This is a genomic window from Rossellomorea sp. ABR4_012, assembly GCF_056159545.1.
The window spans coordinates 196,920-254,590 of record NZ_JBSWVK010000001.1; the positions used below are offsets into that span (position 1 = coordinate 196,920).

General features: G+C 45.1%; 46 protein-coding genes, 11 tRNA genes, 6 rRNA genes and 2 other annotated features (2 of these 65 cut by a window edge). Of the genes, 2 read left to right on the plus strand and 61 right to left on the minus strand.

Annotation, left to right across the window (positions count from 1 at the left end):
- The 58 genes from rpoB to spoIIE form a co-directional block, all read right to left on the minus strand.
- A protein-coding gene (gene rpoB, locus ACXAFV_RS01060) for a DNA-directed RNA polymerase subunit beta (protein ID WP_475123883.1) crosses the window boundary here: on the minus strand, nucleotides 1-2,098 show its 5' portion. It extends 1,460 nt beyond the left edge of the window; 2,098 of the gene's 3,558 nt are visible here — the first part of the coding sequence; its start codon is at nucleotides 2,096-2,098; its stop codon lies beyond the left edge, outside the window.
- Nucleotides 2,099-2,337: 239 nt separating this feature from the next.
- Nucleotides 2,338-2,937: a class I SAM-dependent methyltransferase gene (locus tag ACXAFV_RS01065; RefSeq protein ID WP_475123885.1), complete on the minus strand. Its 600-nt coding sequence runs from the start codon at nucleotides 2,935-2,937 to the stop codon at nucleotides 2,338-2,340.
- 92 nt (nucleotides 2,938-3,029) lie between these two features.
- Nucleotides 3,030-3,389 carry a 50S ribosomal protein L7/L12 gene (gene rplL / locus ACXAFV_RS01070; RefSeq protein WP_446244951.1) on the minus strand — a complete coding sequence of 120 codons (360 nt, stop codon included), beginning with the start codon at nucleotides 3,387-3,389 and terminating at the stop codon, nucleotides 3,030-3,032.
- Between the two features lie 58 nt (nucleotides 3,390-3,447).
- On the minus strand, nucleotides 3,448-3,948 hold the full coding sequence (gene rplJ / locus ACXAFV_RS01075; protein ID WP_175989565.1) for a 50S ribosomal protein L10: 501 nt from the start codon (nucleotides 3,946-3,948) through the stop codon (nucleotides 3,448-3,450).
- A 42-nt stretch (nucleotides 3,949-3,990) separates the two neighbouring features.
- Nucleotides 3,991-4,137 (minus strand) — a sequence feature (ribosomal protein L10 leader region).
- Nucleotides 4,138-4,188: 51 nt separating this feature from the next.
- The gene (gene rplA / locus ACXAFV_RS01080; RefSeq protein WP_475123886.1) at nucleotides 4,189-4,890 is read right to left on the minus strand and encodes a 50S ribosomal protein L1; all 702 of its coding nucleotides are present in this window, start codon (nucleotides 4,888-4,890) and stop codon (nucleotides 4,189-4,191) included.
- 128 nt (nucleotides 4,891-5,018) lie between these two features.
- Complete coding sequence (gene rplK / locus ACXAFV_RS01085) at nucleotides 5,019-5,444, minus strand: 50S ribosomal protein L11 (RefSeq protein WP_032085258.1); 426 nt, start codon at nucleotides 5,442-5,444, stop codon at nucleotides 5,019-5,021.
- 176 nt (nucleotides 5,445-5,620) lie between these two features.
- Nucleotides 5,621-6,154, minus strand: a complete 534-nt coding sequence (nusG, locus tag ACXAFV_RS01090) for a transcription termination/antitermination protein NusG (RefSeq protein WP_475123887.1) — start codon at nucleotides 6,152-6,154, stop codon at nucleotides 5,621-5,623.
- 349 nt (nucleotides 6,155-6,503) lie between these two features.
- Nucleotides 6,504-6,683: a preprotein translocase subunit SecE gene (secE, locus tag ACXAFV_RS01095; RefSeq protein ID WP_175986338.1), complete on the minus strand. Its 180-nt coding sequence runs from the start codon at nucleotides 6,681-6,683 to the stop codon at nucleotides 6,504-6,506.
- A 48-nt stretch (nucleotides 6,684-6,731) separates the two neighbouring features.
- Nucleotides 6,732-6,878 carry a 50S ribosomal protein L33 gene (gene rpmG / locus ACXAFV_RS01100; RefSeq protein ID WP_334219437.1) on the minus strand — a complete coding sequence of 49 codons (147 nt, stop codon included), beginning with the start codon at nucleotides 6,876-6,878 and terminating at the stop codon, nucleotides 6,732-6,734.
- Between the two features lie 73 nt (nucleotides 6,879-6,951).
- Nucleotides 6,952-7,596, minus strand: coding sequence for an RNA polymerase sporulation sigma factor SigH (sigH, locus tag ACXAFV_RS01105; RefSeq protein WP_475126034.1), 645 nt, complete (start codon nucleotides 7,594-7,596; stop codon nucleotides 6,952-6,954).
- Between the two features lie 77 nt (nucleotides 7,597-7,673).
- On the minus strand, nucleotides 7,674-8,183 hold the full coding sequence (locus ACXAFV_RS01110) for an NYN domain-containing protein (protein ID WP_475123888.1): 510 nt from the start codon (nucleotides 8,181-8,183) through the stop codon (nucleotides 7,674-7,676).
- A gap of 6 nt (nucleotides 8,184-8,189) precedes the next feature.
- Nucleotides 8,190-8,933 (minus strand): 23S rRNA (guanosine(2251)-2'-O)-methyltransferase RlmB, encoded by a 744-nt coding sequence (gene rlmB, locus ACXAFV_RS01115; protein WP_475123890.1) that lies wholly within the window; start codon nucleotides 8,931-8,933, stop codon nucleotides 8,190-8,192.
- A gap of 3 nt (nucleotides 8,934-8,936) precedes the next feature.
- The gene (locus ACXAFV_RS01120; protein ID WP_475123891.1) at nucleotides 8,937-9,350 is read right to left on the minus strand and encodes a Mini-ribonuclease 3; all 414 of its coding nucleotides are present in this window, start codon (nucleotides 9,348-9,350) and stop codon (nucleotides 8,937-8,939) included.
- Entirely contained in the window at nucleotides 9,350-10,753 is a 1,404-nt protein-coding gene (gene cysS, locus ACXAFV_RS01125; RefSeq protein WP_475123892.1) for a cysteine--tRNA ligase, read from the minus strand. The genes ACXAFV_RS01120 and cysS overlap by 1 nt, the downstream gene beginning before the upstream one ends.
- On the minus strand, nucleotides 10,750-11,400 hold the full coding sequence (gene cysE, locus ACXAFV_RS01130; RefSeq protein WP_475123893.1) for a serine O-acetyltransferase: 651 nt from the start codon (nucleotides 11,398-11,400) through the stop codon (nucleotides 10,750-10,752). The genes cysS and cysE overlap by 4 nt, the downstream gene beginning before the upstream one ends.
- Before the next feature lie 196 nt (nucleotides 11,401-11,596).
- Nucleotides 11,597-11,813, minus strand: a binding site (T-box leader).
- A gap of 46 nt (nucleotides 11,814-11,859) precedes the next feature.
- Complete coding sequence (gene gltX / locus ACXAFV_RS01135) at nucleotides 11,860-13,317, minus strand: glutamate--tRNA ligase (RefSeq protein WP_475123894.1); 1,458 nt, start codon at nucleotides 13,315-13,317, stop codon at nucleotides 11,860-11,862.
- Nucleotides 13,318-13,403: 86 nt separating this feature from the next.
- Entirely contained in the window at nucleotides 13,404-13,880 is a 477-nt protein-coding gene (ispF, locus tag ACXAFV_RS01140) for a 2-C-methyl-D-erythritol 2,4-cyclodiphosphate synthase (RefSeq protein ID WP_475123896.1), read from the minus strand.
- A gap of 1 nt (nucleotide 13,881) precedes the next feature.
- Nucleotides 13,882-14,577 (minus strand): 2-C-methyl-D-erythritol 4-phosphate cytidylyltransferase, encoded by a 696-nt coding sequence (gene ispD / locus ACXAFV_RS01145; protein ID WP_475123897.1) that lies wholly within the window; start codon nucleotides 14,575-14,577, stop codon nucleotides 13,882-13,884.
- 451 nt (nucleotides 14,578-15,028) lie between these two features.
- Entirely contained in the window at nucleotides 15,029-16,120 is a 1,092-nt protein-coding gene (locus ACXAFV_RS01150) for a PIN/TRAM domain-containing protein (RefSeq protein WP_475123899.1), read from the minus strand.
- Nucleotides 16,121-16,330: 210 nt separating this feature from the next.
- Nucleotides 16,331-17,401 (minus strand): DNA integrity scanning diadenylate cyclase DisA, encoded by a 1,071-nt coding sequence (gene disA / locus ACXAFV_RS01155; RefSeq protein WP_475123901.1) that lies wholly within the window; start codon nucleotides 17,399-17,401, stop codon nucleotides 16,331-16,333.
- Between the two features lie 156 nt (nucleotides 17,402-17,557).
- A complete protein-coding gene (gene radA, locus ACXAFV_RS01160) occupies nucleotides 17,558-18,934 on the minus strand; it encodes a DNA repair protein RadA (protein ID WP_475123902.1) in 1,377 nt (458 codons plus the stop codon).
- Nucleotides 18,935-19,324: 390 nt separating this feature from the next.
- Nucleotides 19,325-21,766, minus strand: coding sequence for an ATP-dependent protease ATP-binding subunit ClpC (gene clpC / locus ACXAFV_RS01165; protein ID WP_475123904.1), 2,442 nt, complete (start codon nucleotides 21,764-21,766; stop codon nucleotides 19,325-19,327).
- A gap of 1 nt (nucleotide 21,767) precedes the next feature.
- Complete coding sequence (locus ACXAFV_RS01170) at nucleotides 21,768-22,850, minus strand: protein arginine kinase (protein ID WP_475123905.1); 1,083 nt, start codon at nucleotides 22,848-22,850, stop codon at nucleotides 21,768-21,770.
- A complete protein-coding gene (locus ACXAFV_RS01175; RefSeq protein ID WP_475123907.1) occupies nucleotides 22,847-23,395 on the minus strand; it encodes a UvrB/UvrC motif-containing protein in 549 nt (182 codons plus the stop codon). The genes ACXAFV_RS01170 and ACXAFV_RS01175 overlap by 4 nt, the downstream gene beginning before the upstream one ends.
- Nucleotides 23,396-23,414: 19 nt before the next feature.
- Nucleotides 23,415-23,876, minus strand: coding sequence for a CtsR family transcriptional regulator (locus ACXAFV_RS01180; RefSeq protein ID WP_475123909.1), 462 nt, complete (start codon nucleotides 23,874-23,876; stop codon nucleotides 23,415-23,417).
- 494 nt (nucleotides 23,877-24,370) lie between these two features.
- Nucleotides 24,371-24,487, minus strand: a 5S ribosomal RNA gene (rrf, locus tag ACXAFV_RS01185).
- A gap of 101 nt (nucleotides 24,488-24,588) precedes the next feature.
- A 23S ribosomal RNA gene (locus ACXAFV_RS01190) occupies nucleotides 24,589-27,524 on the minus strand.
- Nucleotides 27,525-27,731: 207 nt separating this feature from the next.
- Nucleotides 27,732-29,283, minus strand: a 16S ribosomal RNA gene (locus ACXAFV_RS01195).
- A 236-nt stretch (nucleotides 29,284-29,519) separates the two neighbouring features.
- A tRNA-Ala gene (locus tag ACXAFV_RS01200) sits at nucleotides 29,520-29,595 on the minus strand.
- A gap of 8 nt (nucleotides 29,596-29,603) precedes the next feature.
- Nucleotides 29,604-29,680 (minus strand) — tRNA-Pro (locus tag ACXAFV_RS01205).
- A 7-nt stretch (nucleotides 29,681-29,687) separates the two neighbouring features.
- Nucleotides 29,688-29,764, minus strand: a tRNA-Arg gene (locus tag ACXAFV_RS01210).
- Between the two features lie 94 nt (nucleotides 29,765-29,858).
- A tRNA-Leu gene (locus tag ACXAFV_RS01215) sits at nucleotides 29,859-29,947 on the minus strand.
- 9 nt (nucleotides 29,948-29,956) lie between these two features.
- Nucleotides 29,957-30,031: transfer RNA gene (locus ACXAFV_RS01220), tRNA-Gly, on the minus strand.
- 5 nt (nucleotides 30,032-30,036) lie between these two features.
- Nucleotides 30,037-30,121 (minus strand) — tRNA-Leu (locus tag ACXAFV_RS01225).
- 39 nt (nucleotides 30,122-30,160) lie between these two features.
- Nucleotides 30,161-30,236, minus strand: a tRNA-Lys gene (locus ACXAFV_RS01230).
- Between the two features lie 184 nt (nucleotides 30,237-30,420).
- Nucleotides 30,421-30,496: transfer RNA gene (locus tag ACXAFV_RS01235), tRNA-Thr, on the minus strand.
- 122 nt (nucleotides 30,497-30,618) lie between these two features.
- A tRNA-Val gene (locus ACXAFV_RS01240) sits at nucleotides 30,619-30,694 on the minus strand.
- Nucleotides 30,695-30,706: 12 nt separating this feature from the next.
- Nucleotides 30,707-30,823 (minus strand): 5S ribosomal RNA (gene rrf / locus ACXAFV_RS01245).
- A 101-nt stretch (nucleotides 30,824-30,924) separates the two neighbouring features.
- Nucleotides 30,925-33,860, minus strand: a 23S ribosomal RNA gene (locus ACXAFV_RS01250).
- 194 nt (nucleotides 33,861-34,054) lie between these two features.
- Nucleotides 34,055-35,606, minus strand: a 16S ribosomal RNA gene (locus ACXAFV_RS01255).
- Together the 16S, 23S and 5S rRNA genes with 9 tRNA genes alongside form the textbook arrangement of a ribosomal RNA operon.
- A gap of 420 nt (nucleotides 35,607-36,026) precedes the next feature.
- Nucleotides 36,027-37,514, minus strand: coding sequence for a lysine--tRNA ligase (gene lysS / locus ACXAFV_RS01260; protein WP_475123911.1), 1,488 nt, complete (start codon nucleotides 37,512-37,514; stop codon nucleotides 36,027-36,029).
- A 265-nt stretch (nucleotides 37,515-37,779) separates the two neighbouring features.
- Nucleotides 37,780-38,004, minus strand: coding sequence for a helix-turn-helix domain-containing protein (locus ACXAFV_RS01265; RefSeq protein ID WP_475123912.1), 225 nt, complete (start codon nucleotides 38,002-38,004; stop codon nucleotides 37,780-37,782).
- Nucleotides 37,956-38,483 (minus strand): 2-amino-4-hydroxy-6-hydroxymethyldihydropteridine diphosphokinase, encoded by a 528-nt coding sequence (gene folK, locus ACXAFV_RS01270; RefSeq protein ID WP_475123914.1) that lies wholly within the window; start codon nucleotides 38,481-38,483, stop codon nucleotides 37,956-37,958. The genes ACXAFV_RS01265 and folK overlap by 49 nt, the downstream gene beginning before the upstream one ends.
- Nucleotide 38,484: 1 nt before the next feature.
- Nucleotides 38,485-38,844 (minus strand): dihydroneopterin aldolase, encoded by a 360-nt coding sequence (gene folB / locus ACXAFV_RS01275; protein WP_446244927.1) that lies wholly within the window; start codon nucleotides 38,842-38,844, stop codon nucleotides 38,485-38,487.
- On the minus strand, nucleotides 38,837-39,670 hold the full coding sequence (gene folP / locus ACXAFV_RS01280; RefSeq protein WP_475123915.1) for a dihydropteroate synthase: 834 nt from the start codon (nucleotides 39,668-39,670) through the stop codon (nucleotides 38,837-38,839). Before folP ends, folB begins: the two co-directional genes overlap by 8 nt.
- Nucleotides 39,654-40,541: an aminodeoxychorismate lyase gene (gene pabC / locus ACXAFV_RS01285; RefSeq protein WP_475123917.1), complete on the minus strand. Its 888-nt coding sequence runs from the start codon at nucleotides 40,539-40,541 to the stop codon at nucleotides 39,654-39,656. The genes folP and pabC overlap by 17 nt, the downstream gene beginning before the upstream one ends.
- Entirely contained in the window at nucleotides 40,541-41,128 is a 588-nt protein-coding gene (gene pabA / locus ACXAFV_RS01290) for an aminodeoxychorismate/anthranilate synthase component II (protein WP_475123919.1), read from the minus strand. Before pabA ends, pabC begins: the two co-directional genes overlap by 1 nt.
- Nucleotides 41,125-42,534: an aminodeoxychorismate synthase, component I gene (pabB, locus tag ACXAFV_RS01295; protein WP_475123920.1), complete on the minus strand. Its 1,410-nt coding sequence runs from the start codon at nucleotides 42,532-42,534 to the stop codon at nucleotides 41,125-41,127. Before pabB ends, pabA begins: the two co-directional genes overlap by 4 nt.
- 165 nt (nucleotides 42,535-42,699) lie before the next feature.
- A complete protein-coding gene (gene cysK / locus ACXAFV_RS01300; RefSeq protein WP_475123921.1) occupies nucleotides 42,700-43,629 on the minus strand; it encodes a cysteine synthase A in 930 nt (309 codons plus the stop codon).
- A 323-nt stretch (nucleotides 43,630-43,952) separates the two neighbouring features.
- Complete coding sequence (locus ACXAFV_RS01305; protein ID WP_475123922.1) at nucleotides 43,953-44,855, minus strand: peptidyl-prolyl cis-trans isomerase; 903 nt, start codon at nucleotides 44,853-44,855, stop codon at nucleotides 43,953-43,955.
- Between the two features lie 27 nt (nucleotides 44,856-44,882).
- Complete coding sequence (hslO, locus tag ACXAFV_RS01310) at nucleotides 44,883-45,761, minus strand: Hsp33 family molecular chaperone HslO (protein WP_475123924.1); 879 nt, start codon at nucleotides 45,759-45,761, stop codon at nucleotides 44,883-44,885.
- Nucleotides 45,762-45,784: 23 nt separating this feature from the next.
- Entirely contained in the window at nucleotides 45,785-46,552 is a 768-nt protein-coding gene (locus ACXAFV_RS01315; RefSeq protein ID WP_475123925.1) for a type III pantothenate kinase, read from the minus strand.
- A 385-nt stretch (nucleotides 46,553-46,937) separates the two neighbouring features.
- Nucleotides 46,938-48,914, minus strand: coding sequence for an ATP-dependent zinc metalloprotease FtsH (ftsH, locus tag ACXAFV_RS01320; RefSeq protein ID WP_475123927.1), 1,977 nt, complete (start codon nucleotides 48,912-48,914; stop codon nucleotides 46,938-46,940).
- 125 nt (nucleotides 48,915-49,039) lie between these two features.
- Nucleotides 49,040-49,588 (minus strand): hypoxanthine phosphoribosyltransferase, encoded by a 549-nt coding sequence (gene hpt / locus ACXAFV_RS01325; RefSeq protein ID WP_475123928.1) that lies wholly within the window; start codon nucleotides 49,586-49,588, stop codon nucleotides 49,040-49,042.
- A 3-nt stretch (nucleotides 49,589-49,591) separates the two neighbouring features.
- Nucleotides 49,592-50,998, minus strand: coding sequence for a tRNA lysidine(34) synthetase TilS (tilS, locus tag ACXAFV_RS01330; RefSeq protein ID WP_475123930.1), 1,407 nt, complete (start codon nucleotides 50,996-50,998; stop codon nucleotides 49,592-49,594).
- A 66-nt stretch (nucleotides 50,999-51,064) separates the two neighbouring features.
- Nucleotides 51,065-52,078, minus strand: a complete 1,014-nt coding sequence (locus ACXAFV_RS01335) for a protein kinase domain-containing protein (RefSeq protein ID WP_475126035.1) — start codon at nucleotides 52,076-52,078, stop codon at nucleotides 51,065-51,067.
- Complete coding sequence (locus tag ACXAFV_RS01340; RefSeq protein WP_475123932.1) at nucleotides 52,047-52,787, minus strand: VWA domain-containing protein; 741 nt, start codon at nucleotides 52,785-52,787, stop codon at nucleotides 52,047-52,049. The genes ACXAFV_RS01335 and ACXAFV_RS01340 overlap by 32 nt, the downstream gene beginning before the upstream one ends.
- 97 nt (nucleotides 52,788-52,884) lie before the next feature.
- Complete coding sequence (spoIIE, locus tag ACXAFV_RS01345) at nucleotides 52,885-55,377, minus strand: stage II sporulation protein E (RefSeq protein ID WP_475123934.1); 2,493 nt, start codon at nucleotides 55,375-55,377, stop codon at nucleotides 52,885-52,887.
- Between the two features lie 280 nt (nucleotides 55,378-55,657).
- Here spoIIE and ACXAFV_RS01350 point away from each other — a divergent pair.
- A tRNA-Met gene (locus ACXAFV_RS01350) sits at nucleotides 55,658-55,734 on the plus strand.
- Nucleotides 55,735-55,742: 8 nt separating this feature from the next.
- A tRNA-Glu gene (locus ACXAFV_RS01355) sits at nucleotides 55,743-55,814 on the plus strand.
- A gap of 216 nt (nucleotides 55,815-56,030) precedes the next feature.
- On the opposite strand, the gene ACXAFV_RS01360 is transcribed toward ACXAFV_RS01355, so the two are convergent.
- The 3 genes from ACXAFV_RS01360 to ACXAFV_RS01370 all read right to left on the minus strand — a co-directional run.
- Nucleotides 56,031-56,501 (minus strand): DinB family protein, encoded by a 471-nt coding sequence (locus ACXAFV_RS01360; protein ID WP_475123935.1) that lies wholly within the window; start codon nucleotides 56,499-56,501, stop codon nucleotides 56,031-56,033.
- Between the two features lie 64 nt (nucleotides 56,502-56,565).
- Nucleotides 56,566-57,012 carry a GNAT family N-acetyltransferase gene (locus tag ACXAFV_RS01365; protein WP_475123937.1) on the minus strand — a complete coding sequence of 149 codons (447 nt, stop codon included), beginning with the start codon at nucleotides 57,010-57,012 and terminating at the stop codon, nucleotides 56,566-56,568.
- A 412-nt stretch (nucleotides 57,013-57,424) separates the two neighbouring features.
- Nucleotides 57,425-57,671 carry the 3' portion of a S1 domain-containing RNA-binding protein gene (locus ACXAFV_RS01370; protein ID WP_475123938.1) on the minus strand. The gene runs 176 nt beyond the window's last position, so only the last 247 of its 423 coding nucleotides appear in the window; its start codon lies off the right edge, out of view; the stop codon is at nucleotides 57,425-57,427.

The following is a 57,671-nucleotide window of genomic DNA, read 5'->3' on the forward strand; positions in this document are numbered from 1 at the left end:
GACCATCGATTTCTTTCACACGGCGAACCCAAACTTGTTTCGCTTCAACTTTTTCCACAACACCCTCATGCTTACAGATGACTGCAGCTCCGGAGTCTTTAGCTGATACGTGTTCCATACCAGTTCCTACAATCGGGGACTCAGGATTCATAAGAGGTACTGCTTGACGCTGCATGTTCGCTCCCATTAGGGCACGGTTGGAGTCATCGTTCTCTAAGAAAGGAATACATGCTGTCGCAGCTGATACTACTTGTTTAGGTGATACATCCATGTAGTCAAGACGTTCACGCTTGATGACCGTGTTTTCACCACGGAAACGGGCGATGACTTCTTCATCAAGGAACGCGCCATCTTCTCCAAGACGTGCGTTTGCTTGTGCCACTACATAGTTATCTTCTTCGTCTGCTGTCAAGTAGTCGATACGATCGGTTACTTTCCCTGTATCAGGATCAACACGACGATATGGTGTTTCAATAAATCCGAATTTATTCACTTTCGCAAATGAAGAAAGTGAGTTGATCAGTCCGATGTTCGGCCCCTCAGGTGTTTCAATCGGACACATACGGCCATAGTGGGAATAGTGAACGTCACGTACTTCGAAACCAGCACGTTCACGTGTCAAACCACCAGGTCCCAATGCAGATAGACGGCGTTTGTGCGTCAATTCTGCCAATGGATTCGTTTGGTCCATGAATTGAGACAGCTGTGAGCTTCCAAAGAACTCTTTGATGGAAGCGATGACCGGACGAATATTGATCAGCTGCTGTGGAGTGATCGTATTTGTGTCCTGGATGGACATTCTCTCACGAACCACACGCTCCATACGGGAAAGACCGATACGGAACTGATTCTGCAGCAATTCGCCAACCGAACGTAAACGACGGTTACCTAAGTGGTCGATATCATCTGTCAATCCTACTCCATGCAATAAGTTGAAGAAATATGAGATGGAAGAGATGATGTCAGCAGGTGTGATGTATTTGACTTCTTCTTCTACATACGCGTTACTGATTACATTAATCTCTTGTTCTCCCTCTTCGTTTGGAGAGTAAATTTTGATAGATTGAAGAAGAACATCTTCTTCCAATACTCCGCCGGACTGCTGATATGTCTTGAATCCGATTCCCTCTTCTAAATAAGGGATGACCTTATCAAGTGTACGACGGTCAAGGACCGTGCCTTTCTCTGCAAGAATCTCGCCCGTTTCCGGATCTGCTAGAGTTTCTGCTAGAGTCTGACCGAATAAACGGTTCTTAATATGAAGCTTTTTATTCATCTTATAACGTCCAACGTTTGCCAAGTCATAACGCTTTGGATCAAAGAAACGTGAAACGAGTAAACTTTTAGCATTTTCTACTGTAGGAGGTTCTCCCGGACGCAGACGCTCATAGATTTCGAGCAATGCTTTGTCGATACCTTCCGTATTGTCTTTCTCGAGCGTGTTACGAATGTACTCATTATCACCGATCAAATCGATGATTTCTTGATCAGAGCCAAACCCAAGGGCACGTAAAAGAACCGTTACCGGCAGTTTGCGAGTTCGATCAATTCGCACATATACAACATCTTTAGCATCTGTTTCATACTCAAGCCAAGCTCCGCGGTTTGGTATAACGGTAGCAGTAAACCCTTTCTTTCCGTTCTTATCTACTTTTCCGCTGAAGTACACACTAGGTGAACGAACAAGCTGAGATACGATGACACGCTCAGCTCCATTAATGACAAAAGTACCTGTATCCGTCATTAATGGAAAATCACCCATAAATACGTCTTGATCTTTCACTTCTCCAGTTTCCTTATTCACAAGACGGACTTTCACCCTAAGCGGCGCAGAGTAAGTTACATCTCTTTCCTTTGATTCTTCCACCGAGTACTTTGGCTCTCCCAGACTATAATCAATAAATTCTAAAGAGAGATTACCAGTGAAGTCCTCAATCGGAGAAATGTCACGGAACATTTCTCTTAACCCCTCATCAAGAAACCATTGATACGAGGAAGTTTGAATTTCGATTAAATTCGGCAATTCTAAAACTTCACTGATACGCGCAAAACTTCTGCGTTGGCGGTGTCGTCCATACTGAACTAGTTGACCTGTCAACTGATTCACCCCTCAAATCAAGCGTTTTGGTTGTGTCTATATTGTCTATAGTAGTTTTGACTCTACACAAGACAAAAAGAAAAAGGGTTTTAATGATAAAACCTCATTTTCATATGACGAACTATTATTTTATAATCTTTTCCAATTTATCCAATATGTATACATATGGACACAATACCGGAAAATAATATTTTTGCATTTTATAATGTTATCATAGCGTATTAGCTACGTCAACGGATTTATTTTACCGACCTCAAAATGTAGTAACCTTTTTTTCTTGCAGCGATTTCTACATTTGAGAACAACTCTTCCATTTTATCCATGGCAGATGGAGCGCCTTGTTTCTTCTGAATAACGACCCATAACTCACCATTATCCGCCAAGTAGTCATAGCTCTCGGAAAGAATGGAATGAACAGTTTCCTTACCCGCTCTGATTGGAGGGTTCGTAAGGATTGCCGCAAAACTCTTTTCTTTTACGTTTTGATAACGGTCGCTTTGGTAGATGCTTACATTCTCCACACCATTCGCTTTCGCATTTTCACTTGCAAGCATCAGGGCTCTTTCATTTACATCAACCATATGAACCCTCCGGTCATCAAAATCTTTAGCCAAAGTCAAACCGATCGGTCCGTAACCGCACCCGACATCCAACAAGTCACCTTCTGTTTCTGGCAGCTCGAAGTTCTCTATCAAAGTTCTTGACCCGAAATCCACTTCTCTTTTCGAAAAGACTCCCTGGTCCGTTTTGAATCGGAAGGAATGCCCACGTAATTCAAATTGGATAATTTGAGGATTACTTTCTACTTCCGGCTTATTGGAATAGTAGTGATTAGTCATTATTACACCTCCATCTGTTAAATGGCTTCAAGTATATAACCAAAAGAAGAAAAAAGCCCGCTTATAAAGCGAGCTTTTCTTCTATGCGATTATTACTTAACTTCTACGCCAGCGCCAACTTCTTCAAGTTTAGCTTTAAGCTCTTCAGCTTCTTCTTTAGAAACGCCTTCTTTAAGAGCTTTTGGAGTGTTGTCAACAAGTTCTTTCGCTTCTTTAAGTCCAAGACCTGTGATTTCACGAACAACTTTGATAACTTTGATCTTTTGAGAACCAGCGCTCTCAAGAACAACGTCAAATTCAGTTTTTTCAGCAGCAGCTTCTGCTCCGCCACCAGCTACAGCTACAGGTGCTGCAGCAGTTACTCCGAATTCTTCTTCGATTGCTTTTACTAGATCGTTTAATTCAAGAACGGACATTTCTTTAATCGCGTCAATGATTTGCTCTTTACTCATTTTAAATTTCCTCCTTAGTGTGTTTGTTCATAATATTTTTTAAGCGACTCTGTTTAACTTACGCGCCTTGTTCTTCTTTTTGGTCTGCAACGGCTTTTGTAGCCAACGCGAAGTTGCGCATTGGAGCTTGAAGCACGCTGAGTAGCATAGAAAGAAGTCCTTCGCGGCTTGGAAGTTCAGCGATAGCTTTAACATCTTCAACAGATGTGATTGTTCCTTCGATAACACCAGCTTTGATTTCAAGTGCTTCGTGTTCTTTAGCGAAGTTGTTAAGGATCTTTGCAGGAGCTACAACTTCTTCTGAACTGAACGCGATTGCGTTTGGACCAGTTAAGAATTCGTTCAACCCTTCAAGACCAGCTTCTGCTGCAGCACGACGAGTCATCGTGTTTTTGTACACTTTGAAGTCGATGCCAGCTTCACGAAGTTGTTTACGAAGCTCAGTTACTTCAGAAACATCTAGGCCACGGTAATCTACGATGATTGTAGATACACTGTTTTTTAACTTGTCGGAGATTTCTCCAACGATGTGTTGCTTTTGTTCTAGAATGCTGCTCATCATTACACCTCCTGTAGATTGACTGATGAACATTTATACCGTCATCCAATAAAAAATGCCCTTATATCATTGTAGACATAAGGGCATCGCTAACACGCATCACAAGCGTATTTTTTATCGCAATTACCTCGGCGGGAAATTAAGCTCTGAATGAGCACCTGCTGTCTACGGTACAAATGTATTCGTTTTTTAACAACAGAACTAATTATAATGACTAGTTCTTAGTAAGTCAATACCAAATTATGCCTTAACTGCAAAAGTTGATGGATCAACTTTAACGCCAGGACCCATAGTTGAAGTAACAGCAACGTTCTTCATGTAAGTTCCTTTAGCTGCAGAAGGTTTAGCTTTAAGCATTGTTTCGTACATAGTTGCGAAGTTCTCAACTAATTTTTCGCTGTCAAAAGAGATCTTTCCAACAGGAACATGTACGTTACCAGCTTTGTCAGCACGGTATTCTACTTTACCAGCTTTGATTTCGTTAACAGCTTTTTCAACATCGAAAGTCACTGTTCCAGTTTTAGGGTTTGGCATTAAACCTTTAGGTCCTAATACACGACCAAGTTTACCAACTTCACCCATCATGTCAGGAGTTGCAACGATTACGTCGAACTCGAACCAACCTTGGTTGATCTTGTTGATTAGGTCTGCATCACCAACGAAGTCAGCGCCAGCAGCTTCTGCTTCTTTTGCTTTTTCGCCTTTAGCGAATACAAGAACTTTTTGAGTTTTACCAGTACCGTGTGGTAATACTACTGCACCACGGATCTGCTGGTCATTTTTACGAGTATCTACTCCTAAGCGGAACGCTACTTCAACAGTTGCGTCAAACTTAGCGATGTTTGTTTTCTTTACTAATTCGATTGCTTCTTCAACTGAGTAAGCTGTAGTACGATCTACAAGCTTTTGAGCTTCAAGAAACTTTTTACCTTTTTTAGCCATTTTATAATTTCCTCCTTGATGTGGTTTTAGCGGAATAACCTCCCACGAAATAAGGTTGCGAGAGTGAAACAATACATTTCATCATCGCAACCTCGTTCAACAGGAACATTCAGATAAGCGAAGCTGGATTAGTCTTCGATGACGATACCCATGCTGCGCGCAGTTCCTTCTACCATGCGCATAGCTGATTCAACGCTAGCTGCATTTAAGTCAGGCATTTTTGTTTCAGCAATTTCACGTACTTTATCGCGTTTAAGTGTTGCCACTTTTTTGCTGTTAGGTTCGCCTGAACCAGACTCGATACCAGCCGCTTTCTTAAGTAGAACAGCAGCAGGTGGAGTTTTTGTGATGAATGTAAATGAACGGTCTTCAAATACCGTAATTTCAACAGGAATGATTAAGCCAGCTTGATCTGCTGTACGAGCATTGAATTCCTTACAGAATCCCATGATGTTAACACCTGCTTGACCTAATGCAGGACCAACCGGTGGAGCTGGATTAGCTTTACCTGCAGGAATTTGCAATTTAACCATTTTGATAACTTTTTTAGCCACGAGACACACCTCCTTAAGTCCGTGATGTGGTTATTGGGTTTTTCACCCTCCCACTCAAATGTAAAAAATGTCTTTATCAACATAAAGAACGTTTATTAGTTTCAGTATCTCTTGTCGAGACGCACTGACTTATGAAATATTATCACTTTTTTTGAGTGATTTCAAGTTCTTTTCCATTATAATTTATCAATTTGAGAGAAATCAAGTTCTACCGGGGTATCCCTGCCGAACATATTTACATGGACTTTGACTTTCGATTTGGCAGAATCGATTTCTTCAATTGTGCCTGTAAAGTTAGCAAACGGCCCTTCGTTCACCTTTACCGTCTCGCCCAATTCGAAGTCTACTTCTATCTTCTTATCGGACATGCCCATTTGTTTCAGAAGATACGTCACTTCTTCCGGCAGCAGCGGTGTAGGCTTTGATCCCGACCCTGTTGAACCGACGAACCCTGTCACTCCAGGGGTATTTCTTACAACATACCAGGAATCATCTGTCATGACGATTTCCACGATGACGTAACCTGGGAATACTTTCTTTTTCACTACTTTTTTCTTACCGTTCTTAATATCTGTTTCTTCTTCTTCAGGTACGAGCACACGGAAGATCTTGTCTTGCATCCCCATTGATTCAACACGTTTCTCAAGATTCGCTTTAACCTTGTTCTCATATCCTGAATAAGTATGAACTACATACCAATTCTTCTCCATTTGATAGGACTTAGCGTCCGTCCCTCCTCGCTATTTAAAGAATACCTTTTGACTTTTTTCTCCAAATGAAAAAACCCGTAAAAGTGAACGGGCTTAAAGGTCATGTACTCTATTAATGTTCATTATACCATGCTTTCACATGTTATATACAATTAATTCTATCTTTCTATTGAGCTCTTTTCGCATACTTCGTCACTTTGCACACAAGAAAATACCGGAACTTGGGTATTTTCGGCTTGTCCGTCCGTCTTTTGTTTAAACTTGAGAGTTCGAAAAGAGCACGTCCACAAGCAATATTCAGGCTGCAAGCCAATTTACGAAAAGCAACAACCTTTTAGAAAACAGCCTTCTATTTAGAACCGATGATCAAACGCATCAATTCGGAAATCCCTAAATCGATAACAGCAAAGAAAACAGCGACGAATACGACTGTTGTGATAACAGTGATTGTGTAGCGTGTTAATTCTTTACGTTTTGGCCAGCTGACCTTTCTCATCTCTGATGCAACATTGCGAAAGAAATTAACCATCCTTTTGTAACCTCCAACTTGTATCAATACGCAAGACTTCTCACTCAACTATTTTGTTTCTTTGTGTAGGGTGTGAGCATTGCATGTATTACAGAACTTCTTTATCTCCAGCCTCACCGATTGATTGCGATTACTTGGAACACTATAATTTCTTGAACCGCACACCGAACAGGCCAGTACTAATTTAGCAGCCATATCATTCACCTAAAATATACATAGTAAGTCCTATCAAAAATAACACGGGCACCAATTTGTGTCAATAACACAATTACATCGTTATTTCACGTACCTCAAGGTATCTCTCAAGCTTTCGCTTCACCCGCTGTAAAGCGTTATCAATTGATTTGACATGACGGTTCAATTCTTCCGATATTTCCTGATAGGATTGTCCATCCAAATAAAGCGCCAGGACTTTCCTCTCAAGGTCGCTGAGCAGCTGGGCCATCTTATCTTCCATGTTATCGAATTCTTCACGATTGATAATCAGCTCTTCCGGATCACTAACCTTCGCACCTGAAATGACATCCAGCAGAGTCCTGTCCGATTCGTCATCATAGATAGGTTTGTCCAATGAGACATATGAATTTAGCGGTATATGTTTCTGTCTGGTCGCTGTCTTGATCGCCGTGATGATCTGCCTGGTGATACAAAGCTCGGCAAATGCCTTAAAAGAGGTAAGCTTGTCCTCTTTATAGTCCCGGATGGCTTTATAAAGACCAATCATACCTTCCTGCACGATATCCTCTTTATCTGCTCCGATTAAAAAATACGAGCGGGCTTTCGCTCTCACAAAATTCCGATACTTTTTGATCAGGAAATCCAGCGCTTCGCTATTCCCCAGATGGACGGCTTCTATTATCTCTTCATCATCCATACCTTCAAACTGACTGGTAAATGTATCCTTCTTGATGATATTGCTCACACACATCCCCCCGCGCAAAACAATAGATAGAAATATTATACATTACAGAAAATTCAATCGTCAACCGCTCATCGTTCACCGCGGCGCCATTTTTCGAAAATTTCAGCAACTTCGTCCGACAATTGAATCTTCGAGGATGGCTTATTATCAGTGGATGTGCGGACTTTTCTCTCAATCTTTTTTTCAATCACTTTTATTTCTGTCAAAAGTTCTCTGGCAGATTTACGCAGAGCCCCCTGACCGAAAATTGCCCACTGTTCAGTGAAATCGGAAGTCGCCACATGGATTTGGGTTTTGATGTTGCCCAGCTCGATGGCAAGCTTCTCGATCCGTTCATCCGCCGTTTCATTTTCTCTTGTGAATAATACTTCCACCTTATAATTATTGTACTTGCGGGCGACTCCCTGAACATAGTATGCATCAAAGACCACAATGACCCGGTAGCCGGTATATCCCTGATATTCGGCCATCTGCTCGACAAGCCGGTCCCGGGCCGCTGCTAAATCCTTTTTCTTCAATTCATTCAATTCCGGCCAGGCACCAATGATGTTATATCCATCCACGAGGAGAATATCCATTATTCCCTATTCCCCCAGCGGGTGGCGATTCCGGTAAACCTCATACATTAAGATACTGGCTGCCACCGAAGCATTCAATGACGTGACATGGCCTGCCATCGGTAGCTGGACCAGGAAATCACACTTATCACGAAGAATGCGGCTCATACCCTTACCTTCACTTCCGATAATGAGTCCGATCGGCAGCGTCCCATCAAGCTGCCTGTAGTCCTGCTTGCCTTTTGCATCCGTTCCGGCAACCCACACACCTCGTTCCTTCAGCTCGTCCACTGCTCTCGAGAGGTTTGTGACACGGGCTACAGGAATATGTTCGATCGCCCCTGTTGACGCTTTCGCTACGGTTGAGGTCAATCCTACCGCTCTGCGTTTTGGAATGATAATCCCGTGAGCGCCCGTTGCATCCGCTGTTCTCATGATGGATCCAAGATTATGAGGATCCTCAAGCTCGTCCAAGATGAGAATGAACGGATCCTCCCCTTTCTGTGCAGCTTTATCGAAAATATCATCGATCTCTGCATATTTATAAGCAGCCACCGAAGCAACCACTCCCTGATGATTCTCTGCTACCATCTGCTCGATTTTTTTCTTGGGAACATATTGAACCATCACATTCGCATCCTTGGCCAGACCGAGGATCTGCTGAATCGATCCCTTCTGAGAACCTTCCGCAATCCATATCTTATTAATTTCCCTCCCCGACTTCAATGCTTCAATGACGGGGTTCCTTCCACCAATAAAGTCTTTGCTCATTGCTTATTCCTCCTTTCCATGACTGTCAAAAATGATCTTTATTAATTCTTCTAATCGTTCTGTTCTGTTCAGTAAAAATAAGTACCCGATCAGCGCTTCAAAAGCTGTGCTGTGATTATACGTCTGCACATCTGTATTCTTGGGAACACTTCCTGATTTCGCATTACGGCCGCGCTTGACAATATTGATCTCTTCCTCGGTTAGGCGGTCCTCATCAAAAAGCTTCTTCAAAATTGCTGCCTGTGCTTTCGCTGACACATAGTTGGTTGCCGCTCGGTGAAGCTGGTTCGGTTTGATTTTCCCCTTCGTCAACAGGAGCTGCCGCACATACGTCTCATAGACGGCATCTCCCATATACGCAAGGGCGAGCGCATTTATTTGTTTCGCATCGATTTGTTCATTTGTTTCGTATATCATCAGGAACCTCTCTTCCAGCGGGTACCCTGCGGTGTGTCTTCTAAAATGATATTCATTTCTTTCAATGTGTCGCGAATTTCATCCGCCAACTGGAAGTTCCGGTCTTTACGGGCCTGGATACGCTTTTCGATCAGCTCTTCCACTTCTTCATCCAGAAGCTCGGTTTCCACTTGCAGGCTGAGACCCAGCACCTCGAAGAAATCTTCAAATTGATGAAGGAAAGAATCGATGACCTCTACAGCCGTATTCTTCTCCATCAGATAATAATTCGCTTGTTTGGATAACTCAAACAGCACTGAAATACCATTCGCTGTATTGAAGTCATCATCCATTTCAGAAATGAACTGTTCTTTTAACCCTGCTACCTTATCAAGCCATTCTTGATTGTGATCCGTCAGGTCTGTACTCGATTCCTTGCGGTGTTTAAGGTTTTCATAAGCTGTCTTGATCCGGTCAAGAGCGGTTTCGGCATTTTGCAGAAGCTCTAGATTGTAGTTGATCGGATGGCGGTAGTGCACTGACAACATGAAGAAACGAAGAACCTGCGGATCCTGCTCCTTGATGATGTCGTGAACCAATACGAAGTTCCCCAGTGACTTAGACATTTTTTCATTATCGATATTGATGTAGCCGTTATGCATCCAGTACTTGGCGAACGGCTTGCCCGTCAGAGCTTCAGACTGTGCAATCTCATTTTCATGGTGAGGGAAAGTGAGGTCCTGTCCCCCTGCATGGATATCGATGCTGTCACCCAAATAACGTTTCGCCATGGCAGAGCATTCGATATGCCAACCAGGACGACCTTTGCCCCATGGACTATCCCAGGAAATTTCGCCTTCTTTGGCCGCTTTCCATAAAACAAAATCAAGGGCATCTTCTTTTTTATCACCTACATCGATACGCGCCCCCGCTTTCAGTTCATCGATCGGTTGATGGGACAACTTACCGTACCCTTCGAATTTTCTGGTGCGGTAATAGACATCGCCCTTTGACTCATACGCATACCCCTTTTCAACAAGGGCTGAGATGAACTCGATGATCGTTTCGATGTTTTCCGTTACTGTCGGATGGATATCGGCTTTTTTGCAGCCGAGCGCTCCCGTGTCCTCATGATAGGCTTCAATAAATCGCTTGGCGATGGTCGGGACTTCTTCTCCCAATTCATTCGCCGCTTTGATCAGCTTATCGTCGACATCTGTAAAATTGGATACATATTGAACATCATATCCTCTGTATTCCAAGTAACGTCTGACTGTATCAAACACAATGGCAGGACGGGCGTTCCCGATATGAATGTAATTGTATACGGTCGGCCCGCAAACATACATTTTCACTTTACCCTCTTCCAGCGGATGAAATTCCTCTTTCTTACTTGTTAACGTATTATATAAACGAATCGTCATATTGATCGACTCCTTCCCTCATGATCCTTCAGTAATGTTTTCAGTTCATCGATTTCTTCCTGCATCTGTTTCATTCGATCGTATACTGGGTCTGGCAGGTTGCTGTGATTCAAATCTTTCTGCACCTTTACTCCGTCCCTTATCACAATTCGGCCGGGAATTCCGACAACAGTAGAGTTCGGAGGCACATCCTTCAGCACGACAGATCCGGCCCCGACTTTAGAATTTTCTCCAACTATGATAGAGCCTAATACCTTGGCACCTGTTGCAATCAGCGCGTTATCATGGATGGTCGGATGCCGCTTCCCTTTCTCCTTGCCGGTCCCGCCCAAGGTAACACCCTGGAAGATCGTCACGTTATCCCCTATCTCACATGTTTCCCCAATCACCACACCCATACCATGGTCAATGAAGAAACGGCGTCCGATCTTTGCACCCGGATGAATTTCAATCCCGGTGAAGAAACGGCTGATCTGGGATATCAAACGTGCCAGAAAAAAGAACTTCCGTTTAAAAAACGCATGAGCGATCCGGTGGGACCAAATAGCGTGAAGTCCTGAATACGTCAGAATCACTTCAATATAACTTCTGGCAGCCGGATCCTGTTCAAATACAACATCTATATCTTCTTTGAATGCCTTAAACATCTTCTCCCCTCCTATCTAGAAAAGCGCAAGCGCCTTGTTCATCCCCGACCAACGCTCTTGGACCGACCAGTGAAGTTGTTCTTTGACTCCACCCGGAGGACCGAAACGTCTCAAGGGGCTGGGCGCTCGAGCTGGCCATTTCTCAAATTCAAGTTATACTTTCTTAGAAAATAAAAAACGTCCCTGTCATCGTAATGACAGAGACGCATAGGCAGCGCGGTTCCACTCTGATTGAGAAGAATCTCTCTTCTCCAACTCGACCTGTTAACGGCAGGAAACCGCCATTACCTACTTATTTCAGTAACGGGCTCTGAGGTGCATTTCAGAAAGGGAGAGGCCTGAACCACTTTCAGCCGGTGATGGTTCTCTCTAATAAGCGTCCTTTTCTTACTTCTCCTCATCAACGCGATCAATATGAATGAATTGGTACTCTTACTATATTACATTTATTCGAAAATGTTAACCTAAAAGACTTTGAAGACGGTGCTTTACTTTATCTTTCCCCAAAAGCTCGATTGCATTCGGCAATTCAGGGCCATGTGTCTGGCCAGTTACCGCAACACGGATCGGCATGAACAGCTTCTTCCCTTTATGGCCTGTCGACTTTTGAACAGCTTTGATTGATTTTTTGATTTCAGCCGCTTCGTAGTTTTCAAGCGCATCAATCTCTTCCAAGAAAGCCTGAAGCACTTCAGGCACCTGCTCTTCTTCCAATACCGCTTTTGCATCCGCATCGTATTCGAGATCTTTCTTGAAAAACATCTCAGACAATTCTACGATTTCTGCCCCAAAACTCATTTGCTCCTGGTAAAGGGAAATGACGCCTTTAGCCCATTCACGCTTTTCGTCTGTCATTTGTTCTTCCAGTTTGCCGGCCTTGATCAGGTGCGGCAGCGAAAGTTCCACTACTTGGTCGAGCTCAAGATTCTTCATGTATTGATTGTTCATCCATGTCAGCTTCTGGTTATCGAAAAGAGCAGAAGAAGTGGATAAACGTTCAGGATCAAAGATTTCGATGAACTCTTCTTTTGAGAACAGTTCTTCTTCTCCTTTAGGCGACCAGCCTAATAGCGCAATGAAATTGAATAATGCTTCAGGCAGATATCCCAGGGCTTCGTACTGCTCGATGAACTGAATGATGCTTTCATCACGTTTACTAAGCTTCTTACGGCTTTCATTGACGATCAGCGTCATATGACCGTACACAGGTGCTTCCCATCCAAGCGCTTCAAAGATCATCAGCTGCTTCGGCGTATTCGAGATATGGTCTTCCCCGCGAAGTACGTGAGAGATCTTCATCAAATAATCATCTACCGCTACCGCAAAGTTATACGTAGGTGTTCCATCCTTCTTTGCAATAACGAAATCGCCGATTCCATCGGATTCGAAAGAAACATCTTCTTTCACGATATCATTGAATGAATACACTTTGCCTGCAGGCACTCTGAAACGAATGCTCGGTTGACGGCCTTCTGCAGCCAGGCGCTCTTGATCTTCTTTCGTCAAATTGCGGCATTTGCCGGAATAACGGGGCATTTGACCAGCTGCCGTTTGAGCTTCACGCTCAGCTTCAAGCTCTTCTTCGGTGCAATAGCACTTATATGCTTGTCCGCTTTCTAACAGCTCGTTCAAATACTGCTCATAGATATGGTTACGTTCAGATTGGCGGTAAGGACCGTATTCTCCCGGTTTGTCGACACTTTCATCCCAATCGATACCAAGCCATTGAAGGTATTTCAGCTGGCTCTCTTCTCCGCCTTCAATGTTTCTCTTTTTATCTGTATCCTCAATACGGATGATGAATTTGCCGTTTACGCTGCGGGCAAATAGATAGTTGAATAGGGCTGTTCTTGCGTTACCGATATGTAAATGTCCCGTTGGACTTGGGGCATAACGTACACGAACTTCATTTGTCATGAGTGTTTCCTCCTTTGGATACGTGCTATAAATCCTCTGCTTATTTTAACACCGTTGCGAGAGGGAATAAAGCGGATTTTGTATGGTTATTTCTTTTTGATTAATACCGTCGTTTGCGCGGCGATTCCTTCTCCGCGGCCTGTGAAGCCTAGTTTTTCTGATGTGGTTGCTTTTACGTTGACCTGGGTGATGTCGGTTTCCAGGAGTTCGGCGATACGCGCTCTCATTTCATCGATGTAAGGAGCCATTTTGGGCTTTTGGGCGATGATGGTACAATCGATATTTCCAAGTTCATAGCCTTGTTCTTTTACTAGCATCCAGACATGCTGGAGAAGCTTGGCGGAATCGGCATCCTTGAATTCAGGGTCTGTGTCGGGGAAGTGTTTTCCGATATCCCCTGCTGCAATTGCGCCTAAGCAGCCATCCGCCACTGCGTGGAGCAGTACGTCCGCATCTGAGTGGCCCAGTAACCCTTTTTCAAATGGAATGGTGATCCCGCCCATAATCAATGGCCTGCCTTCTGTTAATTGATGTACATCAAAACCTTGTCCGATTCTAAACATGTTATTTCCCTCCACTCATTTCCTCTTGCTTCTTTACGATTGCTTCTGCAAAGTATAAATCCTCTGGTGTCGTCAGTTTTATATTATCGTAGTCACTCTCTACGACTGAAACACCTATGTTCAGCCTTTCAACCAGGGATGCATCGTCTGTACCCAGGAAACCACTTTCTGCGGCATCTTTATGTGCACGTTTCAATAATGAAACACGAAAAGCCTGCGGGGTCTGTACCATCCACAAGCTAGAGCGTTCAATCGTTTCCTCGACCGCTCCATCGATTACCTTCTTGATCGTATCTTTCACTGGAACAGCGGCAATCGCCGCTCCCGAAGATTGCGTCTCTTCCACCAGATGATGAATAGTTGCTGGTTTAATAAACGGCCTTGCTCCATCATGAACAAGAACGATCTCGTGATCTATCTCAAGCAATGCATTATACACCGAGTGCTGTCTCTCTTCTCCACCTTCGACCAGTTTCACGACCTTTTGGATGTTGAAGCGCTGGATTAATTCTTGGAACGCTTCCCAATCACCAGGGTGGATGGCTAAATAGATGCCTTTGCAATATGGGTCATGGTCAAACACCCGCAGTGTATGTATGATGACAGGGCAGCTGTTCAGCTCAAGCAGCAATTTATTTTTACCTGCTTTCATTCTTTTCCCTTGTCCGGCAGCAGGGATGACAACTTGATACTCCATACGTTAACTCCTTTTTACTCTTTCGTTTGTCAATCTTTATTATAGCTTACAGTATTGGGGGAGTCAGGGCAAAGTTGTTGGTGTTCAAAGGATTATTTTCAAAGTTCTTTTTTAAGGTTGTAACACAAAGAGATCTCTTAAATCAGCGCTTTTAATCTCCGTGCAAGACTTCGCTTTCCGCGGGCGGCCGGTGAGCCTCCTCGTCGATTCGCTCCTGCGGGGTCTCACCTGTCTCGCTTTTCCCGCAGGAGTCTTCGTCTTGCACTCCAATCAAAAGCTGGATATTCCCTTTACTTAAACACTATAAATGCATTTGTTTCATTAGCAAAATTATAAAACCTTTACTGACTACTAGAGTATAAAATAAGCCAACCTAAAAGATGGAATCACCTTTCAGACTGACTTAAGTATGATGCAGCGGCTGTAATAAATGCTTCCGCTTTTATGTTTTTTATAATGCTTTTTCTAATTGCTTGGGTTTGGCGAAGATCATTCGGCCTGCTGATGTTTGGAGGACGCTTGTTACCAGGACATCGATGTATTTGCCGATGTAGTTGCGGCCTTCTTCGACTACGATCATGGTTCCGTCGTCTAGGTACGCAATGCCTTGGTTATGTTCTTTACCATCTTTGATCACTTGCACCTTCAGTTCTTCTCCAGGCAGAACGACCGGCTTGACTGCGTTTGCCAGGTCATTGATGTTTAATACTTGTACACTTTGCAGGTCACAGACTTTATTCAGGTTGAAGTCGTTCGTCACGACAATTCCATTAGTGATCTTTGCCAGTTTTACAAGCTTTGAATCGACTTCCTGGATTTCTTCGAAGTCTCCTTCGTAAATCTGTACCTCGACTGGCAGCTCTTTTTGAATACGATTTAATATATCAAGTCCTCTTCGTCCGCGGTTGCGTTTTAATACATCCGATGAATCAGCAATATGCTGAAGCTCCTCTAAAACGAACTGAGGGATGACCACGATCCCTTCAAGGAATCCAGTTTGACAGATATCAGCGATACGACCGTCAATGATCACGCTTGTATCTAAAATCTTCAGCGTCTTTACGCCGTTTTCCTCAAGATCATCATCTGCACCCTTTTTCTTACCCTTACCTGCAGCCGGGAAAAGGCTCATCAGTTCATCTCTCTTTTTAAAACCAACCTGAAATCCTAAATAACCAAGAATCAATGTTAATAGAATGGGAACAACCGTATTTACGATCGGAATTTCCATCTGATTAAAAGGAATACCAAATAAATAGGCAACAAAAAGACCAATAATCAAACCTAAACTGCCAAATAATAAATCTGTCACGGGCGCCTTCACGAGACTATCTTCAAACCACTTAACGAAATTGACGACGTACTCGACTGCCCAAAACGTAAGAATATAAAAGATAATGGCACCAAATATGGCAGTCATATAAGGGTTATTAATCAAAGGAATGTCAGATAGATTTAGTACGGTTAACAATTCGGGAAGCAGAAAGATCCCCAGTGTCCCGCCTACTATAAGGAAGCACGCTTTTACGATATTTTTTAACATTCCCTCACCTCCTTCTACTCATTATAAACAATTTACTATTTTTAAAACGTTTGAATTCGGAAAACTTCATGATTTAACCCAAAAGAAATATTTTTAATAGAGAAAGCCCTATTATAATGGTCTTAAAAAAAGGCTAACATGTCCGAACCGAACTGTCAATTTTTTGAAAAAGATTCCATTGTATCATAACAGGGTCTTTTTGACTAGTCTCTATAACTGACGGTCTGCGAACGTCTGTTCTTTAATGAGCTTCAGGCCCTCTTTGATTTTTCTTGCTCTCACTTCACCGATTCCTTCAACTTCATCCAATTCAGTGACAGACGCGCTGCACACCTTCGGCAATGATTCAAATTCAGTGATCAAGTTTTCAATGATCACGACAGGCAGCCGTGGTATCTTATTCAACACACGGTATCCACGAGGGAAAATAGCATCATCATGATGCACATATCCATGGTATCCGAGCAGTTTTAACAGGACATTATCATCGAGAACCTCTGAATGGACAAGCTCCTGGAATTTGTACAACACTTCAAACGGCTTGATGTCCCGGTCCTGTGCGTAATCCCGGATGATCAACATCGCTTCCTCTTCAATGTCCGCCAGCAGTTCATTCATCTGCAGGCGGATCAGTCTTCCTTCCGTTCCCAGCTCACTCAAATAAGTCAAGAGTTCATTCTTAATGCGAAGAACCATCTCAAAACGGTGTAGAACCTGAAGAAGGTCACTGTGAGTAACAAGCTCCTCAAATTCCAGGACTGACAGATTGGAAATACTCTGATCAAGCACGACCTTGTACTTCTCCAAGGTCTGAATGGCCTGATTCGCCTTTGTTAAAATAACCGAAATATCCTTGAGTGCATAGCGGAAATTGCCTTGATAAAGGGTGATGACATTTCGCCTTTGTGAGATTGCAATGACGAGGGCATTCGTTTGCCTCGCAACCCTTTCTGCTGTCCTGTGCCTCATCCCGGTTTCTGTAGAAGGCACATAAACATCCGGAGCCAATTGAGCATTAGCATATAAGATCTTCGTACCGACTTCATTTAAGATAATGGCTCCGTCCATCTTCGCAAGCTCATAAAGATAGCTCGGGGAAAAGGAGCAATTGATATGAAATCCACCATCAACGACGGATCTCACTTTGTCATTGTATCCGACTACGATCAGCCCTCCCGTTTTTGCCCGGAGTACATTATCTATACCTTCTCTGATTGGAGCTCCTGGAGCAACAAATTGCAAAATATCCGATATCGATTTTTCAGTTTTTTTCTCTTCCATACCTTATCCTCCTTAGAAAAGCGCAAGCGCCTCTGTCAGCCCTGACAAACGCTCTTGGTCCGACCAGTGAAATCGTTCTTTGACTCCACCCAGCGGACCGAAACGTCTCGAGGGGCTATGCGCTGGAGCTGGACAATTCTCAAATTACAATGCACTCTAAGAATTTAAAATAAGGGCCAGTGCTTCGTTTATCGTAGCTACACCCACTACATTAATATCAGAGGGAGGATGCCACCCGCTCAAGTTATTTTGAGGAACGATCACACGCTTGAATCCTAGTTTCGCTGCTTCCTGGACCCGTTGTTCAATTCTCGAAACTCTCCTGATTTCTCCGGTCAGCCCGACTTCCCCAATAATACAATCATGAGGGTTAGAAGCTTTATCACGGAAACTGGAGGCAATACTCGTGGCAACGGCCAAATCAATCGCCGGTTCGTCAAGCTTAACTCCCCCAGCCACTTTAAGATAGGCATCCTGCTGCTGCAGCAGCATTCCCACCCGCTTCTCCAATACAGCCATAATCAGAGAAACACGGCTATGCTCAATTCCCGTTGCCATCCGGCGGGGATTATTGAAGCTTGTCGGGGTTACAAGAGCCTGTATCTCAACGAGCACCGGTCGTGTTCCCTCCATCGAGGCCACTACGGTAGAGCCCGTTGCCCCTTCAGAACGTTCTTCAAGGAAAATCTCTGACGGGTTGGCCACCTCTTCTAGCCCCAACTCTTTCATTTCAAATATCCCCATCTCATTCGTAGATCCAAACCGGTTTTTCACGGCCCTTAAAATACGATAAGAATGATGGCGCTCCCCTTCAAAATATAATACGGTATCTACCATATGTTCGAGCAGTCTCGGTCCTGCAATTGAACCTTCTTTAGTAACATGCCCTACAATGAAGATGGCAATGCCTTTCGTTTTTCCGATTCTCATCAACTCTGCAGTACATTCACGCACCTGCGAAACGCTTCCCGGAGCAGACGTCACTTCAGGGTGATAAATCGTCTGTATAGAGTCAATGATCACAAAATCTGGAGAAAGATGCTCAATCGTTTGATGTATAGACTCTAAATTGGTTTCTGCGTAAATATATAATTCATCGCCTTTAATATTTAAACGATCCGCTCGTAGTTTTGTCTGCTTAATCGACTCTTCCCCGGATATATATAAGACTTTCTGGTTTTGTCGGGCAAGCTGCGAGGAAACCTGAAGAAGTAGAGTGGATTTCCCTATACCCGGATCTCCTCCTATTAAAACCAGCGAGCCGGGAACAACCCCGCCGCCAAGGACCCGGTTTAATTCCCTGGATTCGGTTAAAACCCGTGGTTCCTGCCTGGTTTCAATGGAAGAAAGTTTTTCAGCCTTGGAAGGTCCCGTCTTTTCGCTGTGCATAAATGCAGCCCTGGGCTGTTTGCCAGTGATTGCAACCTCTTCGACCATGGAGTTCCATTCACCGCATCCTGGACATTTCCCCATCCATTTAGCCGACTCATATCCACAGGACGAACATACAAATTTCGTTTTTTTCTTTGCCAAATCAGTTCTTCTCCTCTTCTACTCTATTTTACCTATTGTTGATTCATACCAATCCTTATTGGATTGATTGTAACGATTTTGTGTAAGGCTTTCAATGAAAAGCCCTTCGTGATTATGTATGGATGCTTTCGGTTACTCTATCTAAAAGCCTTTTCTTAATAACGCTGTTGATTTCCGTGCAAGACTTCGCTTTCCGCGGGCGAGCGTGGAGCCTCCTCGGCGCTATGCGCCTGCGGGGTCTCCCCAGCTACGCTTTACCCGCAGGAGTCTTCGTCTTGCACTCCAATCAACAGCTGGAGTCGTTAATAAAACGCCAAGCTTCAACAGAATCACTGATTAAAAAAAGAGATACACGCCATACAAATACGTGTACCTCTTTTCAATAGATGATCAGGTAGTAGAATTAGCTTCTTCTTTTACCTTCACTACAAATTCTTTATCCTCGACATCAATCACAATGCTTTGACCTGTCAGGACTTTTCCTCTCAGCAGCTCTTCAGACAGCTTATCTTCGACGTGCTTTTGGATTGCACGGCGCAGCGGGCGGGCTCCGTATTCCGGATCGAATCCTTCATCAGCGATCTTTTCCTTCGCAGAAGCTGAAAGTTCGATATGGATATCCTGCTCCTTCAAACGTTTCGTAAGCTGATCAGACATAAGCGTGACAATCTCTTTTAAATGATCTTTCTCTAAAGAGTGGAAAACGATGATCTCATCGATACGGTTCAGGAACTCTGGGCGGAATGCTCTCTTAAGCTCTTCCATGACCTTCCCTTTCATATCTTTGTAATCCTGTTTCCCATCCTGGATGTTGAACCCGACATATTTATTGCTCTTAAGCGATTGTGCGCCGACGTTCGACGTCATGATGAGCACGGTATTCCTGAAGTCTACCGTTCTTCCTTTAGAGTCTGTCAGACGTCCATCTTCCAGCACTTGCAGCAGGATGTTGAAGACGTCAGGGTGAGCTTTTTCGATCTCATCCAGCAGGATGACGGAATATGGCTTGCGTCGAACTTTTTCTGTGAGCTGTCCGCCTTCATCATAACCTACATATCCAGGTGGTGAGCCGACAAGGCGTGAAGTCGAATGCTTTTCCATGTACTCAGACATGTCAATTCGGATCATCGCTTCTTCATCGCCAAACATTGATTCAGCTAATGCGCGGGCAAGCTCTGTCTTCCCTACCCCAGTCGGCCCTAAGAAAATGAAGGAACCGATTGGACGTTTTGGATCTTTCAGTCCTGCACGGGCACGACGGACTGCCTTGGAAACAGCCACTACCGCTTCAGATTGACCGATTACTCGTGAATGAAGGATTTCTTCAAGCTTCAACAGTCGGTCTGTTTCAGTTTGGGCAAGTTTCGATACAGGTACTCCCGTCCAGTTGGAAACAACTGTCGCAATATCTTCGACGGTTACTTCTGTATTTTCCTGTCCCTGCTTTTCTTTCCATGTGTTTTTCGTTTCATCTAACTCTTCACGCAGCTTCTGTTCTGTATCACGTAACGATGCGGCTTTTTCAAACTCCTGACTTTGAACGGCTGCATCTTTCTCTTTACGGATCTCCTCAAGTCTCGATTCAAGCTCTTTCAAATTTGGAGGAGTCGTATATGAACGAAGACGGACTTTCGAGCCTGCTTCATCAATTAAGTCAATTGCTTTATCCGGCAGGAACCGGTCGGAAATATAACGGTCTGATAACTTGACTGCAGCATCGATTGCATCATCCGTAATCGATACACGGTGATGTGCTTCATAACGATCGCGAAGCCCTTTCAGAATCTGGATGGACTCTTCAGCAGTCGGTTCATTCACTTGAATAGGCTGGAAGCGGCGTTCGAGCGCGGCATCTTTTTCAATATATTTACGGTACTCATCCAGCGTAGTCGCACCGATACATTGAAGTTCTCCGCGTGCAAGGGATGGCTTTAAGATATTGGAAGCATCAATCGCCCCTTCTGCCCCGCCTGCACCGATCAAGGTATGAAGCTCATCGATAAACAGAATGATGTTTCCTGCCTGACGGATTTCATCCATTACTTTCTTCAGACGGTCTTCAAACTCACCGCGGTATTTCGTTCCTGCCACAACTGTACCCATATCAAGTGTCATGACGCGCTTGTCACGGAGAATTTCCGGTACTTCATTGGCAATAATTTGCTGCGCAAGTCCTTCTGCAATAGCGGTTTTACCTACACCAGGCTCTCCGATCAGCACCGGGTTATTTTTTGTACGGCGGCTTAGAACTTCTATGACACGTTGAATTTCTTTACTTCTTCCGATAACAGGATCCAAACTTCCTTCACGTGCAATCGCGGTCAAATCACGTGCCAGGCTGTCAAGTGTTGGAGTATTCGCGTTTGCATTGCCTCCGCCTTGATGATTGTTGGAATCATTGCTGCCAAGCAGCTGCAGGACCTGCTGTCTCGCTTTATTCAAGCTTACCCCAAGGTTACCAAGTACTCTAGCAGCGACGCCTTCTCCTTCACGGATCAAGCCTAGTAAAATATGTTCAGTACCCACATATGAGTGGCCCAGCTTACGAGCCTCATCCATCGATAGCTCGATGACCTTCTTCGCTCTAGGTGTATAATGAATGGTTTGGGATTTCTCGGAACCTTTACCGATCAGGCCTTCTACTTCCTTCTGTATCTTCTCCGGGCTGAGCCCCAGTGCAGTCAATGCCTTCGCCGCAATCCCTTCACCTTCACGGACAAGTCCCAATAAAATATGTTCAGTGCCAATATTACTGTGTGCCAAGCGGATTGCTTCTTCTTGGGCCAATGCCAATACCTTTTGTGCTCTTTCTGTAAATCGACCAAACATCATATTATTCTTCCTCCTCACATGCGTCTTTATCTAATTTAATTCGCTCTCGTATCAAAGAAGACCTTCTTATATCTCTTTCATTTGGTCTAAGAGGTCCTCCCGAATATTGCTGCAGGAACCCCGGCTGAGTCAAAATCATTAGTTCATTCAATATATTCTTGGATATGTTTTTGATGTATCCTAAATCGATTCCAAGTCTTACATCCGATAAACATTTCGCTGCTTCCTTGGATTCGATGATGCGGCTGTGTTCAAGTACCCCGAGCGAGCGGAACACTCTGTCTTCTAATTGTATGTTCGATGTCTTGACTAATGCTTCCCTGGCAGACTCTTCTTTGTCGATGATCTGCTTTACGACGCTTAATAAATCTTCCACAATATCCTCTTCGGATTTACCTAATGTGATCTGATTCGATATTTGAAATATATTACCCAACGCTTCACTGCCTTCTCCATAAATACCTCTAACCACTAGTCCCAGCTGGTTGATGGCGGGTATGATACGGTTCAGCTGCTGGGTCAGCACTAGGCCGGGAAGGTGCATCATGACCGAAGCCCTTAGCCCTGTTCCAACATTTGTCGGACATGTCGTTAAGTATCCATGCTTCTCATCAAACGCATAATTGAATTCACTTTCAAACCAATCATCGATTTCATTGGCCCGATTCAATGCTTCTTTTAGCTGCAGACCCGGGTATAAACACTGTATTCGAATATGATCTTCTTCGTTTATCATGATGCTGACATCTTCTTCATTTGATAAAAGTACTGCACCGTCTTTTTCATTCTCAGCTAAATTAGGACTGATCAGGTGTTTCTCCATCAATACCCTTTTTTGAAGAGGTTGAATCTCATTCGTAGCCAGAAATTCCAATTCCCCTAAATCTTTTGGATATAGAGGGATCTTATCCCTTACCTTGCTTACGATTTCCTTTGCTTCCTCCGCTGAATAAAGAGTGGAGTACCGGAAATCGGTAAAATTACGGGCAAGCCGCACCCGGGAGCTAAGGACAATATCCGAATTCGGACCTTCTTCATTCATCCAGGAGCTGACGGCATTACTCAAAAATTTCTCAAGGCTCATCCAGCATCTCCCCCCTCTTTCTTAACCTCTTTCTCCAGGGAGCGGATTTCGTCTCTGATCTTGGCTGCTTCCTCAAACTCTTCATTTTCGATCGATGCTTGCAAATCGGCCCTCAATTGAAGGATTTTTTTCTTTAAGTGGATGGCTCCTCCCATGCGCTCAGGAACTTTTCCATGATGCTCGACGTTGCCGCTGTGCACTCGTTTTAAAATGGGATCCAGTTGTGATTTGAAGGTCTCATAACAGTGAGAACATCCAAACCTTCCCACATTGATGAACTGCTGAAAAGTCATTTTGCACTTTTCACACTGCAAAACCTCTTGATGAGGAATTTCCGAAGTTTTCGCCTGCTTGAATGCAGGAGATATATTAAGAAGACCTGCCAATAAGTTATTCACAGAAAAACCAGGTGAAGAATCAAACATAAACTTATCTCCCTTATCCTGGGCGCAGTGTTCACACAAATGCACTTCTGTCTTCTCCCCATTTACTACCTTCGTGAAATGTAGGGTAGCAGGCCTCTCATTACACTCTTGACAAATCATCCGACTCACCTCTCAACCCTTACTCATACTTCAAGCTATCCAGCATAGCCTTTAACATTCTTCCCCGAAGCACATCCCGTTCGGGCAGATCCACCATGATTACCGAACGATCCATGACACTCAGCATAATCTTGGCTTCCCGTTCCGAGATTATATCTTCTTCCACTAACCTGAATATAATATCTGCAGCTGTACTTTGACTGATCGCTCTTGTCACCAGCGATACCAGCTGATCTATAAGATGGACCTGGTCATGGGCTTTCACCTTCATAATCCGGATATAGCCCCCGCCGCCCCGTTTACTTTCAACCACATACCCTCTTTCAATCGTAAAACGGGTATTGATCACATAATTAATTTGAGAAGGAACACATTGAAACTTATCCGCAATTTCGCTTCTTTTTATCTCTACTATTTCACTTTCACTAAGCTCCAAAACATTCTTCAAATAACTCTCAATGATGTCGGAAATGTTCCTCATCAAACCTCCTCCTCATTTTGACTTTGACTATATTTGACTATAATTATACAATTGGGCATTGAACTTTGCAATTATGAACTTACCCTTAGAAGTTTTCCTGTTTTGGAAAACTTTTAAACGTATAAAAGGGAGTTTATTCAGATCGGTTCTTAATTGGATTGTTCAACCTAGAGTATTGTATGTTGGTTGGGCTGGGAAAGTTAATGTCAGTTCGGTGGTTCAGCGGCAGGGGGTGGACAGACGAAGTCAGTGTGGTGTGGGGTTTGATCTAAATGGCTGATCTAAAGTGATAAGTGGCTTTTGATAATATATTTTGATTTTTGATAATAAACATCTCGTTTTTGATAATATATCTGTTTTTTTGATAATAAGTACCCCATTTTTGATAATATATCCAGTCCTAGCCCAGAATAAGGACCATTTCTACCGTCCTGCTGGCCATTTTTATAGATAAAACAAAAAAACAGCCCGTAAATGAGCTGTTTTTTCTATTTGCCTGGCGACGTCCTACTCTCACAGGGGGAGAGCCCCCAACTACCATCGGCGCTGAAGAGCTTAACTTCCGTGTTCGGCATGGGAACGGGTGTGACCTCTTCGCCATAATCACCAGACGAATATTCAATTGAAGGGTTTGTTCCTTCAAAACTAGATAAAGGATTGATGTCAAGAAAGTCGAGTATCGACCAATGTGTTCATTTAAAAATGACTCTTTGTGGTTAAGTCCTCGATCGATTAGTATCAGTCAGCTCCACATGTCACCATGCTTCCACCTCTGACCTATCTACCTAGTCATCTTCTAGGGATCTTACTCACATAAAGTGATGGGAAATCTCATCTCGAGGGGGGCTTCATGCTTAGATGCTTTCAGCACTTATCCCTTCCGCACATAGCTACCCAGCGATGCCTTTGGCAAGACAACTGGTACACCAGCGGTGCGTCCATCCCGGTCCTCTCGTACTAAGGACAGCTCCTCTCAAATTTCCTGCGCCCACGACGGATAGGGACCGAACTGTCTCACGACGTTCTGAACCCAGCTCGCGTACCGCTTTAATGGGCGAACAGCCCAACCCTTGGGACCGACTACAGCCCCAGGATGCGATGAGCCGACATCGAGGTGCCAAACCTCCCCGTCGATGTGGACTCTTGGGGGAGATAAGCCTGTTATCCCCGGGGTAGCTTTTATCCGTTGAGCGATGGCCCTTCCATGCGGAACCACCGGATCACTAAGCCCGACTTTCGTCCCTGCTCGACTTGTAGGTCTCGCAGTCAAGCTCCCTTGTGCCTTTACACTCTGCGAATGATTTCCAACCATTCTGAGGGAACCTTTGGGCGCCTCCGTTACTCTTTAGGAGGCGACCGCCCCAGTCAAACTGCCCACCTGACACTGTCTCCCACCCCGATAAGGGGCGCGGGTTAGAATTTCAATACAGCCAGGGTAGTATCCCACCAACGCCTCCACCGAAGCTGGCGCTCCGGCTTCCAAGGCTCCTACCTATCCTGTACAAGCTGTACCAAAATTCAATATCAGGCTACAGTAAAGCTCCACGGGGTCTTTCCGTCCTGTCGCGGGTAACCTGCATCTTCACAGGTACTATAATTTCACCGAGTCTCTCGTTGAGACAGTGCCCAGATCGTTACGCCTTTCGTGCGGGTCGGAACTTACCCGACAAGGAATTTCGCTACCTTAGGACCGTTATAGTTACGGCCGCCGTTTACTGGGGCTTCGATTCGCACCTTCGCTTGCGCTAAGCACTCCTCTTAACCTTCCAGCACCGGGCAGGCGTCAGCCCCTATACTTCGCCTTACGGCTTCGCAGAGACCTGTGTTTTTGCTAAACAGTCGCCTGGGCCTATTCACTGCGGCTCTTCGAGGCTATGCACCTCAAAGAGCACCCCTTCTCCCGAAGTTACGGGGTCATTTTGCCGAGTTCCTTAACGAGAGTTCTCTCGCTCACCTTAGGATTCTCTCCTCGCCTACCTGTGTCGGTTTGCGGTACGGGCACCTTTTTCCTCGCTAGAGGCTTTTCTTGGCAGTGTGGAATCAGGAACTTCGCTACTATAATTCGCTCGCTATCACAGCTCAGCCTTCACGATGATGGGATTTGCCTCATCATCAGCCTAACTGCTTAGACGCACATATCCAGCAGTGCGCTTACCCTATCCTCCTGCGTCCCCCCATTGCTCAAACGGAAAAGAGGTGGTACAGGAATATCAACCTGTTGTCCATCGTCTACGCCTATCGGCCTCGACTTAGGTCCCGACTAACCCTGAGCGGACGAGCCTTCCTCAGGAAACCTTAGGCATTCGGTGGATGGGATTCTCACCCATCTTTCGCTACTCATACCGGCATTCTCACTTCTAAGCACTCCACCAGTCCTTACGGTCTGACTTCACTGTCCTTAGAACGCTCTCCTACCACTGACACCTAGAGGTGTCAATCCACAGCTTCGGTGATACGTTTAGCCCCGGTACATTTTCGGCGCAGAGTCACTCGACCAGTGAGCTATTACGCACTCTTTAAATGGTGGCTGCTTCTAAGCCAACATCCTGGTTGTCTAAGCAACTCCACATCCTTTTCCACTTAACGTATACTTTGGGACCTTAGCTGGTGGTCTGGGCTGTTTCCCTTTCGACTACGGATCTTATCACTCGCAGTCTGACTCCCATGGATAAGTCTTTGGCATTCGGAGTTTGTCTGAATTCGGTAACCCGATGAGGGCCCCTAGTCCAAACAGTGCTCTACCTCCAAGACTCTTACACATGAGGCTAGCCCTAAAGCTATTTCGGAGAGAACCAGCTATCTCCAAGTTCGATTGGAATTTCTCCGCTACCCACACCTCATCCCCGCACTTTTCAACGTGCGTGGGTTCGGACCTCCATCCAGTGTTACCTGGACTTCATCCTGGACATGGGTAGATCACCTGGTTTCGGGTCTACGACCACATACTCATTCGCCCTATTCAGACTCGCTTTCGCTGCGGCTCCGTCTCATCGACTTAACCTTGCATGGGATCGTAACTCGCCGGTTCATTCTACAAAAGGCACGCCATCACCCGTTAACGGGCTCTGACTACTTGTAGGCACACGGTTTCAGGTTCTCTTTCACTCCCCTTCCGGGGTGCTTTTCACCTTTCCCTCACGGTACTGGTTCACTATCGGTCACTAGGTAGTATTTAGCCTTGGGAGATGGTCCTCCCAGCTTCCGACGGGATTTCACGTGTCCCGCCGTACTCAGGATCCACTCAAGAGGGAACGAAGTTTCAACTACAGGGTTGTTACCTTCTTTGACGAGCCTTTCCAGACTTCTTCGTCTACTCCGTTCCTTTGTAACTCCGTATAGAGTGTCCTACAACCCCAAGAGGCAAGCCTCTTGGTTTGGGCTACATCCCGTTTCGCTCGCCGCTACTCAGGGAATCGCATTTGCTTTCTCTTCCTCCAGGTACTTAGATGTTTCAGTTCCCTGGGTCTGCCTTCCATACTCTATGTATTCAAGTAAGGATACTGTTCCATTACGAACAGTGGGTTCCCCCATTCGGAAATCTCCGGATCAAAGCTCACTTACAGCTCCCCGAAGCATATCGGTGTTAGTCCCGTCCTTCATCGGCTCCTAGTGCCAAGGCATCCACCGTGCGCCCTTCATAACTTAACCGAATTGGTTGTTACATAAGGTTTAAAACCTAAAATGGCGATACTCGGTAATTTCTTGACTATCAATAAATCTTTATCTAGTTTTCAAAGAACAAACTTAATGGTTGGTTCTTTTACTCCGCTTACGCTTCGTAAAAAACCTTGATGGTTGAACCATCAAAACTGAACAAAACTTCGACTGTCAAACGTTTCATAAAATATTCCTTAGAAAGGAGGTGATCCAGCCGCACCTTCCGATACGGCTACCTTGTTACGACTTCACCCCAATCATCTGTCCCACCTTAGGCGGCTGGCTCCAAAAGGTTACCTCACCGACTTCGGGTGTTACAAACTCTCGTGGTGTGACGGGCGGTGTGTACAAGGCCCGGGAACGTATTCACCGCGGCATGCTGATCCGCGATTACTAGCGATTCCAGCTTCATGCAGGCGAGTTGCAGCCTGCAATCCGAACTGAGAACGGTTTTATGGGATTGGCTAAACCTCGCGGTCTCGCTGCCCTTTGTACCGTCCATTGTAGCACGTGTGTAGCCCAGGTCATAAGGGGCATGATGATTTGACGTCATCCCCACCTTCCTCCGGTTTGTCACCGGCAGTCATCTTAGAGTGCCCAACTGAATGCTGGCAACTAAGATCAAGGGTTGCGCTCGTTGCGGGACTTAACCCAACATCTCACGACACGAGCTGACGACAACCATGCACCACCTGTCACTCTGTCCCCCGAAGGGGAAAGCCCTATCTCTAGGGTTGTCAGAGGATGTCAAGACCTGGTAAGGTTCTTCGCGTTGCTTCGAATTAAACCACATGCTCCACCGCTTGTGCGGGCCCCCGTCAATTCCTTTGAGTTTCAGTCTTGCGACCGTACTCCCCAGGCGGAGTGCTTAATGCGTTAGCTGCAGCACTAAAGGGCGGAAACCCTCTAACACTTAGCACTCATCGTTTACGGCGTGGACTACCAGGGTATCTAATCCTGTTTGCTCCCCACGCTTTCGCGCCTCAGTGTCAGTTACAGACCAGAAAGTCGCCTTCGCCACTGGTGTTCCTCCAAATATCTACGCATTTCACCGCTACACTTGGAATTCCACTTTCCTCTTCTGCACTCAAGTTCCCCAGTTTCCAATGACCCTCCACGGTTGAGCCGTGGGCTTTCACATCAGACTTAAGAAACCACCTGCGCGCGCTTTACGCCCAATAATTCCGGACAACGCTTGCCACCTACGTATTACCGCGGCTGCTGGCACGTAGTTAGCCGTGGCTTTCTGGTTAGGTACCGTCAAGGTGCCGCCCTATTCGAACGGCACTTGTTCTTCCCTAACAACAGAGTTTTACGATCCGAAAACCTTCTTCACTCACGCGGCGTTGCTCCGTCAGACTTTCGTCCATTGCGGAAGATTCCCTACTGCTGCCTCCCGTAGGAGTCTGGGCCGTGTCTCAGTCCCAGTGTGGCCGATCACCCTCTCAGGTCGGCTACGCATCGTCGCCTTGGTGAGCCGTTACCTCACCAACTAGCTAATGCGCCGCGGGTCCATCTGTAAGTGGTAGCTAAAAGCCACCTTTCAACAGTTCCTCATGCGAGGAACTGAGTTATCCGGTATTAGCCCCGGTTTCCCGGAGTTATCCCAGTCTTACAGGCAGGTTACCCACGTGTTACTCACCCGTCCGCCGCTGATCTCAGGGAGCAAGCTCCCTTTGATCCGCTCGACTTGCATGTATTAGGCACGCCGCCAGCGTTCGTCCTGAGCCAGGATCAAACTCTCCGATAAAAGTTTGAATAGCTCTTGTTTGCAACGATTCTATCGTTGCGGTAAATCTAGAATTAACGTTGACGTATTGTCTTGTTTTGTTCAGTTTTCAAGGTTCAATTTGTTAAGTGCTTCGTTTGAAGCGACTTTACAAGTATATCATCGACACTGTTGAGTGTCAACAACTTTTTTAATTTTTTTCACCGAAGTGAGTTAAGGTAGATTCTTTTACTCCGCTTACGCTGCGTAAAAAATCTTGGTGGAGCCTAGCGGGATCGAACCGCTGACCTCCTGCGTGCAAAGCAGGCGCTCTCCCAGCTGAGCTAAGGCCCCATCTAAGGTGGTCGGGAAGACAGGATTCGAACCTGCGACCCCTTGGTCCCAAACCAAGTGCTCTACCAAGCTGAGCTACTTCCCGAAATAGATGGCGCGCCCGAGAGGAGTCGAACCCCTAACCTTTTGATCCGTAGTCAAACGCTCTATCCAATTGAGCTACGGGCGCATTATTTAATTAAGGCTATTTGCTGACGCAAATTAAGAAAAGATGTTTTGCTAGCACAAGCTATTGAGAGTTATTTTGCTTTTGCAAAAAACTCTGGTGCCGAGGACCGGAATCGAACCGGTACGGTAGTCACCTACCGCAGGATTTTAAGTCCTGTGCGTCTGCCAGTTCCGCCACCCCGGCAAAAATCTTTGGAGCGGAAGACGGGATTCGAACCCGCGACCCCCACCTTGGCAAGGTGGTGTTCTACCACTGAACTACTTCCGCAAATATGGTGCGGGTGAAGGGACTTGAACCCCCACGCCTCGCGGCGCCAGATCCTAAGTCTGGTGCGTCTGCCAATTCCGCCACACCCGCATGATAAAAGATATGATGTTTTGCCTGAGCAAAAATCAATGGTGAGCCATGAAGGACTCGAACCTTCGACCCTCTGATTAAAAGTCAGATGCTCTACCAACTGAGCTAATGGCTCGTAATAGTATTAATTAAAAATTATTATTTCACTTCTATCTTTGTGCATCTACGACGTCCAGCTCTCAGGAAGCTTAACCAAGATGCTGCTCGAGCTGTACGCTAGAAGATAACTCAATGATGTTATTTCTTTCGTGCTCTACCAACTGAGCTAATGGCTTATATTATAATGAGAAAAACCAAAATGGTGCCGGCAAGAGGACTTGAACCCCCAACCTACTGATTACAAGTCAGTTGCTCTACCAGTTGAGCTACACCGGCATAAAAAAGATGTTTTCGTCAGCTTGTCTTAAATAAGCTTCAGAAAATCATTGGAAAGATATTTTGCTTGCGCAAAAATCAAGGAAGATTCTTTTACTCCGCTGATGCTTCGTAAAAAATCATGGTGGAGGATGACGGGATCGAACCGCCGACCCTCTGCTTGTAAGGCAGATGCTCTCCCAGCTGAGCTAATCCTCCGGATTATAAATCGCCTGGCGACGTCCTACTCTCACAGGGGGAGAGCCCCCAACTACCATCGGCGCTGAAGAGCTTAACTTCCGTGTTCGGCATGGGAACGGGTGTGACCTCTTCGCCATAATCACCAGACGAATATTCAATTGAAGGGTTTGTTCCTTCAAAACTAGATAAAGGATTGATGTCAAGAAAGTCGAGTATCGACCAATGTGTTCATTTAAAAATGACTCTTTGTGGTTAAGTCCTCGATCGATTAGTATCAGTCAGCTCCACATGTCACCATGCTTCCACCTCTGACCTATCTACCTAGTCATCTTCTAGGGATCTTACTCACATAAAGTGATGGGAAATCTCATCTCGAGGGGGGCTTCATGCTTAGATGCTTTCAGCACTTATCCCTTCCGCACATAGCTACCCAGCGATGCCTTTGGCAAGACAACTGGTACACCAGCGGTGCGTCCATCCCGGTCCTCTCGTACTAAGGACAGCTCCTCTCAAATTTCCTGCGCCCACGACGGATAGGGACCGAACTGTCTCACGACGTTCTGAACCCAGCTCGCGTACCGCTTTAATGGGCGAACAGCCCAACCCTTGGGACCGACTACAGCCCCAGGATGCGATGAGCCGACATCGAGGTGCCAAACCTCCCCGTCGATGTGGACTCTTGGGGGAGATAAGCCTGTTATCCCCGGGGTAGCTTTTATCCGTTGAGCGATGGCCCTTCCATGCGGAACCACCGGATCACTAAGCCCGACTTTCGTCCCTGCTCGACTTGTAGGTCTCGCAGTCAAGCTCCCTTGTGCCTTTACACTCTGCGAATGATTTCCAACCATTCTGAGGGAACCTTTGGGCGCCTCCGTTACTCTTTAGGAGGCGACCGCCCCAGTCAAACTGCCCACCTGACACTGTCTCCCACCCCGATAAGGGGCGCGGGTTAGAATTTCAATACAGCCAGGGTAGTATCCCACCAACGCCTCCACCGAAGCTGGCGCTCCGGCTTCCAAGGCTCCTACCTATCCTGTACAAGCTGTACCAAAATTCAATATCAGGCTACAGTAAAGCTCCACGGGGTCTTTCCGTCCTGTCGCGGGTAACCTGCATCTTCACAGGTACTATAATTTCACCGAGTCTCTCGTTGAGACAGTGCCCAGATCGTTACGCCTTTCGTGCGGGTCGGAACTTACCCGACAAGGAATTTCGCTACCTTAGGACCGTTATAGTTACGGCCGCCGTTTACTGGGGCTTCGATTCGCACCTTCGCTTGCGCTAAGCACTCCTCTTAACCTTCCAGCACCGGGCAGGCGTCAGCCCCTATACTTCGCCTTACGGCTTCGCAGAGACCTGTGTTTTTGCTAAACAGTCGCCTGGGCCTATTCACTGCGGCTCTTCGAGGCTATGCACCTCAAAGAGCACCCCTTCTCCCGAAGTTACGGGGTCATTTTGCCGAGTTCCTTAACGAGAGTTCTCTCGCTCACCTTAGGATTCTCTCCTCGCCTACCTGTGTCGGTTTGCGGTACGGGCACCTTTTTCCTCGCTAGAGGCTTTTCTTGGCAGTGTGGAATCAGGAACTTCGCTACTATAATTCGCTCGCTATCACAGCTCAGCCTTCACGATGATGGGATTTGCCTCATCATCAGCCTAACTGCTTAGACGCACATATCCAGCAGTGCGCTTACCCTATCCTCCTGCGTCCCCCCATTGCTCAAACGGAAAAGAGGTGGTACAGGAATATCAACCTGTTGTCCATCGTCTACGCCTATCGGCCTCGACTTAGGTCCCGACTAACCCTGAGCGGACGAGCCTTCCTCAGGAAACCTTAGGCATTCGGTGGATGGGATTCTCACCCATCTTTCGCTACTCATACCGGCATTCTCACTTCTAAGCACTCCACCAGTCCTTACGGTCTGACTTCACTGTCCTTAGAACGCTCTCCTACCACTGACACCTAGAGGTGTCAATCCACAGCTTCGGTGATACGTTTAGCCCCGGTACATTTTCGGCGCAGAGTCACTCGACCAGTGAGCTATTACGCACTCTTTAAATGGTGGCTGCTTCTAAGCCAACATCCTGGTTGTCTAAGCAACTCCACATCCTTTTCCACTTAACGTATACTTTGGGACCTTAGCTGGTGGTCTGGGCTGTTTCCCTTTCGACTACGGATCTTATCACTCGCAGTCTGACTCCCATGGATAAGTCTTTGGCATTCGGAGTTTGTCTGAATTCGGTAACCCGATGAGGGCCCCTAGTCCAAACAGTGCTCTACCTCCAAGACTCTTACACATGAGGCTAGCCCTAAAGCTATTTCGGAGAGAACCAGCTATCTCCAAGTTCGATTGGAATTTCTCCGCTACCCACACCTCATCCCCGCACTTTTCAACGTGCGTGGGTTCGGACCTCCATCCAGTGTTACCTGGACTTCATCCTGGACATGGGTAGATCACCTGGTTTCGGGTCTACGACCACATACTCATTCGCCCTATTCAGACTCGCTTTCGCTGCGGCTCCGTCTCATCGACTTAACCTTGCATGGGATCGTAACTCGCCGGTTCATTCTACAAAAGGCACGCCATCACCCGTTAACGGGCTCTGACTACTTGTAGGCACACGGTTTCAGGTTCTCTTTCACTCCCCTTCCGGGGTGCTTTTCACCTTTCCCTCACGGTACTGGTTCACTATCGGTCACTAGGTAGTATTTAGCCTTGGGAGATGGTCCTCCCAGCTTCCGACGGGATTTCACGTGTCCCGCCGTACTCAGGATCCACTCAAGAGGGAACGAAGTTTCAACTACAGGGTTGTTACCTTCTTTGACGAGCCTTTCCAGACTTCTTCGTCTACTCCGTTCCTTTGTAACTCCGTATAGAGTGTCCTACAACCCCAAGAGGCAAGCCTCTTGGTTTGGGCTACATCCCGTTTCGCTCGCCGCTACTCAGGGAATCGCATTTGCTTTCTCTTCCTCCAGGTACTTAGATGTTTCAGTTCCCTGGGTCTGCCTTCCATACTCTATGTATTCAAGTAAGGATATTGTTCCATTACGAACAATGGGTTCCCCCATTCGGAAATCTCCGGATCAAAGCTCACTTACAGCTCCCCGAAGCATATCGGTGTTAGTCCCGTCCTTCATCGGCTCCTAGTGCCAAGGCATCCACCGTGCGCCCTTCATAACTTAACCGAATTGGTTGTTACATAAGGTTTAAAACCTAAAATGGCGATACTCGGTAATTTCTTGACTATCAATAAATCTTTATCTAGTTTTCAAAGAACAAATTCATTTCGTCTCGTAAGAGACAAAAGGTTTTGATAGTAATTAAACCATCAAAACTGAACAAAACTTCGACTGTCAAACGTTTCATATATATTCCTTAGAAAGGAGGTGATCCAGCCGCACCTTCCGATACGGCTACCTTGTTACGACTTCACCCCAATCATCTGTCCCACCTTAGGCGGCTGGCTCCAAAAGGTTACCTCACCGACTTCGGGTGTTACAAACTCTCGTGGTGTGACGGGCGGTGTGTACAAGGCCCGGGAACGTATTCACCGCGGCATGCTGATCCGCGATTACTAGCGATTCCAGCTTCATGCAGGCGAGTTGCAGCCTGCAATCCGAACTGAGAACGGTTTTATGGGATTGGCTAAACCTCGCGGTCTCGCTGCCCTTTGTACCGTCCATTGTAGCACGTGTGTAGCCCAGGTCATAAGGGGCATGATGATTTGACGTCATCCCCACCTTCCTCCGGTTTGTCACCGGCAGTCATCTTAGAGTGCCCAACTGAATGCTGGCAACTAAGATCAAGGGTTGCGCTCGTTGCGGGACTTAACCCAACATCTCACGACACGAGCTGACGACAACCATGCACCACCTGTCACTCTGTCCCCCGAAGGGGAAAGCCCTATCTCTAGGGTTGTCAGAGGATGTCAAGACCTGGTAAGGTTCTTCGCGTTGCTTCGAATTAAACCACATGCTCCACCGCTTGTGCGGGCCCCCGTCAATTCCTTTGAGTTTCAGTCTTGCGACCGTACTCCCCAGGCGGAGTGCTTAATGCGTTAGCTGCAGCACTAAAGGGCGGAAACCCTCTAACACTTAGCACTCATCGTTTACGGCGTGGACTACCAGGGTATCTAATCCTGTTTGCTCCCCACGCTTTCGCGCCTCAGTGTCAGTTACAGACCAGAAAGTCGCCTTCGCCACTGGTGTTCCTCCAAATATCTACGCATTTCACCGCTACACTTGGAATTCCACTTTCCTCTTCTGCACTCAAGTTCCCCAGTTTCCAATGACCCTCCACGGTTGAGCCGTGGGCTTTCACATCAGACTTAAGAAACCACCTGCGCGCGCTTTACGCCCAATAATTCCGGACAACGCTTGCCACCTACGTATTACCGCGGCTGCTGGCACGTAGTTAGCCGTGGCTTTCTGGTTAGGTACCGTCAAGGTGCCGCCCTATTCGAACGGCACTTGTTCTTCCCTAACAACAGAGTTTTACGATCCGAAAACCTTCTTCACTCACGCGGCGTTGCTCCGTCAGACTTTCGTCCATTGCGGAAGATTCCCTACTGCTGCCTCCCGTAGGAGTCTGGGCCGTGTCTCAGTCCCAGTGTGGCCGATCACCCTCTCAGGTCGGCTACGCATCGTCGCCTTGGTGAGCCGTTACCTCACCAACTAGCTAATGCGCCGCGGGTCCATCTGTAAGTGATAGCTAAAAGCCACCTTTCAACAGTTCCTCATGCGAGGAACTGAGTTATCCGGTATTAGCCCCGGTTTCCCGGAGTTATCCCAGTCTTACAGGCAGGTTACCCACGTGTTACTCACCCGTCCGCCGCTGATCTCAGGGAGCAAGCTCCCTTTGATCCGCTCGACTTGCATGTATTAGGCACGCCGCCAGCGTTCGTCCTGAGCCAGGATCAAACTCTCCGATAAAAGTTTGAATAGCTCTTTTTGCAACGATTCTATCGTTGCGGTAAATCTAGAATTAACGTTGACGTATTGTCTTGTTTTGTTCAGTTTTCAAGGTTCAATTTGTTGCTTGCTTCGTTTGAAGCGACCCTTTAAATATTACAGCATCAACACCGTGGTGTCAATAACTTTTTTTAAAAAGTTTTTTGTGTGTTTGCCGTGTTTTGCGGCAACAGATAATAATATACCACCATATAAACAATGGCGCAAGAGGTTTTTTCATCTTTTTTATACTTTTTATATTGAAAGGCTAGAATTGCATTTTCAATATGTTATTCCCACTCATAAACAGACTAAACGGATTCATTCGAATTTGTATGATTAATACAGATTAAATAAGAAAAAGCAGCGGCCATCAGCCGCTGCTTTCTACATCAAACAATATTAATCACGATGACGCATCAATGGAAACAGTAATACATCACGAATGGACGGAGAGTTCGTTAATAGCATTACGAGTCTGTCGATTCCAATTCCTAGACCGCCTGTTGGAGGCATACCGTATTCCAACGCTTCTATGAAGTCATCATCCATCATGTGCGCTTCATCGTTACCTTCTTCTCTTTCTTTCAGCTGAGCTTCAAAGCGCTCTCTTTGATCGATTGGGTCATTAAGCTCTGTAAACGCGTTTGCATGCTCACGGCCCACGATGAACAATTCGAAACGATCTGTAAAGCGTGGATCTTCATCATTTTTCTTCGCAAGTGGAGAGATCTCCAGCGGGTGGCCATAGATGAATGTAGGCTGAATAAGCTTGTCTTCTACTTTTTGTTCGAAGAATTCATTTACGACATGGCCGTATTGCATATTGTCTTTAATCTCAATGCCATGTTCCTTAGCCAGCGCACGTGCTTCTTCATCGGACATTTCTTTCCAGAAATCTACTCCTGTGTGTTCTTTAACGGCATCTACCATATGAAGGCGTGTCCACTCTGGCTCAAGGTTCACTTCATAATCCCCGTATTGGACAGTTGTAGAACCGAATACCTCTTTAGCGATATGGGCAACGAGGTTTTCAGTCAATGCCATGATGTCGCGGTAATCCGCATAAGCTTCATAAAGCTCGATCATTGTAAATTCAGGGTTGTGTCGTGTCGACACCCCTTCATTACGGAATACTCTGCCGATTTCATATACTTTTTCAAGACCGCCGACGATCAGGCGCTTCAAGTGAAGCTCGATTGCGATACGCATAAATAGAGGCATATCCAGGGCATTATGATGTGTCGTAAACGGACGTGCAGATGCCCCTCCTGCAATAGAATGCATCATTGGTGTTTCTACTTCAAGGTATCCGTTGTTATCTAAGTATCTTCTCATCGATTGGATGATGCGGCTGCGAGCGATGAATGTCTCTTTGCTTTCCTGGCTTGTGATAAGGTCCAGATAGCGCTGACGGTAGCGTTGTTCTACGTCTTTCAGTCCGTGGAACTTCTCAGGAAGAGGGCGCAGTGCTTTTGTTAGCAAAGTGAATTCTTTTGCTTTAACTGAAAGCTCCCCAACCTTTGTTTTGAAAACCGTCCCTGTAATACCGACGATATCTCCTAGATCTGCTGTGTTGAAGAACTCGTAAGCTTCTTCGCCTACTGCATCTTTACGCACATAGATTTGGACTTGTCCTTCTAAATCCTGAAGGTGGGCAAATCCCGCTTTTCCTTTTCCTCGCTTTGTCATGATACGGCCGGCAATCGTTACCGTAATCTCTTTTTCTTCTAACTCTTCTTTTGAAAACTCATCATATTGTTCTTTGATTTCTGATGAGCTGTGTGAACGATCATAACGTTTACCGAACGGATCCATTCCTTTTTCACGGATGGACTCCATTTTTTCACGTCTTACGCGAAACTGGTCATTTATTTCTTCATGACTCATGTATTTTCACTCCTATTCTATCTGCTTTCCTGCTTTACTAGACTGATACGAATATATACCATACTATTTTACACAATATCCGGGTTTGTAACACCCCTAAAGTTTCAGTTCTTTAAGAAAACTGTCCCTCGTGTGCCATTGGAGGCTCACAGATATCGTGATAAAAAATCTCTAAAAAAGGCCGCTCCGTTCATGATGGGTATCATGAATGGAATCCAGCCTTTTTTTAGAATAACAGATTTTGATCTATTTATCACGTGACGAATTATTCACTATGTTCCAACTCACCCTGAGGATCAAGGTCCCCAAGAGAAATATTGAGCACTTCTGCCACCTTCACCAAGAAGTCTTCTTTCGGGATACGGCTCCCTCTTTCCACTTCTCCAAGTACAGAAACCGATATACCGAGTTCCTTAGCCAGCCCTTCCTGGGTGAAACCTTTTAGTTTTCTGAATGCACGAACACGTCTTCCCCATTTATCTGTTTCCATAACCGAACTCCTTCTTTGTCAGGTATTTCGTCCAGAAAGCGATTGAACGGGGTCCCAAGAACAGGATGCCCGATAGACGGTTCAAGCTCTAAGAGCGGTATGAGAACAAATGCTCTCTCTTGCATCCTTGGGTGAGGAACGAGTAGATTCTCTGATTCAATATTTTCGTGATTATAGAGTAAGATGTCAAGGTCTATTATCCTCGGTCCCCACTTGAATTCCCTTTTTCTCCCAAGGTCATATTCCACCTGCAAGCATTGCTGCAACAGTACTTCTGGACTTAAATCCGTACGAATTTCAATTACCATATTCAAAAATTCATCTTGTTCAGTAAAACCTACTGGATCCGTTTCATAAATCGACGACTTCCTTAATACCTCTATTTTACCATGACTATGGAGGATATTAATGGCTTTTTCCAAATAAGCCTCCCGCTCCCCCATATTTGATCCAAGAGAAAGGTATGCTATGTTCTTCATGTTATCGACTCCTCGTGATCTCCACTGCCACCGACCGGTAATGACCGGGAATGGGGGGATCAGGCTTGATCAGTGTTATCTTGCAGCTTTCAACGACCGAAAATGAACGCAGTATTTCAGCGGAGATCCTTTCAGCTACTGCCTCCACTAGGTTTAGGGGATCTCCTTCCACGACCGACTTTGCGATAGAGTAGACATCCGCATAGTTGACGGAATCCTCAAGATTGTCACTTTGTCCGGATTTTTTTAAATCGAGGTGCAGCTCCACACTCACACGGAAGCGCTGACCGAGCTTATTTTCTTCCGGAAATACGCCGTGATATCCATAGAACTCCATTTCATTCAGCATGATTTTATCCATCGTACCGCTCCTTTCCCATTAATGCATCCGTCATTTTCGCCATCCGCGCCATTTCTTTGACATCATGGACACGGACGAGCTGGCACCCCTTTTGGATGCCCCAGCATACAGTGGCCCCTGTCCCTTCTACACGCTCTTCGACCGGCAGATCCAGCACATGGCCGATGACCCTTTTGCGCGACGTGGCATAAAGGACCGGATATCCGAGAGATACAAGGATGTCAATGCTCCTCATCATTTCAAGGTTCTGCTCGAATGTTTTGGCAAAACCAATCCCTGGGTCAAGAATGATCTGGTCATCCTTCACCCCCGCTTTCTTTACGAGTGTAATGCTTTCCTGGAGATCTTGAACTGCATCCCTCATAAACACCTCGTAGTCTTTTTCCTCACGGTTGTGCATCAGGATGATTGGAACCCCTTTTTCAGCTGCCACTTCTGCGATGAGCGGGTCTTTCTTCGCCCCCCATACATCGTTAATGATATGGGCTCCTGCCTCAAGCGCTTTTCTGGCAGTCTCCGCTTTATACGTATCGATTGAAATCGGCACGTCTACTTCTCCAACAAGTGCTTCGATGATCGGTACCACTCTTGCAATCTCTTCCTCTGCCGAAACAGGGACATGGCCCGGACGTGTCGATTCGCCTCCGACATCAATGATGTCCGCTCCTTCTTCTACCATTTCTTTGGCACGCGCCACTGCCTTCTGGACAGAGTCATACGAACCTCCATCGGAAAAAGAATCCGGTGTCACATTGAGGATCCCCATAATGAGGGTTTTGCTGGAGTAATCCAATTCATATTTTCCGCATTTAATCGTTCGTGGCATAAGCGTTCCCTTCTTTCATATCTTCAATGGAGTCTAAATAAGTCACATACTTCTGGTAATGTTCATGCAGCAATCTGACATATTTGCCTTCACTACCTTCAAAGGTTCGATTCCCTGCTTTGTTAACCGGTACAATCTCCTGTACGGAATTCGTAAAGAATACTTCGCTTGCCGCTTCCAGATCGCCTTCACGATACAGACCTTCACGGACAGGTATGTTCAGGTTTTGTGCCAGGGCCAGAATGAACTGTCTTGTAATCCCGTTCAATAATCCCGTTTCAATGGAAGGGGTATGGACTTCTCCTTCTTTTATCCAGAAGATATTCGAGGTGATACCTTCGCATATATAGCCATCGCCTGTCAGGAAGATCCCCTCCTTTTCAGGGGAAGGGCCTATTTCTCTTTTGGCAGCGAGATTATTGAGGTAATGATGGGACTTCAACCTCTCTTCTATTTCAGGTGTACTTCGTCTCAATCGGAGGATGACACCCTCTTTTTCTCGAAGGGGCCTTGAAGGCGGTAATTTTTTTTGAAAAAGAATGGTGGTGGCTTCCTCGTAAGGAGCAGTCTGCAGCCCTATTTCACCCGGCCCACCTGAAACATTCAGCCGGAAGTATGCATCTTCCCATCCATTTTTTCTTAAAAGTGTACTTACAACCTGCTTTATCTTCGCTTCTTTGATATCCGCTTCAATGTTCAGGCCTTCGAGCCCCTTTTTTAGTCTGGATAAATGATCTCTTAATAGAAATGGGTGGCCGCCGTACGTGCGGAATGTTTCAAAGACACCCAATCCGTACAAATAACCGTGATCAAAAGGCGATATGGACGCTTCTGACTGATGAACGATGTTCCCATTCAAATAGATATACATTATGCCGGCAACCCGGCTTTCTTATAGGTTTCAAGGAAGTTCTTCAATAGTTCCTTGCCCTGTTGCGTCATGATCGACTCAGGATGGAACTGTACACCTTCGATCGCGAGCTCCTTATGGCGGATGGCCATGATTTCACCTGTGGAAGTTTCCGCTGTTATGTCAAAACAATCGGGAAGGGTCTCCCTCTTTACAATCAGAGAATGATATCTTGTTGCTTCAAAAGGGTTCTGAATTCCATGGAAAATGGTTTTTCCGTCATGATGCATGTCTGACACCTTTCCGTGCATAAGCCGCTCGGCACGGATGACGTCCCCTCCAAATACCTGAGCGATTGACTGATGCCCCAGGCATACGCCGAAAATCGGTATCTTTCCGGCAAAATACGAAATGGCCTCAAGGCTGATCCCGGCTTCATTCGGGCTGCAGGGCCCCGGGGATATCATAAGGTAATCGGGAGACATCAATTCTATTTCCTTAATCGTGATGTCGTCATTCCTTCTGACGACCAGCTCTTCGCCCAGCTCTCCTAAAAACTGAACGAGATTATACGTAAATGAGTCATAGTTATCGATCATGAGTATCATAGATGTTCCCCTCTTCCTTCCGCCATTGCTTTTGCCACCCAAAGAGCTTTGGCTTTCTTCAGTGATTCTTTATATTCATATTTCGGATTCGAATCGATGACGACGCCCGCACCAGCCTGGATGTATGCTTCATTATCTTTCACAAACATCGTCCGGATGACGATATTTAATTCCATATCCCCGTTTACACCGATCCAACCTATCGATCCTGTGTAAATGCCTCTCCTCAAAGGCTCGAGCTCTTCAATAATCTCCATCGTTCTTACTTTTGGCGCACCCGTGATCGTCCCTCCCGGAAAAACAGAACGGATTACATCAGCACCGGTTTTATGTTCATCTAGTGTTCCTCTTACATTTGAAACGATGTGCATGACGTGCGAATACTTTTCAATGACCATGAATTCATTGACTTCTACCGTTCCGTATTTACAGACTCTTCCTAAGTCATTGCGTTCAAGATCCACAAGCATGACATGCTCTGCACGCTCTTTTTCATTATCGATCAGTTCATGTGCCAGCGCTTCATCTTCAGCGGCGTCTTTCCCACGGGAACGTGTACCGGCAATCGGCCTTGTGCTCACTTCCGCTCCTTTTTTCTTCACCAGGAGCTCCGGTGACCCTGAAACAATCTGGAATTCAGGTGTCTGGATGTAGCTCATATAAGGGGAGGGGTTAAGTTCACGCAGTTTTTGATAAACGGCGAATGGTTCAGCCCCTAGCTCCTGCGATTGTCTGACTGATAAATTGACTTGAAAGACATCTCCCTGCGAGATATAGTCCTGAATTCTCTTTACGGCATTCGAAAACCGCTCTTCGTTCATTGAGACCTTAATGTCAGGAACATCTTGTTTAGCCTGTGCAGCTTCTTCCGTTCCCTTCTGTACAAGGTGCTCATGCCACAAGTTCGTCCACTTTGTCAGCTGTGCTTCTGCATGGCTTTTCTCATCATGAGTAAGAATCATCGTCCACAGCATTTCCTCATTATGGTCAAACACTACCCACTGGTCTAAATAAAAGAAATACACTTCAGGAATTTCAAGGTCATCCTTACTCAGGGAAGGCAGTTTCTCGATTCTTCTTGCATAGTCATAACTCAGAAAGCCGATGACACCTCCTTGAAAGTCTGGGAGAACAGGCTGTCTTTCCACATTCAACGGCTGCAGCCATTTTTCCAATTCGATCAACGGGTCCCCCGGTCTTATTTCCGTGTTCTTTTCATCCCGGACCTTAAGTCCTTCCGCTGTACTTTCCAATATTGCTTTTGGTTGAAGTCCGGCAACACTATATCGTCCACCGCGGCCGCTTTCCAGCAAAACATGGTGTGTTTGATCCTGACTTAGTTGTTGATATGCTGAGAAAAATTGTTCTTTCGTTGTACGGTTTTTATGAAAATATAGGTGCTGCACTTCCTTCACACTCCTACTGGTTTATCTTCTTTCATGATACATGAAGTTTCGGAAGGTTTCACTGTTGAAAGTTTGGAAGTGGGCGTTTTGTCGGGTATTTCTGAATGGAGAGAAATCAAACTAAAAGATCCCGAAGCAAACGCTGCTTCAGGATCCGTTGATTTTTTATTCATCATCAAATTGATAAAGAGGGGTGCTTAGGTAGCGCTCGCCGTTACTTGGGATGACCGCGAGTACCTTTTTTCCTTTGCCTAGTTCTTTTGCCACTTTAAGTGCTGCATAGATGGCTGCGCCTGAAGAGATTCCGCCGAGAATCCCTTCTTCTTTGGCAGCTTTTCTCGCGTAGTCGAACGCCTCTTCGTTTCGTACTTGAATCACTTCGTCATAGACGGATGTATTAAGGATATCAGGTACAAATCCTGCTCCGATTCCTTGTATTTTATGCGGTCCCGGCTTTCCGCCCGACAGGATTGGAGAGTCAGTAGGCTCAACCGCGTATAACTTGATGGATGGATAATGCCCCTTCAATACCTCTCCGGCCCCGGTGATCGTTCCGCCTGTACCGATTCCGGCAACAAACCCATCAAGCTGGCCGCCCATTTGCTCCACAATCTCTTTCCCTGTCGTTTCTTTGTGCACTTTAGGGTTTGCTTCATTTTTAAATTGCTGTGGCATGAAGTATCCTTTTTCATTAGCAAGCTCTTCTGCTTTACGGATTGCGCCGCCCATTCCTTCAGATCCAGGAGTAAGTACAAGCTCAGCCCCGTATGCACGCAAGAGATTGCGTCTTTCCATACTCATTGTATCAGGCATGACCAGTACTGCTTTATATCCTTTTGCTGCAGCAACCATCGCGAGTCCGATTCCGGTATTACCGCTGGTCGGTTCTACAATGGAATCGCCAGGCTGGATCTTTCCTGCCTTTTCGGCATCCTCAATCATCGCTAACGCTATTCTGTCTTTTACGCTGCTTCCAGGATTCATATATTCCAATTTCAAGTACACATCTGCACTATTTTCATCGACCAAACGATTAAGCTTCACTATTGGAGTTTGGCCTATTAATTCTGAAATTGAATTAGCAACTCTAACCATTCATTCTTCACTCCTAATCCCAAGTAGTTTTGTTGGATTTATTCTCTAAAATGTACCAATATTCAATCAATTTGTCAACTGAAATGCGTAAGGGCTTTGCCCAGAGGCGGGTGGCATAAGGCGAATCGGCCACGAAGGCGTGCTTCGCCTTCTTGGTCGGTTTGACTTGTGACATGTGCCTCTAAGCCCTGGAGCTGGACATAGAAAAGCGCAGGCGGCTCCTTTTTCTACTCTATTCACTATTTATCCCTTCTATGTTTCGTTAAACCACATGTGTTTATGTACATGTAAAAAGACTGGCCGATTATAAGCCAGTCTTCCCCTTATTGTTCACTCCCGTAAAACCATTCTACATCGGCTTCATCCCAGAATGCTTCGGGAAGCAGCGGTGTTTCCACTTGTTCTATCGCCAGCTGACGCCTGATTTGAGGTTTTACATCATCATAGCTGTAGTGTCTTTCTTTCATGATGTCTTCCAAAAGGTATACAACATAGTCAGATCCAGATTTCACCGGCTGACTCCATTCTCCTTCATTCAAAGAATCGATTTCTTCCACCGCTTCCGGGGATAATAGTTCCCCATCTGCAGGGATATAACCGATTTCACCCCCGAGATGAGCACTTTGTTCATCCATGGAACGCTCCATTGCAAGGACATCGAAGCTGGAACCATTTTCGAGTTCTTTGATGACCTGGTCAGCCTCGGATTGATCCCCTACTTTGATTTGCTTCAGGTTGTACATTTTAAGGATCGAATACATTTCTTCATTCTGTTCGTAGAAGCTTTTCATCTCACCTTCAGAAACTTCCACATCTTTCGTCAAGAGTTCTTCCAGTAGTAAGTCTGTTTTGATTTGGTTTTTGACGGTTTCCTCGTCTTCTGTGTACTCTTCATCGAACGAGTTATATACCGAGCGAATTAAAGCATATTCCTGATTGACCTCTTCATCCGAAACGGAAATATCGTACTTCTTCGCGATTTTTTCAATCACCTTTTGGTTGATCAGTTGTTTAAGTTCTTGTTCGCCGTACTTCTGTTCAAGTGAATAGAGCCAGTCTTCTCTGGTGACAGAATCACCGCCGACCGTGGCAACCACCTCGTTACCCGCTTTCATACCGCCCATACTCTGAGACGCATCAGGCTTTAACCATAAGAATAACGTGACAATGTTCGTCACAAGCAATAAAGCTGCTCCAATCAGTAAAGGGTAAGGTTTTAATTTCATTGATTGTATGTCTCCCTGGTCTGTTTACTATTTTGCTTCTTCTTTAAGTTCTTCCAATTCTTTATCTGAAAAAACATACGTTTCATTACAGAAATGACATTTCGCTTCCGCTTGTTGATCTTCGTCGATGATCTCCTGGATTTCTTTTTCACCCAGACTGATGATTGCGTTCGCAAATCGTTCTTTCGAGCATTGACACTTGAACGATACCGGCATTGTATCGAGAATTTTCACTTCACCTTTTCCAAGGACTTCTTCCAGGACTTCTTCAGGTGTAAGTCCTTTTTCAATCAGCTTAGAAATTGGCGGGATTTTCGATAGTCTCTCTTCGATCTTTGTAATCGTCTCATCGTCTGTACCCGGCATCAATTGAAGGATGAATCCACCGGCAGCGAGGATCGAATTATCAGGATTCACAAGCACTCCCACTCCTACAGAGGAAGGGACCTGTTCTGAAGTCACGAAATAATACGTGAAGTCTTCTCCAAGTTCACCAGAAACAATCGGCACCTGGCCCGAGAAGTGATCTCTCATTCCGATATCCTTCACAACAGAAAGAGTACCAGAATTCCCCACAGCACGGCGTACATCCAGCTTTCCATGCTCGTTAAGATCAAAGTGTACATGCGGATTGGAGACATATCCTCTTACTTCCCCTTTGGCGTTGCTGTCCACAAGAATCGCTCCGATCGGACCTCCGCCTTCCACCTTTATCGTTAATTTATTTTCTCCTTTAAGCATAGCTCCCATCATGACACCGGCACTGATGGATCTTCCTAACGCGGCTGAAGCAGTCGGCCATGTATCATGTCTCTTTTGCGCTTCACCGACGGTTTCCGTACTTTTTACAGCATACGCGCGCACTTGCCCATCATAAGCTAAGGCTTTCACTAAGTAGTCGCTCATATTCATGCTCCTTTACTTGGTTCTTAATTCATATTTCGTTTGTAAATCAGTTTTAATCCTTTAAGGGTAAGGAATGGGTCCACTACATCGATTGAATTTGATTCTTTGGAAATCAAAGCAGCAAGCCCTCCTGTTGCAATGACAGTTGGTTCCTCATTACTTTGCGCTTTCATTCTTTGTACGATTCCCTCAACTTGTCCTACATATCCATAAAGTATACCTGCTTGCATCGCCGTCACCGTGTTCTTCCCTATGATGTGATCCGGACGGGCGATTTCAATCCTTGGCAGCTTTGCTGCCTTCGAATACAGGGCTTCTGTCGAAATGCCGATTCCAGGGGCGATCGCTCCACCCATATATTGTCTATCCTCATTAATGTAGCAATAGGTTGTAGCGGTTCCAAAGTCCACAATGATAAGCGGACCGCCGTATTCATGGATGCCTGCTACCGCATTCACAATCCGGTCTGCCCCTACTTCACGCGGATTTTCGTATTTGATATTCAGTCCTGTTTTAATGCCAGGTCCCACAACAAGCGGGGTGACATTGAAATACTTTTCGCACATGCGTTCCAAACTGAACATGATCGGCGGAACAACAGATGAAATGATGATCCCGTCTATCTCTTCGAATTTCAAGTCTACGTGCTGAAACAGATTTTTCACTAGCATGCCGAATTCGTCTTCGGTTTTATGCCGGTTCGTTTCCGATCTCCAGTGATATTTTAAATGGTCGCCTTCATAGACGCCATACACGATATTTGTATTCCCTACATCCATTACAAAAATCAATATTCTCACCTACTAAGCCAATTGTTTTCACACACTGCCAACATCATACCATATCTTATAAATAATAGGTAAGTACAAAAGCCGGGGCAATATTTGAGCGTACATTGGTTTATGTTTTTGGAGAGGGACTTTTAACACCGCTGTTGATTTCCGTGGAAGACTTCGCTTTCCGCGGGTAGCCCGTGAGCCTCCTCGGTCGTTCCTCCCTGCGGGGTCTCACATTAGCTACTTTTCCCGCAGGAGTCTTCGCCTTCCACTCCAATCAACAGCTAGAACGGGCTTTAATCACCAGTGATTCATTCCCATACATTCATCTATAGCCCTCTCCTTAAAAATTGATAAAACAGAAAAAGACTGCACCTATCATAGGTACAGTCTTTTTGTATTATGTGCGATCGGTTTTGTCAGAATCGTCTTTTTCAGAAGTGGTTTCTGTTGTTTCTGCTTCGATCACGTTTTCTTCGTTTTTCTTTTGGATGTTTACCTTTACGTCGCTTTTGTCTGTTTTGTCAGATTCGTACGTGCGCTCAGGTAATGTTCCGTGATCCACAAGATGCTTGATTTGTGCAGCATCGAGTGTTTCTACTTCAAGCAGCGTTTTTGCAATCAGTTCAAGCTTGTCACGGTTCTCTGTGAGAATCTTCTTGGCACGTGCATAGCTTTCCTTGATCAGGCGCTGCATTTCCATGTCGATTTCATGGGCAATGGCATCTGAATAGTTTTGTTCACTATTGATGTCACGACCCAAGAACACTTGACCGCCTTGCTGCGATCCGAATTGAAGCGGTCCGAGTTTGTCACTCATCCCGTATTCAGTCACCATCTTACGCGCAATGCCTGTTGCACGCTGGAAGTCATTATGGGCACCCGTCGATACTTCGCCGAAGATGATTTCCTCTGCGACACGACCGCCGAGTAGGCCAGTAATTTTATCAAGAAGCTCAGGCTTCGTCATAAAGTAGCGATCTTCTTTAGGCAGCATGACGGCATATCCGCCAGCCTGACCACGGGGAACGATGGTTACTTTATGTACCATATCCGCTTCATCAAGTATCACTCCAATCACGGTATGACCCGCTTCATGGAATGCAACGATTTTACGTTCTTTTTCAGATATGACGCGGCTCTTCTTCGCAGGTCCCGCAATGACACGGTCCGTCGCTTCGTCGATATCACGCATGTCAATCTTCTTCTTGTCTTCACGGGCTGCAACAAGTGCTGCCTCGTTCAGAAGGTTTTCTAAATCTGCTCCTGAGAAGCCTGGTGTTCTCATCGCGATCGCTTTCAGATCGACTGAATCATCAAGCGGTTTGTTGCGGGCATGTACTTGAAGTACAGCTTCACGACCGATTACATCTGGACGGTCCACCGTGATTTGACGGTCAAAACGACCAGGACGCAATAACGCCGGGTCAAGAATGTCTGGTCTGTTCGTTGCAGCAACGATTATGATTCCTTCGTTGGCTCCGAAACCATCCATTTCAACGAGTAGCTGGTTAAGCGTCTGCTCACGTTCATCGTGGCCTCCGCCAAGACCTGCCCCACGCTGACGGCCTACCGCATCAATTTCATCAATGAAAATGATACAAGGTGCATTCTTCTTCGCATTTTCGAATAAGTCACGAACACGGGAAGCCCCGACACCGACGAACATTTCGACGAAATCAGAACCACTGATTGAGAAGAACGGTACTCCCGCTTCTCCTGCTGCAGCTCGCGCAAGTAACGTTTTACCTGTTCCTGGAGGTCCTACTAACAGCACCCCTTTAGGAATACGTGCACCTATTTCAGAGAATTTACGTGGATCCTTAAGGAATTCCACAACCTCTACCAGTTCCTGTTTCTCTTCATCCGCTCCAGCTACGTCTTTAAAACGGACTTTCTTCTTCTCTTCGCTATAAAGCTTCGCCTTACTCTTACCAAAGTTCATGACTCGGCTTCCGCCGCCTTGAGCCTGGTTCAGTAAGAAGAAGAATAGAATGAAAATGATGACAAATGGAATGATCGTTGTAAAGAACGATACCCATCCGCTGGTTTCTTTGGCCTGTAAAACGCTGACGTCAATACCCTGCTCAGAAGCTGCAGCATTGATTTGATCCATCAGCTTGCCATCGGTAGTAAGGACATAAGTTAAGAAGGCTTCTCCTTCTTCAGCTCCTTTTAACTCTCCTTTTACCTCATATACACCTCTTCCAGGCTGAATGGAGAATGATTCAACTTCCCCTTTTTCAAGCTGGTTGATGAACGTACTGTATTCGATATTTTTGGTTGGTTCGTTGTTGTTACTGAAATAACTCACCACACCTATAATGACTAAAAAGACCAGTAAATAGAATATGGTGTTACGAAAGATCCGGTTCATCCCTTACCTCCTCCCACGGGTAAACAAACTAACTAAAATAGTATCATAGTAAATCATGGCATTACAACAAATAGGACTTGATGTTATCCAATAAAACGAATAGAATATTCCTCTTTAGATTACACTTATTCCCCTGTTGTATACACTTCAGGTTTCAATACACCGATATACGGCAGATTACGGTATCTTTCCGCATAATCCAATCCGTACCCAACGACAAATTCATCTGGAACAATAAAGCCGACATAATCTGCTTTGATATCCACTTTACGGCCGGAAGGCTTATCTAAAAGAGTGACGATGCTGATTGACTTCGCTTTCCGGTAGCGGAACAGCTCCACAAGGTAGCTTAGCGTCAAACCGCTGTCGATGATATCCTCAAGGATCAGAATGTCACGGCCTTCGACTTTTGTATCCAAGTCTTTCACAATCTTCACTTCGCCGGAAGAAACAGTGGAATTCCCATAACTTGAAACATCCATGAAATCCATTTCCATATGAGTGTCCATACGTTTACAAAGGTCAGCCATAAAAGGCATTGCACCTTTCAACACACCGATTGCCAAAGGGAATTTATCTTGATATTCCTCTGTCAGCTGAGCCCCTAGATCTTTGATCTTTGCCTGAAGTTCTTCCTCTGAAATCAATACTTTTTCAATATCCTGATTTAACAATGTTCAACTGCCTCCTAGAAGATGATTGCTTTTAAATTGTAATACTAAACTATTTTCCCGAGCTTCTCCTAAATCGTAAATTGACTTTTTTATTCCGGGAACCCAAAGGATTTCACCCCTCGAGTCGACGACAACCGGCCATTCATCACGTAAATGACGGGGCACTTTTTCGTCAATGAATAGGGATTTGAGCTTTTTTGTTCCTTGTAAACCTTTGATTTTCAATCGATCTCCCGTCTTTCTCGTTCGAATGAATAACGGAAGTGTCACGTCCTCACGATTTAAAAAAACACATTCACCGTTATGGAATTCTAAATCTAATAAAGAATCATGGAGAACAAATTGAGAACCGCTTGGAAGCGTAAGAGGGTTATTATCCTTTAGCTCATAACAATAAGGGGCTTGACCAGACTCTAATTTCCCAAAGTGAAAATAACAGGTATGATACGCCCTTGTTACTCGGAGACCTCCAGGTAAATCCAAGCTAGCATTAGGTGATTTTCCTCTTAATATACCCAATACATCGTAAATATGTATAGTCGATAAAGAAGATGGTCTTTGTTTGTAAAGATAGTTTAATATTAGATTAATCCCTCTTCTTTGTAAAGGCTCAGCCATTGCAAGAAAGCCTTCAATATTCAACTCAGAGAAAACCTCTGTGTTATTCCATACCTTATTCAACTTTTCCCGCGTTAATTCCTCTAAAAACTCTTCATCTTCTGTTATTTCTTCACTAAATTGTTGAAATTGATGATGGACCATCGGGTTTTCTTCTTTTAAAAAAGGAATGATTGCTTTTCGAAAACGATTCCTTGTATAAAATTCTTTCTCATTGCTGGGATCGATGCGCGGAAAAAGACAATGCTTCCCGCAATATCCTTCAATCTCATTCTTGGTGACAGACAGAAATGGCCGAATGATCATGCCTGGGGTAAATTCACGCTTATAAGGGATTCCTGCCCTTCCTTTTCCTGCAGTACCCCTGGTCAGCTTCATCAAGATCGTTTCCATCTGATCGTCACCATGATGACCCAGTGCAAGTTTGTCTGCAGAAACTTCCTTCATGACTTCCCTTAGAAAATCATACCTTACGTTGCGGGCAACTTCCTGTAAGGTACCATTTTGGTCTTCCATGATTTTTGCAACATCGATTCTTTCCCCGTAAAAAGGAATCTGCCGCTCTGTACAAAACTCCTTAACAAAAAGGAGCTCCTGATACGACTCCTCTCCCCGAAACATATGGTCGAGATGAGCAGCAATCACTTCGGCTCCCCATTCTTTTCTATTCACATGAAGAAAATGAAGCAGCGCCAAAGAATCCGGTCCTCCGGAAACTGCCGTCACAATCCGGTCCCCAGCTTCTATCAACTGATGCCGTTGAATGAATTCTTTTGTCGTCTTCTCTATCATGATTACTTCCTCTTCCTCGGCTCTTTTTCCTCATTGTATCAATTTAAACCCTCTGGTACTACAATTCTACATAAGCTCTCCGTAGATATATAAGGCATATAGAATCGATACAATCATGATCACCAGCACCGTTTCAAGGAAATGACTTGATTTCCTCCGTTTTTGTTTCTGGAGTCTGCTTGGCTGTGAGCTCGGCTGTGAAGAAGACTGACGGGAAAAAGAGGATGATGATGCTTTCCTGGCAGGCCTGGAGACAGAAGATTGCGTGCTTCCTCCATGTGAAAGGCCATTCAGTAAGTGATTTCTCATTTCACCTGCAGAGCGAAAGCTTCCTTCCAACGCTTTTTCAATCGTAGTCTGAAACTTGCTCAATTGGTCTTTCGCACTTATAGCCTTTCTTAATTGCTGCATATTCCCTGTTCCTGTCTTATTGAAACGCCCCGGATAAGCTAAATTTATTAAAATCATGCCAACTGAAAAAAGATCATAGGTAGGTTCTGCCTTCCTGGAACCCCCAAGCCAGTATCCTCGGTCGAAAAACTCGGTAAATTCCTTGATCGCTCTCCCCTGTATGGTCGTTCCCCCTACATCGATACAGCGTATCCGGTAGGGCGGTCCTGTCACTATCAGATTTTCAGGTTTCAGATCCCCGAACACCCAGCCCTCATGATGAATCCGTTCCAGATCCGAAAGCAGCTGTGCGATCAGCACACCCGTCCAGGCAGATCCTTTCGATTGTACAAAGCTTAATAGATTCATTCCCTGGATATATTCCATCGTATAAAAATGTATTTTTTGGCCTCTCGTTTCCCAATCATCCACCTGATGAAGTTTAGGTCCAAGGGGAGTTCCCTGGACCTTTGAAAACGACTTTAATACATTTACTTCAGAAGTGATCGAAACATTACTGTCACTCATCTTAAGTGCCAGGTATCCGGAAGCTCCCTGCACCAGATACACCATTCCATTGGCACCATACCCTAACTCTTTTACAATCGTATAAATCTGTTTATACCATTTTCCTCTTATCACTGTCCCCGCAGGGAAATTAAATGGTTTCTTCGAAGTATTGTTCATCATCGCCACGAGAGAGCAATCCCCTTAATGAACGTTTTTTCTTGAAATAGCTCAATGCTTCTGAGATGGCCGGGCCTGTTGGAGTAATGCCGCCTGGAGACAGTTTAGAGAAAATACTCGTAAGTGTTTCGAGTTTTGGTGTCCAATCCAGCAATTTTTCGACATCTTGTCGTTTCCCGGGAAATACGAACACAGAGAATTTGTTATCTCCCATTCTAGCATTCAAGCTTAAAGACAGATCCAGCAGGGCTTCTTTGACTGTCGGGAGTTTGTGTTTCATACTTGCAGACGTATCGACAAGAATCAACACTTCCATGTCAACAGACTCTCCCAACTCGTCCACCACTTCCATTACTTCCCCGCGCTGATCAGGCGGCAGTTCTTCCATGGAAGCGGATTTTCCGAGAATTTGCTTTAATTCATTATTCACTACCCCTTGCAAGGTTTGTGTCATTGCTTTTCTCGTTACCATTTGGACCGTTTGCGAAAGCTGCTGGGCATAAACAATCTGACTCACCCCTCCGCCTGATAGAGCGATTCCTTCAATCTCCTGCATGCCGTTATCATCAATCACATCATTATCCATTACACCTATGACATTTACCGAAATCCCTTGCTCCTTGGCAAGTGCCGCCATGGCGATCGGGTCTTCACCTTGATTAGAGCAGCCATCCGTAATCAATAGAATTTGACGAAGTGTACCTGTCTTCATCAGACTCCCCTCCTAATTCAAAAGATGGTATCATCTTCGCCGAATCAGGAGGAATTTATACTTCATTTCACTATATTTATAGACGTGTTCACCTTTCTTAAGAGATTCTTTTCTTATCTTTTTCGTGTGTTTTGTTCACAGGGATAGACGACCATTTAGGTATATTATGTTTGATTTTCGATACGACAATCGTCATGTCATCTTCTATTAAACCAGAGCTTGAGCGTATCACTTCCTCCATTAGAATGTCTGCGACCTCCTGAGGTTCATCCGTTTGGAGTTCCGTCACTTTGCGCTTCATCCATACATCATAGTTTTCAACATGCTTCGGCCCCTCAAAGGCTCCGTCACTCATCATGATCAGCATATCACCCGCTTTCAGCTGCTCTGACACGACATCCACATCAAAATCATGCTGCAGCATCCCCATCGGCAGATTGCTGGCTTCTATCTTCATCACTTTGTCTCCACGTTTAATAAAACTCGGGGTGGACCCGATTTTCAAGAATTTTGAAGATGCATGTTGTAAATCGATCATAGCCAAATCCAGAGTTGAGAAAATTTCATCATTCGTCCTGAGTGACAGGATGGAATTAATGGACTTTATCGCTACCTCCTCTTCAATTCCCGATTCCAGTATCTTTTTCAGCAGCCTGAGAGTTTCGTTGCTTTCATAATGGGCACGTTCACCGTTCCCCATGCCATCACTGATGGCAACCGCGTATTTCCCGGCACCGAGTTCAATCATCGAATAGCTGTCACCTGAGACGAGCCCTCCGCCTTTTGCTGCATGCGATACTCCTGTGTCCACTACAAATTTCTTTGCCGACCTGAACGTCATCTGACAGTACCCGTTAGGAAATTGAGCACAATCCTCCTTATAGACCACAATGTTTTCTCCCAGAATATCCGATAACATCGGTGCAATCAGTTTCTCTCCCTGTCCGTGGCCCCCACAGTAAGGAATCGTCATATCAATGTCCACTTTTCCCTGTTCCAAATTATATATTTCGATATTCTCGATCTCTATGCCGAATTCATTGATGCTGGCCAGTATCTGCTCCTCCTGAATATGATGATTTTCCCTTTCTCTTTGGATTTCCTTCGCGAAATTGCCCATGACTTCAGAGACACCCAGTAATTGATCGGCTACTAACCTTCTGCTCTCCTTTACTTGTTTTTTCAGTTTGAGATTGGCCTGGTAAAATGTCAGCTCCTGATAAATCGTGTCCTGCAGCTTCTTTTCCTTTGTACAATGCTTGTCCAATTCCCTGTGAAGGCGGGGCGACAGCGGAATCTTCCCTTGATCGAACTCATTCATCACATCTTTCATCAAATTATAGGTTTTATCAAAATTCCTTGACCAGCATTGGTCCTTTTTAAAGCACGTCTGACACGTCTTTTCAGTGACATTGCTCAAGAAATAATCGAACTCTTTATCTTCCTCCTCTTCAAACTGATCTTCTATTTGCTGAAAGCTGTTGGATAACGCCTGAAAAACAGATGAAAACTGAGTGACCCTGTTTGCGGTCACATCTCTTACCCTTCTCATATATCCCTGCTGTTCCTGCTGATATTCGGGTGTCCCCGGAATATGCTTCGCGATTTTAACAGCCAGGCTCTGCGGTGTTAAGAACAACAAGAGTATCGCCACTCCAGATTCATACAATGTTTTAGTCAGAACAGTATCACTATCTCCATACATTCCCATAAGCAGGGTAGCGATCATCAAACCGATTGCCGCTCCAAATTTCTTCCCTTCTTTCATCAATCCGCCCAGAAGTCCGGAAAAAGCAAGCAAACTCATTTGATAAAAGCTCGCAACATTCGCCAAGCTGAAAATCAGACCGGTTACGACCCCTACTGTCGAACCGATTGTAGCTCCTGCCACAAAAGAAAATAATAAAACCAGGTACCTGGATAAAATGTGTTCTATGGAGAGACTGTATACTGCCCATCCGATTGTTCCAGTCATAATCGAAGCGAGCAGGATGATCAGACTGACCACTTCTTCTGTTTTAAGTGAGCGTCTTCTGCGCTGTACCGTCACAAGCGGCACACTTTGAATGAAAATGTACGTTAACAGAAACGCAAGACTCGCTTCGATCATTGCCATCACGCCATTATAAATCGTAAGGACCTGATCCTGCTGGATGTAATTGAACGCAAGCTTGACAACTATCACAGTGAATAACACATAAAGAGCTACATATTTCAGTTCGTTTTTATGATACTTTTGTGTTAAACGATAGATTACCAGGAATATTATCGTGCTTGCGAACGTATAACTGATACTAGAGAACGATAATGTGACGGCACCTGCAAGCAGCCCTAGCAAAGCGATCGGGGACTTCTCCCTCCGGACGAGATAGACAGATGCAAAGAACGGCAGTGCAAATGGAGTCAAATGCGATAAAATGAGGGCCCTTCCCAATAGAAAACCGATGATGAACAGCGCGACCCCCTTTTGCACAAACAGCCATTCCAATTTGGAATAAACCGACTTTATTCCTTTAGACAATTCCAGTCTGGTGTGTTCAATGTCTACATTTTGAACAGGTTCTATGATTGTCTGATTGGCTTTACCCATGTAACAAACACTCCCCATTTACTTTTTTGTTAAGTATAAAGGGGACAAGCTCAAAAGTTTGTCAAAATGAGGGAATTCTACATAAGAATGTTTCGACGGCATTCTATAGATTCCGTTATAATATTCTGAATATTTCATTTTATAGAAGAACTTTTTTTGCCATTTATCCCCTATGAATTAGACGCAGACTGACTCGAAGGAATTTTGACAAATTCTTTTATAATTTCTGTTGACAAGATTTTTGTTTCTATGTATTATAGATTTTGTGCTTAAAACATATGGCGGTGTAGCTCAGCTGGCTAGAGCGTACGGTTCATACCCGTGAGGTCGGGGGTTCGATCCCCTCCGCCGCTACCATATTGCACGGCCCGTTGGTCAAGCGGTTAAGACACCGCCCTTTCACGGCGGTAACACGGGTTCGAATCCCGTACGGGTCATATTTTAAAAGACTATCCAGATTGGATAGTCTTTTTTATGTCATTTATGCTCTTTCCTTATAAAGCGCTTCGGTCAGCCTCGACAAACACTTTAGGTCCGGCCGGTGAAGTCGCCCTTTGACTTCAGTGGGCGGACCTAAACGTCTCGAGGGGCTAGGCGCTGCAGCTGGACAATGAAAAGACTATCCAAGAATGGATAGTCTTTTTTTATGTCATTTATGCTTTTTCCTTATAAAGCGCTTCTTCGATCTGTTTCTGATGATGTTTGTCATGCCAGATGAAATCCTCAAAAAACTCACTTAATGTATAGTGATGATCATCCACCTCAAAAGACTGCTCCATCCGCTCCTCATCCAGAGACTCTATATAAAGAAGGATGGATTTCCTTGTTTCAATGCCTTCTTCCAGTAAGCGTTCCTGTGAGACCCCGTCATGGGCATATTTTGCAGCTTCCTGATTAAACGCATCAAATTCCGGAAATGAAGGAAGGACAGCTCCATCCGAAATGTTTGGCAGGACCTTTTCCAAGATATATCCGTCCCATTTTATGATATGCGAGACATTGGCAGCAATCGACCATTTTCCTTCCTCCATCGGTGCATACCATCTGTCTTCCTCTACATTCTTCAATTCTTTCAGCCAAGAAATAAAATAATCATGATGATCGAGAAGTTCTTCCTTTTTCATTTTTCGTCCCCCATTGAGTTTATTTAAGAACTAGTATTCGGTGCATGGTGACATAAATCCTTTTTTACAGAGTTAAATAGTGTGAGGACTTTTGATAGTTGTCGGTTTTCTGGTACCCAAGTGCCCGGTAGAATAGATCTCCTTCAGAAGTGTCTGTATGCAGGATGACCCCTTTATAATACTTCTTGGCAAATTCCTGGAGTTCACTGCAAAGTAAACGTGCAACCCCTTTTTTCCGGTAATCCCGAAGGACGTAGACCCTTCTTAAACGCCCAAGGCTTTCTCCATGATTGTAGGGGTCCTGGTTTAACCCTCCAATTGCGATGAGCCTTTCTTCCTCAAATATCCCAAGAAGAATTTCTCCATGTCGATCAAATCGGTTCTTACCTGCAATATATTCCGATATCATTCTCTCCAGAAAGCGAAATCCTTCCTCCTTGCTTTCTTCCACCAAATGATGAAGATTATTGATTGAGACTTCGGTAAGTACGGATACTTTTAATTCCTTCATTAGCCCCTCCGAAAAATGCAGATTTATACTGATTTTTTTTGGCTTGATCGCATTTACTTTAGGATTTTTAGACAGATCTCTATGGTGTCATATATAATTCAGCTTACAAATTCTATTTTCCTTCAAATCAGGACTAGATAAAGAATTTATTAACGAAAATCGAATTTTTATTATCGAATCTTTAAAGTTTATTATCGAGATTGGCAATTTTATTATCGAAAAGCTTATTAAGAAAATACATATTATCGATACATCCTGCTTATTATTGGAAAGACTTTTTTATTATCGGTCATACATCTTTATTATCATCAGGACCTTTATCACCTGAAAACATTATAAAAAAACAGACACACTCTAATGAATGTGCCTGTTCCTGTCGTACAACCTGCTATATTAGTTAATAGACAGCAAGTTAGCCTCGTTTCGCTCCTTTTCCGCCGCGTCTTGATTCGGTGTTTTTCTTTAAAGATGACAGACGATCTTCACTGTCTTTCAAGAAGCGTGCCATCTTTTGTTCGAAACTTTCCTTCGTACGTGTATCAGTTGGTTTGTTGTTACGCGGACGCTGAGGGCGCTGTGGGCGCTGCGGGCGTTGTGGCTGGTCCTTGGCTTTTCGGATGGATAAACCGATCTTTCCATCGTTCTCAACATTAATTACT

Bases quoted from the DNA above. Each gene is read 5' to 3' on its own strand.
- ACXAFV_RS01365 (WP_475123937.1), bottom strand. From the start codon at position 57,012: ATGAAGGAATTAAAAGTATCCGTACTTACCGAAGTCTCAATCAATAAT.
- hslO (WP_475123924.1), bottom strand. From the start codon at position 45,761: ATGAGCGACTACTTAGTGAAAGCCTTAGCTTATGATGGGCAAGTGCGC.
- ACXAFV_RS01180 (WP_475123909.1), bottom strand. From the start codon at position 23,876: ATGAGGAACATTTCCGACATCATTGAGAGTTATTTGAAGAATGTTTTG.
- ACXAFV_RS01065 (WP_475123885.1), bottom strand. From the start codon at position 2,937: ATGACTAATCACTACTATTCCAATAAGCCGGAAGTAGAAAGTAATCCT.
- ACXAFV_RS01265 (WP_475123912.1), bottom strand. From the start codon at position 38,004: ATGGAAACAGATAAATGGGGAAGACGTGTTCGTGCATTCAGAAAACTA.
- disA (WP_475123901.1), bottom strand. From the start codon at position 17,401: ATGGAAGAGAAAAAAACTGAAAAATCGATATCGGATATTTTGCAATTT.
- cysK (WP_475123921.1), bottom strand. From the start codon at position 43,629: ATGGTTAGAGTTGCTAATTCAATTTCAGAATTAATAGGCCAAACTCCA.
- folP (WP_475123915.1), bottom strand. From the start codon at position 39,670: ATGCCACGAACGATTAAATGCGGAAAATATGAATTGGATTACTCCAGC.
- folB (WP_446244927.1), bottom strand. From the start codon at position 38,844: ATGGATAAAATCATGCTGAATGAAATGGAGTTCTATGGATATCACGGC.
- rplA (WP_475123886.1), bottom strand. From the start codon at position 4,890: ATGGCTAAAAAAGGTAAAAAGTTTCTTGAAGCTCAAAAGCTTGTAGAT.
- lysS (WP_475123911.1), bottom strand. From the start codon at position 37,514: ATGAGTCATGAAGAAATAAATGACCAGTTTCGCGTAAGACGTGAAAAA.
- ACXAFV_RS01170 (WP_475123905.1), bottom strand. From the start codon at position 22,850: ATGAGCCTTGAGAAATTTTTGAGTAATGCCGTCAGCTCCTGGATGAAT.
- ispD (WP_475123897.1), bottom strand. From the start codon at position 14,577: ATGGAGTATCAAGTTGTCATCCCTGCTGCCGGACAAGGGAAAAGAATG.
- cysS (WP_475123892.1), bottom strand. From the start codon at position 10,753: ATGACGATTCGTTTATATAATACGTTAACAAGTAAGAAAGAGGAATTT.
- gltX (WP_475123894.1), bottom strand. From the start codon at position 13,317: ATGACAAATGAAGTTCGTGTACGTTATGCCCCAAGTCCAACGGGACAT.
- nusG (WP_475123887.1), bottom strand. From the start codon at position 6,154: ATGGAGAAGAATTGGTATGTAGTTCATACTTATTCAGGATATGAGAAC.
- rlmB (WP_475123890.1), bottom strand. From the start codon at position 8,933: ATGAGCAAAGACTTTATTGGTGGAAGGAACCCCGTCATTGAAGCATTG.
- tilS (WP_475123930.1), bottom strand. From the start codon at position 50,998: ATGATAGAGAAGACGACAAAAGAATTCATTCAACGGCATCAGTTGATA.
- ACXAFV_RS01305 (WP_475123922.1), bottom strand. From the start codon at position 44,855: ATGAAATTAAAACCTTACCCTTTACTGATTGGAGCAGCTTTATTGCTT.
- pabC (WP_475123917.1), bottom strand. From the start codon at position 40,541: ATGTATATCTATTTGAATGGGAACATCGTTCATCAGTCAGAAGCGTCC.
- ftsH (WP_475123927.1), bottom strand. From the start codon at position 48,914: ATGAACCGGATCTTTCGTAACACCATATTCTATTTACTGGTCTTTTTA.
- cysE (WP_475123893.1), bottom strand. From the start codon at position 11,400: ATGTTTAAGGCATTCAAAGAAGATATAGATGTTGTATTTGAACAGGAT.
- pabA (WP_475123919.1), bottom strand. From the start codon at position 41,128: ATGATACTCATGATCGATAACTATGACTCATTTACGTATAATCTCGTT.
- ACXAFV_RS01150 (WP_475123899.1), bottom strand. From the start codon at position 16,120: ATGTTAAAAAATATCGTAAAAGCGTGCTTCCTTATAGTAGGCGGGACA.
- ACXAFV_RS01360 (WP_475123935.1), bottom strand. From the start codon at position 56,501: ATGAAAAAGGAAGAACTTCTCGATCATCATGATTATTTTATTTCTTGG.
- secE (WP_175986338.1), bottom strand. From the start codon at position 6,683: ATGGTTAATTTCTTTCGCAATGTTGCATCAGAGATGAGAAAGGTCAGC.
- rpmG (WP_334219437.1), bottom strand. From the start codon at position 6,878: ATGGCTGCTAAATTAGTACTGGCCTGTTCGGTGTGCGGTTCAAGAAAT.
- ACXAFV_RS01335 (WP_475126035.1), bottom strand. From the start codon at position 52,078: ATGATGAACAATACTTCGAAGAAACCATTTAATTTCCCTGCGGGGACA.
- ACXAFV_RS01340 (WP_475123932.1), bottom strand. From the start codon at position 52,787: ATGAAGACAGGTACACTTCGTCAAATTCTATTGATTACGGATGGCTGC.
- clpC (WP_475123904.1), bottom strand. From the start codon at position 21,766: ATGATGTTTGGTCGATTTACAGAAAGAGCACAAAAGGTATTGGCATTG.
- ACXAFV_RS01175 (WP_475123907.1), bottom strand. From the start codon at position 23,395: ATGATTTGTCAAGAGTGTAATGAGAGGCCTGCTACCCTACATTTCACG.
- rplJ (WP_175989565.1), bottom strand. From the start codon at position 3,948: ATGAGCAGCATTCTAGAACAAAAGCAACACATCGTTGGAGAAATCTCC.
- folK (WP_475123914.1), bottom strand. From the start codon at position 38,483: ATGAAGAACATAGCATACCTTTCTCTTGGATCAAATATGGGGGAGCGG.
- spoIIE (WP_475123934.1), bottom strand. From the start codon at position 55,377: ATGGGTAAAGCCAATCAGACAATCATAGAACCTGTTCAAAATGTAGAC.
- ACXAFV_RS01120 (WP_475123891.1), bottom strand. From the start codon at position 9,350: ATGATATACGAAACAAATGAACAAATCGATGCGAAACAAATAAATGCG.
- ispF (WP_475123896.1), bottom strand. From the start codon at position 13,880: ATGTTTAGAATCGGACAAGGTTTTGATGTACATCAATTAACAGAAGGC.
- ACXAFV_RS01110 (WP_475123888.1), bottom strand. From the start codon at position 8,183: ATGGATATTCTCCTCGTGGATGGATATAACATCATTGGTGCCTGGCCG.
- rplL (WP_446244951.1), bottom strand. From the start codon at position 3,389: ATGAGTAAAGAGCAAATCATTGACGCGATTAAAGAAATGTCCGTTCTT.